We start from the raw sequence: 57671 nt of genomic DNA, 5'->3' as shown, positions 1-57671 counted from the left end.
GGATATTTTGCAGAAGGTCTTCACGGCGATTTAAAACAACAACAAAGAGACCGTGTAATGAATGGATTCCGTAATGGAAAAACAGAAATCTTAGTAGCGACTGATGTAGCTGCTAGGGGTATTGACGTTGATGATGTAGAAGCAGTATTCAACTATGATGTACCACAAGATGATGAATTCTATGTTCACCGTATTGGTAGAACAGGTCGTGCAGGAAGAAAAGGTAGAGCCTTTACTTTCGTTGTAGGAAAAGAAGTTTATAAATTAAAAGATATTCAAAGATATTGTAAAACAAAGATTGTATGTCAACCAATTCCATCAGTTAATGATGTTGCTAATACAAAGGTTGAGAAGATTCTTAATAAAATTGATGAATTAATCAAGTCAGAAGATCTAAGTAAGATGGTAGATTTGATTGAATCTAGAGTGAATGAAGAAGATTACACTTCACTTGATGTAGCTGCTGCTTTCTTAAAGCTTGCAATGGGTGATAATGAGCAAAATGATTCGATATCTCCTGAATCAGTTGATTTTGGTGATACTGGCGCTGGAGAAGGAATGGTTCGTCTATTCATCAATATCGGTAAAAAACAAAATGCAAGACCAGGAGATATCCTTGGAGCTATCGCTGGTGAAACAGGTATGCCAGGTAAATTAATTGGTACCATTGATATGTTTGATAAGTATACATTCGTTGAAGTGCCAAAGGAATATGCTGCTGAAGTAGTTCAAGTTATGAAGGATGCTAAGATCAAAGGAAAGAGCATCAACATCGAACCTGCTAATAGAAAGTAGTAGTTTAATGATGATGACTCATTAAAAAGTCGACAAAAAATAATAATATATGTTGAAGGGCTGTCCGTTTTTTGGAAAACGGACAGCTTTTTTGCGTCATGGGAATTTTTGTTCTAATAATAGAAATAGTTTAATTAAATTATTAAGCGACTTTTGGACTAAAATTAATTAGAGAATGTTAAAAAATTAATTGATTATTCTAACAAGTCAAGTTACAATGGAAGTATATTAACAATACTACTAACGAAGATAAGTAATGGAGGAGACTATGGGAATTACATATTTCAATAACAGCAAGACATTCAAGCTTGATACTAAAAAATCAACGTATATGATAGCTATCGTGGATAAAGAACAGTTTATTGGTCATGTTTATTATGGAAAGAGGATAGAGGACGAGGAGATGTCATATTTACTCAGAATCTATGAGCCTCCTTATATTCCAACGGAGAACAACAGGGATCGTTGTTCCTTCTATGATACATTTCCAACAGAATATTCTACACATGGGATAGGAGACTATCGAGACTCTGCATTAAAGTTACGCAGTGAAGATGGACACACTGCCAGTAGATTACAGTATGTAAGCCATGATATAAGTAAAGGTAAAGAAGGTTTAAAAGGATTACCAGCAACATTCGGAGATGATTCAAGTTGTATGACATTGTCCATCACATGTGAAGATGTATTCACAGGGATAGAAGTTGTATTGTCATATAGTGTCTTTGAAGAGGAAGATGTTATAACAAGAGATGTTAAAATTATTAATAACACAGATAAAACCATAATGATTGAAAAGGCATATTCTTGTTGTCAAGATTTTGATGGTGTTGATTATGACCTAATTACGTTACATGGTTCATGGGCAAGAGAAAGACATGTTCAAAGATCACCTCTTTCTCTCGGCAAACAAGGGGTTAACTCCGTACGAGGGGAATCTAGTCATCAAGAACATCCATTCATGGCATTGTGTGCAAGAGAGGCTACAGAAGATTTTGGTGATGTATATGGTTTTAGTTTTGTGTATTCCGGTAACTTTAATGCGCAAGCAGAGGGAACTCAATTTAATTGTACGCGCTTGTTAATGGGAATTAATCCAGAAGAGTTTAATTGGTTATTAAAGTCCGGTGAACAGTTCCAAACTCCAGAGGTTGTAATGACATATTCAAGCGAAGGTATTGGCCAGATGACTCGTAACTTTCACAACATTTATAGAAGACATCTAATCCGTAGTAAATACAGAGACCAAAAGCGCCCGATTCTAATTAACAACTGGGAGGCAACCTATTTTGATTTCAATAAAGAAAAACTTGTGTCTATTGCAAAGCAAGCATCTGAATTAGGAATTGAGATGTTAGTAATGGATGATGGTTGGTTTGGAAATCGTTTTGACGATAACCGTGCTCTAGGTGATTGGTTTGTGAATGAGGATAAAATTGAAGGTGGTTTGAAGTCATTAGTCGATGAAGTGAATGCCCTTGGTATGAAATTTGGTATTTGGTTTGAACCGGAGATGATTTCGCCAGAATCTAAATTATATGAAGAGCACCCTGATTGGGCAATCCAGATTGAAGGAAAGCCAATGACATTAAGCAGAAATCAATATGTTCTTGATATTGGACGTGAAGAAGTACGTGAGTATATCTACAACCGTGTAAAAGATATTCTAACAAGTGCAAATATCGAATATGTAAAATGGGATATGAATCGTCAGTTAACGAATCTAGGAAGTAGAGTATTAAATAGTCAACAGATGGGAGAACTATCTCATCGTTACGTTCTTGGGGTTTATGAGATGATGGAACGCTTGGTTACGGATTTCCCCGACCTATTATTAGAGAATTGTTCTGGTGGTGGAGCAAGATTTGACGCGGGTATGTTATATTATAGTCCACAGATCTGGTGCTCAGATAATACAGATGCAATTGAGAGATTGGAGATCCAACGTGGTACAGCCATGGTTTATCCTCTTTCTACAATGAGTGCACACGTTAGTGACTGTCCAAATCATGCTACAGGCAGAGTAACACCGTTCAAGACAAGAGGACATGTAGCGTTAGCAGGAACATTTGGATATGAGTTAGATGTAACGAAGATTTCGAAAGAAGATAGGGACATGATTCCAGAACAAGTTGAGATGTATCACCAATATGCAAGATTAATTCAAAGTGGTGATTATTACAGAATAGCCAATGTTGCAGATACCAAATATTATGATTGTTATGAAGTAGTTGCAGCGGACAAGAGTGAAGCATTAGTTACGTATGTTATTGTAACGAACCTTGCAAACTCACATAGTAGACGTATTCGCCTGAAAGGTCTTCAAGAGGATGCGCTATATGCATGGGAGGGAACAGATTTAGTAATGACAGGTGCTGCTTATATGAATGCAGGTATACTAATTCAGCAAATGTGGGGAGATTATCAGTCAACATTGATTCATCTTGTTCGTCAATAGAGACTAACCGTTTATTATACTATATTGCAATTCGTAGAGAAGTTTATTACAATTATATTATGATAATTAATGATTACTGATATGTATGGAATATAGTATAGTTTGGAGTAAAGCGCATGGTAGATAAGGAACGGTTTGATATAGTTTGCGATATGGTGGTCAATTCTGTCGCAACAAGAGATGGAATAGGAACATTAAGTGAGAAAACATTACATTCCGTATTAAAGAATTATTATGAACCTGATAGCAGTAAACAGGAGATTAAGATAGGTGCCAAAGTTGCTGATATTATGAATGAATCTGGTATCATTGAAATACAGACACGGCAATTCAATAAACTTAGGGGGAAGTTAGGTGCTTTTTTACCTAAACATCCAGTTACGATTGTGTATCCAATCGCAGCTTGTAAATGGCTATGTTGGATAGATGAAACAACAGGAGAAATAACACCAAGAAGAAAATCCCCTAAGAGAGGAAAACCTCATCAGATTTTTGTGGAATTATATAAGATTAAAGAATATCTGAATAATCCCAATCTAAATCTAAGAATTGTAATGGTAGAAGTAGAAGAATATCGTTTTCTTAACGGGTGGAGTAAGGACCGAAAGAAAGGATCTAGTTGCAGTGATCGAATTCCCATTGGATTAGAGGAAGAGATTAGTATTGAAACCGTAGCGGATTATAGTAAGATGATTCCTGATGAATTGCCTGTGCAATTTACTACGAAGGATTATTCGAAGATAGCAAAGGTATCTGTTACATTAGCGCAAGTGTCGTTGAATGTGATGTGTAGTGTTGGCGCAATCAGTCTTGTTGGAAAACAAGGTAGGCTGAAATTATATGAACGCAATTATAATAAGGATAAGAATTTGTAAAAGACTATTATTAAACGATAATAATAATGATAAAACAATGAAGACGATTATTTGTATTAAGTTTTTTATAACATAAAAGAAGAAGCTGTCAAACGACAGCTTCTTCTTTTATGTTAATTTGCATTGTAGTATTATTATTTGATTACATTGAATACATCTTTAAGTGCAGGATATAGCATAGTAAATTTCTTGTATTGTTGGTCATATGCTGATATAAGTTCAGAATCTGGTTCTACAGAATCAACTACTTGAATTAATGCACTTGTTGCTTCTTCAACGGTAGCATATTCTTTACAACCTACACAAGCTAGGATAGCAGCACCAAAGGCTGGACCTTCTTCGCTATTGATTGTATCAACAGTAACGTTCATTACATTGGCAATAATCTTCTTCCACAATGGACTCTTTGCACCACCACCATTAATACGAGTGCGTTCGATTGTTACACCAAGAGAGCGTGCGATTTCAAGGCAATCTCTTAAAGAATAAGCAACACCTTCTAGAACAGCTTGTGTCATATCTGCACGCGTTGTATTCATTGTCATACCGATAAAGGTTCCTCTAGCATCTGGATTGTTATGTGGAGTACGTTCCCCCATCAAATAAGGTAAGAAAAATACGTTGTTTTCACCTAGTTTGTTAATTTCTTTTTGTTCTGTAGCATAATCTTTTGTTCCGATGATTTCGTCCATCCACCATTTGTTTGAAGCAGCAGCACTTAATGTTACCCCCATAAGATGATATTTTCTATCTGCATGAGCGAACGAATGTAATGCATTATTATCATCTACAGCAAAGTTTTTACTTGCGATGAATACAACACCAGAAGTACCAAGTGAGATATTACACATACCATCACCAACTGTACCAGTACCAACGGCAGCAACAGCTTGATCGCCGCCACCAATAATAACCTTAACAGTTGAAGGGAAATTCAATTCTGTGGCAACTGCCTCTTTAACAGTGCCAATAACATCTGAACTTTCATGAATTTCAGCTAATTGGTTCTCAGTAAGGCCAAGAATCGTAATCATATCTTTTGACCAACATTTATTCTTAACATCAAGTAGTAGCATACCAGAAGCATCTGATACATCTGTACAGTGATTACCAGTTAGGCGGTAAGCTAAGTAGTCTTTTGGTAACATGATTTTTTGAATACGTTCGAAGTTCTCTGGCTCATTATTCTTAACCCATAGTAGCTTAGGAGCAGTAAAGCCAGTAAGTGCTATGTTCGCTGTAAACTGAGATAATTTCTCACGTCCAATTTCGTTATTAAGGTAATCACATTCTTTTTGTGTACGACCATCATTCCATAAGATAGCTGGACGTATAACTTGATCATCTTTATCAAGAATAACAAGTCCATGCATCTGGCCACTAAAGCTTAATCCATTTATCAATGTAGTGTCACATTCGGCGGTTAGCTCTTTCAAACCAGCAATTGTTGCATTGTACCAATCTTCTGGATTTTGCTCTGACCAACCTGTTTGTGGGAAGAAAATTGGATATTCTTTTGAAACGATTTTCTTAATATCTCCTGTTGCATCCATAAGAAGAAGTTTAACCGCAGATGTACCTAAATCAATACCAATATATAACATGTAAATACCTCGTCCTTTCTATGTACTGGTGCTACGCAGTATTTGTTTAATCATTAAACTATATATTTAACATACTATAAATTTGACGGTTTGTCAATGAATACAAGATGATGCTTTATACATATTGCATAGCTACTTGGTTACCTACCTTAAGAAAGCAAAAAAAGATTACCATAGAAGTGTAGGGACTACATTACTGTAGCAATTGGGGGAACACTTCATATGATAATCTTTCTAATATATAAGCTAAGGGGGGGAGGAGTTATATATTATTTTATATTTATAGTAAATTATTTACCAAAATATCTTTCTAATAGACCTTGGAATGCTTTACCATGTCTAGCTTCGTCTCTGGCCATTTCATGAACTGTGTCATGGATTGCATCAAGGTTAGCAGCTTTAGCACGTTTAGCAAGATCGAATTTACCAGCAGTAGCACCGTTTTCAGCAGCTACTCTTAATTCAAGATTTTTCTTAGTGCTATCTGTTACTACTTCGCCTAATAACTCAGCAAATCTTGAAGCATGGTCTGCTTCTTCATAAGCAGCTTTTTCATAGTATAAACCGATTTCAGGATATCCTTCTCTGTGAGCAACACGTGCCATAGCAAGGTACATACCTACTTCTGTACATTCACCAGTGAAATTATCTCTTAAGTCCTTAAGAATATCTTCGCTAACACCTTGAGCAACACCAACCACATGTTCAGCAGCCCAAGTCATTTCACCTACTTGTTCTGTGAATTTATCAGCGCCTGCGCCACAGATTGGACATTTATCTGGAGCAGAATCTCCTTCGTGAACATAACCACATACTTGACATACAAATTTTTTCATACTAATTTTCTCCTTTTCATGTTTGCTTTATGTTCTAGAGAGTTATTAAACTTTCTAGCTTTAAATTAAAAATAGTAATCATTACTGATATTGTTATGATACATTAGTTGAGAAACTTTGTCAAGTATATATTTAATTATTTTTATTTTTTTATTTTAAAGTTGATATGTTTATTATTACTGCATAGTGTTTGAAAGCTACGAATTAATATGCGATAGAGAAAGGCGTAGGGGTGTGTGGCATAGATAAAACGGCTATAAAAAACCATATATATAATAGCGATATATCATATATATGGTTTTTTATAGCCGTTTTATACTAAAATTGAATTAAGAATACTTCTCTGTTTTTAAGCATTTCTCACATGTCCCGTAAAAGTAAACAGTATGACCATTAATTTTTCCTGGGAATGAGGCATTAGCAATTGCATTAATGTGATCAATAGAGTCCATTTGAAGATCAATAATTTCGCCACACTGGCTACAGATAAGGTGATAATGTTGACCAATGTTTGCATCAAAACGATCACTTCCGTCACCACAGGAGATCTTGATAATTTCACCATGTTCAGCCAAGAGACTAAGATTACGATAAACAGTACCTAAACTGATATTGGGATATAATTTCTTTATATTCATATAAACTGTATCGGCAGTGGGGTGACAGGTAGTACTTGCAAGATACTCCTTAATGGCTTCTCGCTGTCTACTATATTTTAGATTAGTCATAGTAACCTCCTTATCGAGATAATAGTAATCATTATTAATTATATGTTGATAAATAGAAATTGTCAAGGTATAACAACAAGATAATATAGTAAGCAAGGAGGTGAAAATGAATACTTCATAATTTGACATAATATACAAAATATAATCAATAATAAAGTGGATGATGAAACAAGTCACTAATGTGTTTACATTGATTGGAATGTTTGATATAATATATCTATTAAACATCATTGATAAAAGTTTAACAAATGGTGCATAATAGACAAAAGAGAGGTGGAAGTAGAATAAGCAAATATACATAAAATTGATCGCTAATGTCATATAGTAATATCTATAATATTCTCAATTAATGGACTAGTTATTGTGACTCATCGTTTCCGAAAGTAAAGTTGTTAGACTGATTGTACTATTATTAGGAGGTGTAGGCAACATGGCAATAGATAGTTTGTCAAAAGAGAAGTTCGAAGAATTGGGCGCATACATAGATTCGCTTCCTTCTAAAAAAGGAGAATTAATACGTGTTCTTCATCGTGCACAAGGTATATTCGGGTATCTCCCAAAAGAGGTACAGTTCTTTGTAGCGAGAAAGATGGATGTCCCAACATCTAAAGTTTACGGAGTGGTAACATTCTATTCTTATTTTTCTATGATTCCAAAAGGTGAATATAACATATCTGTTTGTCTCGGTACTGCTTGTTATGTTAGAGGAGCAGAGCCTGTATTAGATGAATTTAAAAAGCAGTTAGGTATATCCTGTAATGAGACCACTGCAGATGGTAAATTCTCGTTAAATGCGCTTCGTTGCGTGGGAGCTTGTGGATTAGCTCCAGTTGTTATGGTTGGTGACGAGGTTTATGGTAGGGTAACGAAGGATATGGTAAAAGACATACTGGCATCTTGCCTTAGTCATAATTAGCCAAACTGTAATGCCTATTTTCTCATCTAGGGACTCGGCATCACTCTATGTAACCATCGTTACATGTCGCTTAGCTTCCTTGTAGAGTGAAAATACCCAATACAGTTTAGCCTAAGATGGATAGGCAAGACATCTGCTGAATATTAAGTTATGTATATTCGGCAATTTTTCGCGCGTAATAAAACGGAAAAGACTAACAATCAAGGAGTTAGCGGGTTGTGCTTCGCACAAGGTCGCCAGACTTTGAAAGGAGTAAGTGTATTCATATGGCAAAGATTAATTCGATTGAAGAACTTTGTAATGTTAAAGCCAAAGCATTGGAAGCGCAGAAGAATCAAAAAATAACAATTCTTGTTTGCGGGGGAACTGGTTGTAAATCTGCTAATTCTGATTTAATTGTTAAAAATCTAGAGGAGGAACTAGCTTCGGAAAACCTTGCGGATCGTGTTGCCGTTCTTATGACAGGATGTTTTGGTTTCTGTGAAAAAGGACCAATTGTGAAGATTCTTCCCGACAATACCTTCTATACAGAGGTAAAACCTGAAGATGCCAAAGAAATTATTCAGGGTCACATTGTGAATGGTGAGAAGGTAGAGAGACTTTTATATAAGGATCAAAACACTGGAGAATCCATTCCCGATTCGAAACATATGAACTTTTACAAGAAGCAGATGCGTATCGCATTAAGGAACTGTGGTTATATAGACCCAGCAGTAATAGAACAGTACATAAGGGAAGATGGCTATCAAGCACTTGCAAAATGTCTTACAACTATGGAAGCGAAAGACGTCATTCAAATTATGAAAGATTCGGGGCTTCGTGGTAGAGGAGGAGCAGGTTTCCCTACAGGACTTAAGTGGGAGATAGCAAGTCGATATGATGCAGATGTAAAGTATGTAGTATGTAATGCAGATGAGGGTGATCCAGGAGCGTTCATGGATCGTTCTATTTTAGAAGGTGATCCACATAGTGTTGTTGAAGCTATGGCGATTTGTGGATACGCAATTAACGCAACGAAAGGTCGTGTGTATATTCGTGCAGAATATCCACTTGCAATTACAAGACTTGAAAACGCAATCAAATCAGCTAGAGAATATGGATTATTAGGAGATAATATTCTTGGAACAGATTTTAGCTTTGATATTGAGATTACATTCGGTGCAGGAGCTTTCGTGTGTGGTGAGGAAACCGCTTTGTTACATTCTATGGAAGGAAGTCGTGGAGAACCAACAACAAAACCACCATTTCCAGCAGAGAGTGGTTTCTTTGGAAAACCAACGAATGTGAATAATGTGGAAACCTATGCTAATGTTGCACAGATTATATTGAAGGGAGCAGATTGGTATCGTTCCATTGGTACGGAAAAATCTGCAGGTACGAAGGTGTTTGCCTTAGCAGGTAAGATTAATAATGTAGGATTAATTGAAGTTCCTATGGGTATTACGCTTCGTGAAGTTATCTTTGATATAGGTGGAGGAATTAAGGACGGGAAGAAATTCAAGGCAGTTCAAACCGGTGGCCCTTCTGGTGGTTGTCTAACGGAGAAAGATTTAGATACTCCAATTGATTTTGATAACTTAATAGCGAAAGGCTCAATGATGGGATCTGGCGGTATGATTGTTATGGATGAAGAAAGTTGTATGCCAGCGGTAGCTAAGTTTTATCTAGAGTTTACCAAGGAAGAATCTTGTGGAAAATGTACCCCATGTCGTGTCGGTACCACAAGATTATTAGAATTACTGACTTTAATCTGTGATGGAAAAGGCGAGATGAAACATTTTGATGAACTCAGAAACCTTAGCCAGGTTATTAAAGATACTGCATTGTGTGGTTTAGGACAGACGGCTCCAAATCCAGTATTATCAACACTTGATGCCTTCTATGATGAGTATGTAGCCCATGTTGTTGATAAGAAATGTCCAGCAGGAGTATGTCGTAAGCTACTATCTTATAAAATTGATGTGAATAAGTGTAAGGGTTGTACATTATGTGCTAGAACATGTCCTAACAATGCAATTGAAGGCAAAGTTAAGGAAACACATGTTATTAAAGATGAATTATGTATCAAGTGCGGAGCTTGTATGGAAAAATGTAAATTCGGTGCAATATCAAAAGGCTGATGAGGGAAGGAGTGATTCTTTTGGCAGACATGAAATCAATAAATGTAGTAATAGATAGGAAGCAGGTAAGTGTTGCCCCTGGTAGTACAATACTAGATGCAGCGCAAAGTATTGGTATAGACATACCAACACTTTGTTATATGAGATTACATAACACGGAATATAAGTGCCAACCAGCATCTTGTCGTATATGTGTTGTAGAAGTGGAGGGGAGAAGAAATCTATGTCCTGCATGTGCAACACCAGTTATGGAGGGTATGGTTATTAAGACAAGTAGTATGCGTGTTCTTAGCGCACGTAGGATGATTGTTGAATTAATGATATCAGATCATCCCAATGATTGTTTAACTTGTACCAAATCTGGAGCATGTGAGCTTCAGGATTTGGCAAGAAAAACAGGTGTTGTGGATATTCATTTATCAGGGAAATCACAGTCTGAATATGAAATAAGAGAGAATAAAGCCATTGTACGTGATATGTCCAAGTGCATTATGTGCCGTCGTTGTGAGCAGATGTGCTCGGATATTCAATCCGTTCATGCCTTATCAGGTGTAGATCGTGGGTTTGAATCGGTCGTTGGAACTGCATTTGATGAATCCTTAGACAATACTATGTGTGTCGGATGTGGGCAATGTGTAGCTGTCTGTCCAGTTGGAGCACTTATGGAAAAAGACGATACGGACCAGGTAATAAAAGCACTTGCTGATACTGATATGACAGTTGTGTTCCAGACAGCTCCCGCTACAAGAGTAGCAATCGGGGAAGAGTTCGGTTTAGAGCCAGGAACGGATGTAACAGGTAAGCTGGTTACTTCGCTTAAGGATTTGGGTGCGGATTATGTATTTGATACAGATTTTGCGGCAGATCTTACCATTATGGAAGAAGGAACAGAGTTAATCGATAGATTAAACAAGTTCTTGAATGGTGAGAAAACGGCATTACCACTATTAACTTCTTGTTGCCCAGGCTGGGTGAATTTTTATGAGTCTAATTATCCAGATATGTTGGATTTACCATCTACTGCTAAATCACCTCAAGGTATGTTTGGTGCGGTTGCAAAGAATTACTTTGCAGAGAAATTAAACATTGATCGTAAGAAGATGTTTGTTGTATCAGTAATGCCATGTACTGCCAAAAAAATTGAGGCAGACAGAGAAGAATTAAAAGAAGACGGTAATCCAGATGTGGATGTAGTTCTTACAACAAGAGAAGTAGCACGTCTTATTAAGTTAGCCAATATAGATTTTGTAAACCTCCCAGATGGCGATTACGATAGCCCGCTTGGGGAATCAACAGGTGCAGCGGTTATCTTTGGGGTAACTGGAGGGGTATTAGAGGCGGCTTTGCGTACGGTTTATGAAGTCCTAGAGAAGAAGACGTTACCAAGGGTTGAATTCGAAGCAGTTAGAGGATTCGATGGTTTGAAAGTAGCTACGGTTACGATTGTAGGGCAGGATATTAATGTTGCGGTTGCACATGGCCTATCCAATGCAAGAAAAGTTATGGAAGAGATTAAGAATGGTAATCCAAGGAATCTACATGCAGTTGAAGTTATGGCATGTCCAGGAGGTTGTATCGGCGGTGGCGGTCAACCATATCATTATGGTGACGGAGATATATTGAAGGCACGTACGAATGCAACTTACCAGATTGATGAGGCGAAGGTAATTAGAAAATCTCATGAGAATCCTGCAATTAAAGCACTTTATGAAGAGTATTACGAAGAACCAGGTAGTGAGATTGCACATCATCAATTACACACACGTTACACGTATCGTGAAAGATATTAGTGTAGGCTATTGTTGTTAACTTGGGAGGTAGGAATATGATTGTTACAGTTTGTATAGGTAGTTCCTGTCATCTAAAAGGTTCACGGGAAATTATAGAAAAGTTACAACATTTACTACACGAAAATAAATTAGAAAAGGAAGTTGAACTTCGTGGTTCATTCTGTATGGGTGAATGCATGAATGGAGTATGTGTAAAAATCGAGGAAGAATTGTTTTCCCTTAGCCCAGCGGCTGTGGAAGAGTTCTTCTTGGAACAAATTCTTAAAAGACTGACATAAGGAAGGGTGGAGCTATGAACGTAATTGGTTTTAAAGAGGCAAAATGTAAGAATTGCTACAAATGTGTTAGAACTTGTGAAGTAAAGGCGATACAAGTTAAAAATGAACAAGCACAGATTATAAATGACATGTGTATTCTATGTGGACATTGTCTAGAAGCATGTCCACAAAATGCAAAAACATTCATTAGTGATCTAGAGAAAGTAAAGGATTACATTGCAAGCGGTTATAAAACAGTTATATCCATAGCTCCTTCTTATGCAGGTATTATGAAGTTCAATAACTCAGGACAGATTGTTACGGCACTCAAGAAATTAGGTTTCTATCAAGTTCGCGAGACCGCTGAGGGAGCAGTCTATGTTACGAATGAATATGAGCGATTAATTAGAGAAGGAAAGATGCGTAATATTATTACGACAAGTTGCCCAAGTGCAAATGATTTAATTGAAATCTATTATCCAAGTTTAGTAGATGAGATGGCACCTGTTGTATCGCCAATGATAGCGCATGGAAAAATGATTCGAGAGGTTGTAAAAGAAGAAGTTAAGATTGTATTCCTTGGTCCATGTATGGCAAAGAAACGTGAAGCCCAAGGGGATGAAAGAACAAGGGGATACATAGATGCAGTAATTAATTTTGAGGAAATAGAGAAGTGGTTAGCAAAGGAAAAGATTAACATTACGGATTTGGAACCAATGGAGTTTGATAATAGTAATCCTGCGGTGAATCGTCTGTATCCTATTAGTAGCGGAGTAATTAGTTCGGTTGTTGCAATGGAAGACGACGCAGAAGTAAGGAAATATCGTAAACTCTATGTACATGGTATTAAGAATTGTATGGAATTGTTTGCAAGTATGGAATGTGGAGAAGTAGAAGGTTGTTTTATTGAAGCGAACATATGTAATGGTGGCTGTATTAAGGGACCAGCGGTGAGCAGGAAAGAGATCTCGCGGTTTAAGGTGAAGTTAGATATGGAGGAATCCATTCGAAAGGAAGCTCCAAATCAAAACGAATTCCATAATTTAAATAAAGAGTCTTTGGCTAAAACTTTCAAAAACCGTGCATCAGAAGAACCGATGCCATCAGAAGATGAATTAAGGAAGATCTTAAAGAAAACTGGAAAGGTGAAGAGGGATCAAGAACTTAATTGTGGTGCTTGCGGTTATCCAACGTGCAGGGATAAAGCAATTGCCGTATATCAAGGGAAAGCAGAATTAACGATGTGTATACCATATATGCATGAGAAAGCACAATCAATGGCTAACATAGTGCTAGATACTACACCGAATATAATTATTGTTGTAGATGTTGATATGAAGATTGTTGAGTTTTCAGGGGCTGCTACAAGGTACTTTCGTGTAACAAGAACAGAAGCACTTAATAAGTATCTCTATGAGTTTATTGACCATACGGATTTTGAAGAGGTAATGTTGACTCATAATAACATCTATGGTAAGAAGGTAGATTATCCAGATCGTAAGTTAGCTACGTTGCAGAATATTGTTTATATAGAGGAACAGAACAATGTTTTAGGAATTTTCCAAGATATCACTAGGGTGGAAGAGAAAAAACAACAAGCATATAAGGTGAAAGTAGAGACAATTGAGATGGCGCAAAGAGTAATTGATAAGCAGATGTTAGTAGCACAACAAATTGCTGGGTTATTAGGTGAGACGACAGCAGAGACGAAAGTAACGCTAACGAAATTAAGAGATACCATATTGAATGACGGAGAAGAGTAAGTCGATGAAACCATTGGCTTTGCAGCAGGGGGGGAAGAACGATATGAGTATTAGCATAGATGTATCCTATAAGAGCTTAAACAAGCATCATGAGGAATTGTGTGGAGATAAAGTCGAGATATTAAAGACAGAAAACTCTAATATTATCATTCTAGCAGATGGAATGGGAAGTGGTGTTAAGGCAAATATTCTTGCTACATTAACTTCTAAGATATTAGGTACTATGTTTTTGAATGGTGCAAAAATTGATGAATGTGTAGAGACAATTGTTAAAACATTACCGGTATGTCAAGTTAGGCAAGTGGCATACTCTACATTTAGCATCTTACAGATTTTTCATGATGGGAAAGCGTATCTTGTTGAATTTGATAATCCGAGTTGTGTGTTCGTAAGGGATGAGAAGTTGATTCGCCTTCCGTTTACAGAACGAATTATTGCAGATAAAAAGATTCGCGAATGTAGATTTGACGTTAAGCTAAATGATTGTTTGGTACTTATGAGTGACGGAGTGATTCATGCAGGTGTCGGTCAGGTGTTAAACTTCGGCTGGACTTGGGACCATATGGCAGAGTATACCCTTGAATCAACGAAGAAGACGTTATCAGCATCAAGATTAGCTTCCATCCTTAGTAAGGCATGTGATGATTTGTATATGCAAACACCAGGTGATGATACAACCATAGCAGTAGCTAGAATTATTGATAGAAAGGTTGTTCATATCTTCACAGGACCGCCAAGGAGGAAAGAGGATGACGAGACCTTAATGCAAGATTTCATGAGTGGAGAAGCACAAAGAATCGTTTGTGGTGGCACAAGCGCCAATATTGTATCGCGTGTTTTGAATAGAGAAATCATGACTTCTTTAAATTATATTGATCCAGACATACCACCAACAGCTCATATTGATGGATTTAGATTGGTGACAGAAGGGGTATTAACCTTGAATCGGGCAGTATCTCTTTTGAAGAAGTATGTGGAAGAGAGTATTGATGAGAATTTCTTTATGGAGCTGGACAAAGAGAATGGTGGGTCTAGGTTGGCTAAGGTATTAATTGAAGAATGTACTTCCCTCAAGATGTATGTAGGAAAAGCCATCAATGTAGCTCATCAGAATCCTAATCTACCCTTTGATCTTAGTATTCGCATGCATCTTGTCGAACAATTGAAGGACTATATGAAGAAGATGGGGAAAGAAGTAACGGTGAAGTATTACTAAGGCTATCGGTAAATCAAGTATAGTAATAAAGAGAAGGACCATTGCAAACCAGAGAATAGTTTGTAATGGTCCTTCATAGTCATCATGATGACTATGTTATCATATGAGTTCGCATAGCGTACTTTCTATTAGATATAAGTATAAAAAGTATATCTTATAATTCGCAGTTATTAACTGTTCTTGGGAATGGGATTACGTCACGGATGTTTGTCATACCTGTTAAGTACATTACACATCTTTCAAATCCAAGACCAAATCCAGCATGTCTAGTGGAACCGTATTTTCTAAGGTCTAAGTAGAAGTCGTAATCTTCTTCTTTTAATCCTAATTCATTCATACGAGCAACTAATTTTTCATAGTTATCTTCTCTTTGGCTACCACCAATGATTTCACCGATACCAGGTACAAGTAAGTCCATGGCAGCAACTGTTTTATTATCATCATTAAGTTTCATATAGAAAGCCTTGATTTCTTTAGGATAATCTGTTACGAATACTGGTTTTTTGAATACTTGTTCAGTAAGGAATCTTTCATGTTCTGTTTGTAAATCACAACCCCATGATACTTTGTAATCAAAGTTATCGTTGTTCTTTTCAAGAATTTCGATTGCTTCTGTATAAGTAACATGTCCAAAATCAGAAGATGCTACATGTTGTAAACGTTCGATTAATCCTTTATCAATGAATGAATTGAAAAAGCTCATTTCTTCTGGAGCATGTTCAAGTACATATTTGATTACGTATTTGATCATGTTTTCAGCAAGAATCATATCATCCTTTAGGTCAGCGAATGCGATTTCTGGTTCAATCATCCAAAATTCAGCCGCATGTCTTGTCGTGTTAGAGTTCTCAGCACGGAAAGTTGGTCCGAACGTATAGATGTTACGGAATGCCATCGCATAAGTTTCACCATTTAACTGACCACTTACGGTTAGGTTTGTTTCTTTACCAAAGAAATCTTGTGAGTAATCAACACTGCCATCTTCAGTTTTAGGTACTTCATTCATATCTAGAGTAGTAACTCTAAACATTTCACCTGCACCTTCACAGTCACTACCTGTGATTAATGGAGTGTGAACATATACGAAATCTCTTTCTTGGAAGAATTGGTGAATAGCGTATGCGATAAGAGAACGTACACGGAATACAGCTTGGAAAGTATTCGTTCTTGGTCTTAAGTGAGAAATTGTTCTTAAGTATTCCATTGAGTGTCTCTTCTTTTGAAGTGGATATTCAGGAGAGGAAGCACCTTCGATTTCGATTTCTTCTGCTTGAATTTCGAAAGGTTGTTTTGCTTGAGGTGTTGCTACAAGTTGTCCTTTGATAACGATTGCAGCGCCAACATTTAGTTTGGAAATATCAGCAAAGTTGCTTAATTTGTCACTGTACACGATCTGTAATGTTTCGAAGAATGTTCCATCATTAACAACGATAAATCCGAATGTTTTGGAATCACGAATACTTCTTACCCATCCACCTACTTCAACTGTTTGGCCGATGAATTTATCTTTCTCTTTGTATAACTCTCTAATTGTAACTAGATTCATCTTAGATTAACTCCTTTAACATAATAATATTAAGTATTTTTGACAGTTTTGCCACAAAATCTTCATAATCTTTTTTTATTATAACATAATTAATTGGTAATACAAGTATTACTATTCAGCCTTTGGCTTCATAGCAACAAATTATGTGCATCTAATTAGGGAAAACCTTGTCTATACAATTATTAATAGAGTGTGCTATACTACTAGGATATAAAGTCAATTGCGAAACTCTACTACATGCCTAAGACATACCTGTGTTTTAAGGCTGTCTACTACAATTTGCTTAAAATTGTGTTACTCACCCATACAATAAAAGCATTGTATGTGACGTTAACACAATTCAGCAAATAGTAACGACAGACATAAAACACATTGTTATGTCTTTAGACATTACAAAGAGTTTCGCAATTGCCTAATTAAGATATAACAATTAGGAAGGAGTAAGATTTTAGCTATGAAAGTCTTATTAGCAGCTATTAATGCAAAATATATTCATTCTAACTTGGCAGTTTATTGTTTGAAGTCGTATGCGAAGAAATACGAAAATCATATTGAACTAGCTGAATTTACGATAAATCATTATACGGATTATATTATTCAGGAGATTTATAAGAAAAAGCCAGATGTCTTAGCATTATCTTGTTATATCTGGAATATAGAGATGGTAGAAGAGGTTGCAGAAGAATTGCATAAACTTTTACCGAATATGAAGATATGGTTAGGTGGACCAGAAGTTTCCTATGATGCGAAAGAAAGAATGGAGCGTATTCCGTATCTTACTGGTATTATGATTGGAGAAGGAGAAGAGACCTTCTTGCAATTGATGGAACATTATGTAGATGGAAAAGGGAAATTAGAAAATATAAAAGGACTAGCCTTTCGTGATAACATGTCTGAAGGGGAAGGGGTTAAGGTAACCTCATCAAGAGAACAATTAGATTTAAGTACAGTTCCGTTTCCTTATGAGAATATAGATGATTTTAAGAATAAGATTATCTATTATGAATCAAGCCGTGGGTGCCCATACTCCTGCAGTTATTGTTTATCTTCTATTGATAAGAGGGTTCGTCTCCGTAATATTGATTTGGTATTACGTGAACTAAAAGTGTTCTTAGATAATAAGGTTCCACAAGTAAAATTCGTAGATCGAACTTTTAATTGTAATCGCGCACATTCATTAGCAATCTGGAGATTTATTCATGAGAATGATAATGGAATAACGAATTTTCATTTTGAGATCTCAGCGGATATATTAACGGAAGAAGAACTAGAAGTCTTATCAAGGATGAGACAAGGATTGGTGCAGTTAGAGATTGGTGTGCAATCCACCAATGAAGAGACAATTCAAGCAATTGATCGTAAAATGAACTTGGATAAATTAAGAGAAGCAGTTGACCGTGTGAATAGTAGTTTGAATATTCATCAACACCTAGATTTAATTGCGGGTCTTCCATATGAAGATTATGAGTCCTTCCGCAATTCTTTTAATGAAGTATATTCGATGAGTCCAAATCAACTACAGCTAGGATTTTTGAAAGTACTAAAGGGTTCTGCAATGCACACGTTTAGTAAACAAGGTTGTATCACGTATAAGAACCACGCACCATATGAGGTATTATTTACAGATTGGCTGTCTTATGACGAAGTGTTACAATTAAAACAAGTCGAAGATATGGTAGAGGTGTATCATAATAGTGGGCAGTTTACGTATAGTATTCAGTATTTGGAACAATTCTTTGAGACACCTTTTGATTTCTATCAAGAAATTGGTCGATATTATGAAGAACAGAAGCTAAATAGTATGAGTCATACGAGAATGAGCCGTTATGAAATATTACTTCGATTTATGGGTGAGCGTATTCAAGATAAGGCAATAAGTGAGAAGGCTGCGTATACATTTGATAGGAAGGTACTAGAAGCGATCCTCTTATATGATCTATATCTAAGAGAGAATCTTAAGAGTAAACCAGATTTCTTATCAACAAACGAAGTAGAACGTGAGATCTATCACCATTTCTTTGTGGAAGAAGAGTCTGTTAAATCATATCTTAAGGGGTATGAGGAGTATACTGGTAAGCAAATTAGTAGATTGACTCATATGGAGAAGTTCGCATATGATATTATTGAATCAGCAAGTACGGGACAAGCCATAGTAAAAGAAGAATATATCCTATTCGACTATAAGAATAGAAATCCACTTGATCATGCAGCTTGTACCCACATATTTGAGAAGAGGAATGAAACGGAGCTATATTATATAGGAAACAAGGAAAAGGCGTTGTTGTAAGGATTAGAAAGATAGGGAATGTTTATGGCAAAGAGAAGAATAACTAAGGCGGAGAAGGAAAGAATTAGGCAGATTCTTGATAGACTTGATATGACGTATTCGAGAGAATATAAGTGCTATCTGAATCATGAGAATGCATGGCAATTATTAATTGCTACAATGCTCAGTGCACAATGTACAGATGAAAGAGTTAATATTGTCACAAAGGATTTATTCAAGAAGTATCAGTCGTTAGAAGATTTTGCAAAAGCAGACTTGAAGGAACTAGAAAAGGATATCCATTCTACCGGCTTTTATCGTAATAAAGCAAAGAATATAATAGCATGTGCGAATAAGATTATCTTAGAGTATGGCGGAGAAGTTCCAAGAACAGTAGAAGAATTAACCTCCCTTGCAGGGGTAGGAAGAAAAACAGCTAATGTCATACGTGGAAATATATATAATGAGCCTAGTATTGTTGTAGATACCCATGTAAAACGAATTTCTAAGAAATTAGGTCTTACGAAAGAAGAAGATCCAGAGAAGATTGAATTTGACCTTATGGAGGTTCTTCCTAAGGACCACTGGATTTTATATAATATACAAATCATCACACATGGGCGTGGTATCTGTACAGCAAGAAATCCACAATGTAGTGAATGTTTCCTTCAAGATTTATGTAAGGCTGGTGGAGCCACAACTGCGAAACGTCAAACTAAGACAAAGGCAAAAACAAAGTAACAGGATGCAATTGCGAAATTCTACTTTGTGCATAAAACACTTTGGTGTCCATTAAGTACTATAAAGAGTTTCGTAATTGTTTATGAATGCAGTGCAGAGGAGGAAAGTATGTGTAGAGATTACGTAGCACTTGATATAGAAACAACCGGATTACGACCTGAGCAAGATGAGATTATTGAGATTGGAGCTGTAAGATACAAAGAAGGTGTACCAGTTGAGATATATTCTTCTTTAATTAAGCCAAACGCAGTAGTATCATCAAGAATTACCGAGATAACAGGGATTACCAATGAGATGTTGAAAAACGAACGCTCATGTAGAGAAGTCTTATGGGAGTTTCTTGCGTTCGTTGGAGATGAAGATATTATTGGTCATAACATTCGATTTGATTATAGTTTTTTAAAGGCGCACGCTTATAAACAAAAGAAAGGTTTTGATAATAAAGCAATCGATACGCTCTATCTTGCAAAAAAATTACATCCAGAGCTTGAGAGTCGTGCACTTAGTGCGATGTGCCTACACTATGGAATAATCAATGAACACGCACATAGAGCATATGATGATGCGAAAGCATGTGCCGAGTTGTATGAAAAGATGTATAATCAATTTGGTGAAACTAACACAGAATTATTTCGAGCCAAGGTGATCAACTACAAGGTAAAAAAGGAAGAAAGTATCACAAATAGACAAAAATTCTACTTGAATGATTTAATGAAATATCATAAAATAAATCTTGAAACGCCAATTGATAGTTTAACAAAAAGCGATGCTTCAAGGTTAATTGATAAAATTATATTAAATTATGGAAGAATTTCTTTTTAAATAATAATGTTTTGGTCAATACTATTCACAAAGAAGACTCTTAAGATAGCTGATTACAGTATTTTTATTTGGGCTATTCATAAGTTTGGCAGCTTCTAATAAAGATTTAATCTGTTCTGTACTATTTGATGATGAATAGATATCACCAAGTAAAGTATACGAAGCAGCAATGTCTGTTTTACAAGCAATAGCGAACTCTAAAACGGTGCTAGCACCTGAGAGGTTGCTTGAATTGTATAAGGCTTTTCCCCATTGTTGAAGAGTTCTAATCAATTCAGTATATCTGTTATCGCAGTCCATAAGGAATGGGAAGTTTGCAGCACCATAAGCTAATTTGAGGTCGGTGTTTGTTTGGTTTGAAAGGTTTAACAATTTTCTATCTGCAAGTCTTTTGATCGTATCTTGATACCGATTAATATCACTATTATCGGTGTCTTGAAAGGGAAGAGACTCCATAGGAATTACGATATAAGGAAGATTAGAGATATCTTTTTTACGAACAAAATTAGCTTCTCGTTCTCTATCCCAAAAGGTTTTAGAAGCAGTCTCTCTATTTTTGTTTGTTTTTGATGACGAAGATCGAATCAAGATAGATATAAAGCCAAGGGTAAAGATTATTGATAAAATCATGATCATGTGGTAACGCACCTTTCTGATAAAAATAAAATAATTTAATAAATAATATAAATAAAGAGGTGATAAAATGATTAATTTTAATAACAAAAAAACAAAAAAAACTATTTCAACAGTAATAATCATAATTTTAGTTTTATCTATGATCGTTCCAGTAGTACTTGACGCATTCGTACGATAGTTTAGTAGAATACAGGTTATTTTGATTTAACTATACATAATAATTATAAAGTTGTCAATTAATCAATAATAGGCAATATTGAGTATAAAATGGCCACATAAGGCTATGAATAATTACTTGATAAATTTATGAATTATGTTAAAATGTAACCTAGGTTATTAGAAGCGTAAATAAAAGGGGATAATGTAAATGAATAAGAAAAAGATTACCCTAATAGTGGTAAGCGCAGTACTTCTAGTGGCAATTATAGTAACTGGGGCGTATATAACAATATCCGCTTCCATTGATGATAATACCATCTGTAAGGGAGTATTCATTGAATCCGTAGATGTAGGCGGAATGACAATGGAGCAAGCGCAAGAAGCAGTCGATAATTATATCGCTGATAGGGCGAAGAAGAAAATTACCATACAAGTAGATAAGGAGTCTGTGTCTAGTACACTTCAAGAACTTGGATACCAAGTTAATGAGAATGATGTAATAGCAGAGGCGATGAAGATTGGAAAATCAGGAAACATTATTAAAAGATACAAAGAAGTTAAAGATGTTGAAAAAGAAAATAAAATCTTTGACTTAGATTTTACTATGAATCAGAAAAAAGTCCGCGATCTAGTGATAGAAGATTGTACGAAGTACGATGTTCCAGCTGAGAACGCGACTATGAAACGCGAGAATGGTGGATTTGTTTTCACAGAACATGTTGTTGGAAGCAAAATAGACGTGGATGCGACAGTACAAGCAATCAGCGATTCTATTATGAATGACTGGGATGGTCAAGATATTGTGATTACAGCTACTGTTATTGAGGATATTCCAGAATATACAGCGGATGATTTAAGAGCATGTACAGATGTTCTTGGTACAGCGACAACAAACTTCTCAGATTCCAAACAAGCTCGTGTTAATAATGTTGCAGTTGCGACAAACTTTGTTAATGGAACAGTAGTATATCCAGGTGAAACATTCTCTGTTTATGAGTCTATTGCGCCTATCACAATTGCCAATGGATATATGAAGGCTGGTGCCTATGAGAACGGTCTTGTTGTAGAAAGTGAAGGCGGTGGTGTTTGCCAAGTTTCCTCAACATTATATAATACAGTATTAAAATCAGAATTAGAAATTGTGGAAAGAGCACCACATTCGATGATTGTATCGTATGTAAAACCTTCCGCAGATGCTGCAATAGCTGGAACCTATAAAGACCTTAAGTTTAAGAATAGTACAGATGCACCAATCTATATTGAAGGGTATCTTGTAGGTAGAAATGTTACATTTACAATCTATGGTAAGGAGACAAGACCTTCAAATCGAAAAATTGAGTATGTCTCAGAAGTTTTAGAAACAACGCAACCACCAGCAGATGTAATAACAATTGATGAGTCATTACCATCTTCTTATTATAAAGTAACTTCTCCAGCGCATACTGGTTATAAGGCGCGTTTATGGAAAGTAGTTTATGTAGATGGTGTAGAGACAGAACGTATTCAAATTAACTCAAGTTCTTATAATGCTTCTCCAAGGTACGTTACAAAAGGTAAGGAAGAAGTAAAAGAAGAAGAACCTACGGACGAAGAAGATAAGAATACAGATAAAGATAAAGATAAAGATAAGGATAAAGACAAAGATAAAGACAAAGATAAAGACAAGACTGAGATAGATAAACCTGCTACAGATGACGTTACAGGCGAAGAAGGTACTCCTAATGAGGAGAATAATTCACAAACGGAAGATGAAGAAGTAAGCGGAGAGGAATAACTAGGCTTGTTTAAGTCGAGAGAACCATCGACTTTGATATGGAGGCTTTTACACGAATGTTTTTCGAAAATCAAACGATTCTAAAGTTGTGATCACTTGAAAATTTTGTGTAAGGGCCTCTTTATATTTTAGTGTAAGGTTGGAAGAGTTTTAATATTATGAAAGGAGCCATGCGTTGCTTTCTTTCAACCCGTTTTATGTAGCAGTATCATAAGCAAGCTTGTGATATGCATGGATAATGATGAAAGTAGGAAAAATACCAGAAACCGTATTGAAAAGATCGGTATTTAAACAAATTAGGCACAGAAGAGAAGAGGTATTAGTACGACCAGGTGTTGGACTTGATTGCGCTGCTTTAGCCGTTGGTGAGGGCGAAGCAATTGTCCTATCAACAGACCCTATTACAAGCACGGCGAATAATATCGGTGACTTGGCAATCCATATTACGGCGAATGATATCGCGGTAAGTGGTGCTGAGATGATAGGGGTTATGTTAACAATTATTATGCCTGAAAAAGGTCGCGAATCTGACCTACGATTGATGATGCAAAAGATAGAGGCGTGTTGTGCTTCGTTGAATATAGAAGTTATGGGTGGACATACAGAAGTATCTACAGCGGTAAATCAAATTATCGTTACGGTTACAGGAGTAGGTAAGATTGCGAAAGAAAAATTAGCAAATCCACAAAGAATGAGAGAAGGACAGGAAATCGTTATGACAAAATGGGCTGGTTTAGAAGGAACAGCAATCATAGCGAATGAAAAGAAAGAAGAATTATGTACACGATATACTAGTGAGTTTATTGATGGGGCTAGTGAATTAATTAAACATATATCAATTGTAAAAGAAGCGAAAATTGCTTCAGAACATAATGCTATTATGATGCATGATGTGACAGAGGGTGGTATCTTCGGTGCTCTATGGGAAGTTGGGGCAGCTGGTGGTGTAGGTATGGAAATTGACCTAACCAAAATCCCAATGAAACAAGAAACAGTAGAAATCTGTGAATTCTTTGATATTAATCCATATCTATTAATCTCAAGTGGTAGTCTCTTAATTGTAACAGAGCGTGCAAATGAATTGATTGCACACCTAGAAAGAGAGGGTATCCCTGCAACTATTGTTGGAAGAATTACGGATAATAATGAAAGAATAGTAGTTAATGATTATGAAAGACGTTACTTGGAACCACCTAAAGCCGATCAACTATATAAAGCGTTGGGCAAGTAGGAAATTAGTCAATTGCAAAACTTTTTCCTTACAAAAAGTTCTTAATTGACTATAAAAAAGAAAGAATGAAAGGAGTTTATTATGAGACAAAAAATCTTAAAAGCGATTGATAAGAACAGTAAACTTACCAGTAAAGAGTTAGCTAGTATGCTTGGCATGACAGAGGAGATTGTAGAAGCGGAACTTCGAGCTATGGAGAAGGAATCTATTATTTGTGGTTATCCTACACTTATTAATTGGGATAAGGCAGATAATGAGCGTGTTACAGCTTTAATTGAGGTTAAAGTTACACCACAAAGAGGTGAAGGTTTTGATAAAATAGCAGAACGAATCTATAAGTTTGAAGAAGTAGAATCTGTATATCTAATGTCTGGCGGATTTGATTTGACGGTAATCATTGACGGTAAAAGCATGAGAGAAGTTGCTAACTTTGTCTCTAGTAAACTCGCGCCAATGGACTCGGTACTTAGTACAGCAACTCATTTTGTTCTGAAAAAATACAAAGAACATGGTATTGAACTGGATAATAAGAAAGTTGACGAAAGGATGTTGGTGACACCATGAGAAATCCATTATCAAATAAAGTTGTTGATATTCAGCCTTCAGGCATTCGTAAATTCTTCGATATTGTAAGTGAGATGAAAGATGCCATATCATTAGGAGTTGGCGAACCTGATTTTGATACCCCATGGCATATTCGAGAAGAAGGAATCTATTCCCTAGAAAAGGGAAGAACATTCTATACTTCGAATGCTGGTTTGAAAGAATTAAAAATTGAAATATGCAATTACATAAATCGTAAATGTCGTGTTAAATATGATTTTAATAAAGAAGTTATGGTAACCGTTGGTGGTAGTGAGGCAATTGATATAGGTCTTCGTGCAATGTTAGATCCAGGGGATGAAGTACTAATTCCACAACCTTGCTATGTATCCTATGTACCATGTGTTAAATTGGCTGACGGTGTTCCTGTAATTATAGAATTGAAAGAAGAGAACAACTTCAAGTTAACGAAGCAAGAATTATTAGATGCAATTACTGATAAGACTAAGGTATTAATACTACCATTTCCTAATAACCCAACTGGTGCAATTATGGAATATGAAGATTTGGTGGATATCGCTGAGGTCGTGAGAGAGCATGATTTGTATGTTATGTCTGATGAAATCTATTCAGAACTTACTTATGGAAGACAACATATGTCTATAACATCACTTCCTGGAATGAAAGAAAGAACTATACTAATTAATGGTTTTTCGAAGTCTTACGCAATGACAGGATGGCGTTTAGGTTATGCATGTGCGCCTGAAATTATTATGGAACAGATGATTAAGATACATCAGTTTGCTATTATGTGTGCACCTACAACTAGTCAATATGCTGCAGTTGAGGCATTACGTAACGGAGATAATGATGTTTTATTGATGAAAGAAGCATATGATGCAAGAAGACGATTCTTGATTGATGAATTAAGAAGAATAGGCTTTGATTGTTTTGAACCATATGGCGCTTTTTATGTGTTCCCAAGTATTAAAAAGTTCGGTATGACTTCGGAAGAGTTTGCTGAAACATTATTGAGAGAAGAGAAAGTTGCAGTTGTTCCAGGTACTGCTTTTGGTGAATGTGGGGAAGGTTTTCTTCGTATATCTTACGCCTATTCCATTGAAAACCTTAAAGTGGCGTTAGAGAGAATTGAAAACTTTGTAAATAACCATAAACTAAATAAATAGAATCTAATATCGAATTGGTCATATTTGTAAGGAATCTGAGAATTCTTTCTTTGATATTGTTGATAATACTTGAATTATGCAACTTAAGTATGATAATATTAAAGTACTAACTTGGGAGGAATGTATATGGGTGATTTGAATGCAGATTTTGTCAATCCATTTTTGTTATCAGCTACCAAAATATTAAAGGATATGTGCTTTGTTGATACGAAGATTGGTAAGCCCTATATTAGGGATAATATAGATAATGATAGTGTAATTATTATGTTAGGTATTACAGGGCAACTACGTGGACAAGTAGTGATTTTACTAAATCAATTGGCGGCCTGCGATTTAGCAAGTAAGATGATAATGATGCCAGTTTCAGAGATAGATGAGCTTTCTGGAAGTGCTATTTGTGAACTTGGGAATATGATTTTAGGGAATGCTGCCACTGTATTTTCTACAAAAGGTTTAGCGATAGACATTACACCACCTTCTTTGTGTATAGGGAAAATGGCATTCATGAATGTTAGCAAATCCATCTGTGTACCATTATCCTATGATGATGATAAAGTAATTGAATTAAATATCGGTATTGTATAAAAGAATTACTATTCTCCCGAGATATTTGTGGCTGAATAATAGCTAAAAGGAGACTGTTTAATGTTTAATATTATATTACATGAACCGGAAATACCTGCGAATACAGGTAATATAGGAAGAACTTGTGTTGCTACAGGAGCCAAACTTCATCTTATTGGACCACTTGGGTTTAGTTTAGATGAGAAACAATTAAAACGTGCAGGACTGGATTATTGGAAAGATCTTGATGTAACGGTTTATGATGATTTCGATGATTTCATGAAGAAAAATCCTGATGCGAAGATTTATATGGCTACAACGAAAGCAGTACATGTATATAGTGAAGTACAATATGAACCAGACTGTTTTATTATGTTTGGCAAGGAAAGTGCAGGGATACCTGAAGATATTCTATTGCAGTATAAGGATACAGCAATCCGTATTCCGATGATTGGAGATATTCGCTCTCTTAATCTTTCGAATTCGGTAGCAATTGTATTGTATGAAGCAGTTCGTCAGAATAACTTTTCGCACATGCAGTTAGAAGGACATCTTCATCACCACTCATGGAGCGAAGCAGAATAGACATAAGCTAATGTAATTAAAAACAACCTCAAAAGTTGTGTTCCAGTGGCAAATATGAAATATTCGCTATAGGAATTGGGTTTTTGAGGTTGTTTTTTTGATGGTTGTATGTTGTTTATTTGAAACCTTAATAATTCATTTATTGATGTAACCGTTTGTTTGTATTACTAATTTTTATTATTTTGTCTTAGGCAAGGAGAAGATGAATTCCGTACCAACATTCTCTGTACTGATTACATTAATGTTTTCATTATGAGCATTGATGATTTCTTTGGTTATGGAAAGTCCAAGTCCAGTGCCTTTCTTATCCTTACCTCTTGAAGTATCCAATTTATAAAAACGCTCCCATATCTTTTTGATAGAATCCTTTGGAATTCCTATACCATAATCTTTAACCGCAACGAATACTTTATCACCTTTTACTTCTGAGGAAACCTTAATGTTAGAGTTTTGGTGAGAGAATTTAATTGCGTTGTCTATTAGGTTGTAGAGAACTTGTTGAATCTTACCAAGGTCAGCGTCTACGAATGTTTCACGATCGGAAAACACTAGTTTGAAGGAAATCTTTTTCTTGGTACATATGCCTTCAAAGGTAGCAGCTGTTTGTTTGATGATATGATTGATATCAAAGGAAGTAATTTCTAAGATTTTTCCGTTATTATCGAAGGTATTAAGTGCTAGGAGATTAGTAGTAAGCTTAGTTAGTCGCTCTGTTTCAAACAAAACGATACCTAGATATTTGTCTTGCATCTCGGTGGGAATTGTTCCATCTTGTATCGCTTCAATATAACCTTTTATTGAGGTTAACGGAGAACGAAAATCATGAGAGATGTTTGCAACGAATTTCTTCTGATAATCATCAAGACTATTTAACTCACTAGCCATATACGTAACAGCATCAGATAGTTCTTTGTATTCATCGGTAGTTTGAATATTAAGAGGATAATCAAAGTGCCCAGAGGAATACTCAACGGCTGCTTTGATGACTTTCTTTAATGGTCGTACCGTTAAGTAATAGATGTACATGAATACGAAAATCATCAAAATTAAGAAGAGCAAGAAGCATATATTGATGATATCCATATAGTATATACTGTCATGCTTAATCGAGGATAAAGGAGTAAGCATAACAATATAACCACGTATTTGGTATTTATAAGAAATCGGGTACACCACACTTAACATCGGTTCGGCTAAAATACCTGAAAAATACGTATTATCTGAAAATGTTCGTGTTAAGAAGTTAGGATCTAGTTCATTCAGATTGATTTGTGTATCCGAATAAGTGGAGCGAGTATCCATTGTGATCGTCCCATTCTTATTAACAATCCAGATGCGAGTATTCAAGAAAGTATCAATCGTTTTAAGCTGTGTTAATACAGTTTGCGTTAGTTGTGGGGAAGAATTGTAGTAATAATTCCCCATATATTCAGATGCAATGGTAGAAGCTTCGTTGTGAAGAAGTGTTTTCTGACGTTCTACAAGACTCTGTTTTAGACGATTAACTCCATATGTATTCAGAAGTGTGAACATGGAAATCGCAACTACAAAATAGCAGACTAATAGCTTAAACAGCAAAGTTCGCTTCATTAGTTCTTCACCTCGAATTTATAGCCAATACCCCAGACAGTGGCAAGGCTCCAGCTTGTATGATCTTTGATCTTCTCTCGAAGTCGCTTAATATGCACATCAACAGTACGAGTATCTCCGATGTATTCATATCCCCAGATATGGTCAAGTAACTGTTCTCTAGTAAATACCTGATTTGGATGGGAAGCTAAGAAGTAGAAAAGTTCTAATTCTTTTGGAGGCATATCAATGGTATTGTTATAGTAGGTAACAGAATAATTGGATAGATTAATAAGTAGGTCTGGATACTCTACATAATCACCTGTCGGTGGGATAGCAGATGATACAGTTTGTGGTGCAGTAGCAACAACTGGATGAAAACGACGTAGAACCGCCTTTACCCTTGCAACAAGCTCTTTTGAATCAAATGGTTTGATCATATAGTCATCAGCACCTAATTCAAGACCAAGTACTTTATCAAAGATTTCTCCTTTCGCAGATAACATGATAATAGGGACGTTTGAGGTCTTACGTATCTCACGGCATACTTCATAGCCATCGATACCTGGAAGCATCAAATCTAGGAGAATAAGTCCAGGTTGATACGAATGGAATTTCTCGATAGCCTCTTCCCCATCATTAACAATTAGTGTATCAAAGCATTCTTTGAGCAAATATAGTGAGATTAACTCCGCAATATTGGCATCATCATCTACTATTAAGATCTTTTGTTTTTCTGCCATGACATTTCCCCCCTATTTATTTCTTGAATTCTACAATAGTTACACCTTGATCACCTTCACCGAATGTACCTAAACGATAGGAATCTACGTATTTTAATTTTTTCAAATGTTGGTGAACGGCATTCTTAAGTGCCCCGGTTCCTCTACCGTGGATAACCGTTACTTGAGGAAGATGAGCTAGGTATGCATCATCAAGATATTTATCCAATTCTGGTAATGCTTCATCTACTGTTTTACCAATTAGATTCACACTAGTACTAATGTTGTAGCTCTTTGCCATCTTAATCTTACCGCTACCCGTTTTCTTAAGAGTAGGTGTTGTGATTACAGGCTCATCAATGAGTTCGAGATCCTTGATATTAACTTGTGACCTTAAGATACCCATCTGTACGAACAAATCGCCTTTGGCGTTAGGTAAAGTACTAACGGTTCCTTTCAGTCCAAGGCTAAGGACATTAACGGCATCGCCAATACGAAAATCTTTGGCTTTGTGTACTTTAGAAGGTTTTGCCTTATTCTTTAGAGCGAGTTTTGACTCGGCTGCATTCAGTTTATTACGTAATAGACCACGTTCGTCTTCCATAGCTTTGCCAAGACCGCTTTCTTTTGTCCATTTGTTATATTTCTTAATGGTTTCATCAGCGAATTCTTTCGCATCGGCAAGAATATTACGTGCTTCTTCATTCGCTTCGCGAAGGATACGTTCTTTGGCATTATCGAGTTTCTCTTGTTTCTCGGATAATTTCAGTTTTAATTCAGCGGCTTCTTCTTTGAGAAGAGCAATTTCTTCTCGTTCTTTTTCAATTGTGATTCGACTTTGCTCTAAATCACTAATCACATCTTCAAAACTCTTATCTTGGCTATCGATACGGCTCTTCGCATCATCAATAATATAATCAGGTAATCCAAGTTTGCTGGAGATTGCAAAGGCATTACTCTTACCAGGAACGCCTATTAATAAACGGTATGTTGGTCGTAAGGTTTCTACGCTGAATTCACAACAAGCATTCTCAACACCTGGCGTAGATAAGGCAAAGATCTTAAGTTCACTGTAGTGAGTGGTAGCCATAGTACGAATATCTTGGTTATGAAGATACGATAGGATAGACATTGCAAGTGCAGCACCCTCAGTAGGGTCAGTACCAGCACCTAACTCATCGAATAATACTAAACTGTTTGGCGTAGCATTCTTAATGATATTAATGGTATTCGTCATATGAGAGGAGAAAGTACTTAGGCTTTGTTCAATACTTTGCTCATCACCGATATCTGCATATACCTCTTCAAAGACAGCAAGTTCGGAACCATCAAAGGCTGGAATATGAAGACCGGATTGCCCCATAAGAGTGAATAGACCTACGGTTTTAAGAGAAACGGTCTTACCCCCAGTATTTGGACCTGTTACGATCAATAGATTGAACTCATCTCCTAGGTGTATATCAATTGGAACCACTTGCTTTGGATCAATGAGTGGATGACGACCCTTTTTAATATTCACATAGCCTTTTGTGTTAAATATAGGCTCAGAGGCTTTCAATTGTTTCGATAGATACGCTTTAGCAAAGATAAAGTCTAACTCTGTAAGAATAGTAATATCATCAGTAAGTTTTTCTGTTTCAAGGGCAATAGTAGCACTGAGTTCTGCTAATATACGTTCAATCTCATCTTGTTCCTGAGACGCTAGCTCTCTTAAGTCATTGTTTAATTTAACAACTGCCATTGGTTCGATGAAGAAGGTAGAACCAGTTGAAGATTGGTCATGAACCATACCCTGAAATTGACCTTTGTATTCGGAACGAACAGGTAGACAGTAACGTCCATTACGCATGGTAATGATGTTCTCACGTAACATAGATTTCGTAGTTTGAGAACTAACGATGGAATTTAGTTGTTCACGAATCTTTTCATTTGTGTTCTTGATAGTACGTCGAATGTGTTTTAGCGTTGAGCTAGCATCATCACTCATCTCTTCTTCTGATACGATACAACGCTTGATTTCATTGTTGATCGGAGAGAGTGGTTCGAGTAAGGAAAAGCGCATATCCAGTGTATCTGGCTCGACTTCGTCACTTTCATTTCTAGAGAAAGCTTTCACACGTAATGCGACATCAAGAACGGAGCTGATTTGTAAGAGTTCACCCATTCCTAGAGTAGAACCGATTTCCAGTCTCTTGATTGAGCCACGAATATCCTTTAATCCCGAGAAAGAGATACTTCCTTTTTGTAGGATTCTTGTTAGTGCATCAGAAGTTTCTTTCTGTGCATTTGTAATGTCTTCTAAGTTATTCATTGGTAACAGTTTACTACATCTTTCCTTACCAAGGGTAGAACCAGCATACTGAATTAATTTATCAATAATTTTATTATATTCTAATGTTTTTATCGCTTTGGTATTCAAAACTATATCCATGCATCTCGCAAGCATGCTTGCTTACTGCTTCCGTAAACAGATTGAAAGATTGCAGTGCATGGCTCCTCTCTAAATATTCTTTCAATCTTATGTTGTTAGTATTAGTATTCCTTACAGAACTCACAGGTATTCTGTATGTATAGGATAGTTCGACTAAGAGTTTAATACGTGCCGACGAACTAGTTATATTTTACATGATGTGGGACGAAATGAAAACTATTAAATTATTAAAATAGCGTTATTCTTATAATGTTAAAAAATCAATTAACATTTTATTCATAGAGTGTTCACAAGTAAATGATAAAATGGTAAAATATTAGAAATGGTTTAAATTAATTAAGGCTACCAAGTGTCGCTGAATTGGAACTAAATTGATAAATTAGCTACTTTTAACGGGAGTTTAAGGAGAAGTAATATGCCAAAGGATAAAAGAATTAGCCCTATTGTGGAACAAAAGGAGTTTAATTTCATTCAGGAACACATTATTCCCAAAAAGACTTGGAAAAATGTAATGGGAAGTGTAGTGAAAACAATATTGTTAGCAATACTATTTGGACTTGTAAGTAGTATTGTTATTTGTGTTACCTATCCTTATGTTAAGAATGTGCTTAAGGATGATGAAGAAGGAAGACTATCAAGTCTTACAAAGCATCTGAATCCGATTAGAATCGCATCAATAATACCAGAGTTTAAGGGAGAACAAGCAACAAGCACAATTGTTATGGAAAATGTAGTGGATATTACGCTAGAGGATTACAAGAATCTCTACAAGGAAATAGATAAGGTTGCGGATGAATCGAATCGTTTTGTTGTTGCTGTGACAAGTATTGTAAACAGTGTAGATTGGTTGCAAAATCCATCTGAAAGATCAGATATAACGTCGGGAATTATTATTCATGAATCCGCAGATATGAAAACATTATCAATCTTAGTACGTTATAGCAAAATTAAAGAAGTGAATAGAATTAGTGTGACATTCGATGCCGATAATGTTGTTGAAGCTAAATTAGCAAGTTATGATAGTAAGCTTGATTTAGCCATTATCAAAGTTGAAACGTCTGAACTATCCCAGAAGGTAAAACATACAATTAAAGTAGCAACGTTTGGGGAATCCATAAGCTCCTCTGTGGGTGATCCAATTATTGCTGTTGGAAACCCTAACGGCTATCCTTATTCTAGGGAATATGGTATTATTACAGGAAAGACAACCAGTGCGTTTATCACAGATAATAGAATCGACCTATTCAACACGGATATTACAGATAATTCGAATGGAGATGGAGTTATCGTAAACTTACGTGGTGAAGTGATTGGAATTATCACGCACAAATTCAAGAATGATCTGAATGGGAATATTAATACAGTACTATCAATTACAAGAATTAAATCAATTATAGACGATCTTGTTTCTGGTCGGGATCGTACGTACCTTGGAATCACTGGAACGGATTTGACGGATGAAAGTGCACGTAGTCTTGATGTCAATAATGGTGTATATGTGAATGAAGTTGAGACAGAATCACCCGCGTTAGGAGCAGGGTTACAAACAGGTGATGTCATACTTAAGATTGATGACAGTACAATTATCTCTATGGCACAACTTAATACAATAATCTCTTCGTATCAACCAGGAGATGAAATTACGATAGTTGTAAAACGAACAACGAATACGACTGGAGAAGAAGACAAAGAGATGACATTCCGTGTGCAGTTGCATAAGAAAAAGAATTAAGGTATAATAGCAGAATAGATGAATTTAATACAGAATATACGAGAGTATATTATATTTAGAGAGGCTAGGTAGTTAGATGAGATATATTAATGAGTTACGTGAAGGTGAGATGTTATCAGAAACTTATCTATGTAAATCAAAACAATCATTAAAAACAAAAGCGGGAAAGAGTTATTACTCGTTACTTTTACAAGATAAGACAGGCACACTTGACGCGAAAGTTTGGGAATTATCCAATGGTATAGAGAATTTTGATTCTATGGATTACATTCATATTGAAGGACAAATTACAAGCTTTCAGAATACTCTTCAGCTCAATATAAAGAGGGTTCGTAAAAGCCAAGAAGGCGAGTACGATCCAAGTGATTTTGTACCAACAACAACGAAGAATATAGATGAGATGTATAATGAAATCCTTACTATAATATCAAAGATGACAAATCCTTATTTAAGCAAGTTAGTGAATAGCTTCTTTGTTGAAGATAAAGAGTTTATCAAAGCATTCAAATACCATTCCGCAGCTAAGACGGTGCATCACGGTTTTGTAGGTGGATTAGTAGAACATACACTTGGTGTTACGAAACTATGTGAATACATGGCGGCTAATTATCCGTTAATTAATCGTGATTTGTTAATAAGTGCAGCATTATTCCATGATCTTGGTAAATTAGATGAAATCTCAACATTCCCTGAGAATGATTATACAGATGACGGACAATTATTAGGACATATCTATATTGGAACAGAGAAAGTTGGAGCTATAATTAGGACTATACCGAATTTCCCTAAGAGTCTTGAGAATGAATTAAAGCACTGTATCTTATCTCACCATGGAGAATTAGAATATGGTTCGCCGAAGAAGCCGGCTTTAATAGAAGCTGTGGCACTTACGTATGCAGATAATACGGACGCGAAGCTACAAACAATGATTGAAATCCTTAATGGAGCAGATGATAAGTCGGAGTGGTTAGGATATAATAAATTCTTTGAATCAAATATAAGAAGAAGTAGTAAATAATAAAAAGTAGTTAACTCAAACTTCGGGCTTGAAGATTTGGAGGAGTAGCTAACTGTTATAGTAGAAAAGAAATAATAGTTATAGAATTGTATGCAATGTGCTCTCATCTCTATAATAGGTGTTTGCGAAATTCTCGCAATTACCTAAGCTTTATAATAAAGAGAGGTGAGAGCACTTGTTGCGTGTTAATAATGGTAATTATTGGATTATATTTGCTACAAGTGTAACCATAAATGTGGTATAGTTACGAAGAAATGAGATAAGACTGTAGCTAGATAAATCGCCTTAAGAGGCTGTTAGAGATAAAGAGAGGGTTAAGATGACAAGGAAAAGTAAGATGAGTAAAAATAATGAGTTGAATGCAACACATCTATACAACAAGGATGATGAATTAGAAGTAGTAATCGATGCCCTTGGTTCAGAGGGGGAAGGAATTGCACACATAGATGGATATGCATTATTTATTAAAGATGCAGTAATTGGCGATAAAGTACTCGTTAAGATTATGAAGACTAAGAAGAACTATGGATTCGCAAGATTAATAAATATTATTGAACCTTCTAAGGACCGCGTTGAACCAAGATGTCCAATCGCTAGACAATGTGGAGGTTGTCAGATTCAACATTATGCTTATGATGCTCAGTTAGCTTACAAACAAAACAAAGTGACGGAATGCTTTAAGAGAATTGGACACTTCGGAGATGAAATTGATACAATGATGGAACCAATTATCGGAATGGAAGATCCTTATTATTATCGTAATAAAGCACAATTTCCTGTTGGTAAGAATAAAGAAGGTGAAATCGTTACTGGATTCTATGCAAGTAGAACACATTCCATTATAGATACTTCACACTGCTATATTCAAGCAGAGGTAAATGAAGAACTCTTGAATATTGTGAAAGACTTCATGAAGGAAGAAGAAATTCCACCTTATGATGAAGAGAATCATACAGGATTAGTTCGTCATATCTTAACACGTGTGGGATTCGTTACAGGCGAAATCATGGTATGTATCGTAATTAATGGTAGTAAATTACCTTCTCATGAAAAACTAGTGGATCGCCTAACACAAGTGAAAGGTATGACAAGTATTACGATTAATGTTAATAAGGAAAAATCCAATGTTATTCTTGGACAAAAAGTTAAAACATTGTGGGGGCAAGGTTACATCACTGACTACATTGGAGATATCAAGTATCAGATATCACCATTATCTTTCTATCAAGTAAATCCAGTGCAGACAAAACGTCTCTATGAGACAGCACTTGAATATGCAGATTTGTCTGGTAATGAAATCGTATGGGATCTATATTGTGGAATAGGTACAATATCTCTATTCCTAGCACAGAAAGCAAAGCAAGTTTATGGTGTTGAAATCATTCCTCAGGCAATTGAAGATGCAAAGAAGAATGCGGAGATTAACAATATAGAGAATGCAGAGTTTTTCGTAGGGGCAGCAGAATATCTAATGCCTGAGAAGTATGAAGAGAGCGAAGGTCAGATGTCAGCGGATGTAGTCGTAGTTGATCCACCACGTAAGGGCTGTGAGGAAGCGTTATTAGAGACAATCGTAAAGATGAATCCTAATAAAGTTGTCTATGTTTCTTGTGATCCAGCTACGCTAGCTAGAGATTGTAGATATCTATGTGACAATGGATTTGAGTTGAAGAGGATACGAGCTGTTGATCAGTTTGGACATACGGGGCATGTGGAGGCTGTGGTAGGACTACAAAGGAAAGATACCTAGAAATCCTTGAATTTACGCACTTTGTGACATTTTTCAGTTTCAATAAAATCGGTGAAAATCATAAGGAAAAGATACTTGTGAAGAAAGTAACCGTAGTTGTGGCATTAGACCTCGATACGGGGAACACAAAAAATCCTGACAATGAAAGTGAATAGTGGACTATCAGATATATTGATAGATTATAGGGATACTTGAATGAGAGTGTCCCTATTTTTTATATTAGGGCATTCCAATAATGGAGTGCTTTTTCAATTTAAAAACAGGAGGAAAAAAGAATGAGTAGTACAGCGTTAGGAGCAGAGAAAGCGAAAAAGATTATTTTTATCAGTGATGCACATGAGAAATTCTACTATGAAAAATTGAAAGAGGTTAGGTATCAGGACGTGTACCACAAAGCACTTGTATATTGTCTTGGTATCAGCAATGACACAAGAAGGAACATTAAAAGCATTTATGATTTTAAGACAGGCTGTGTAAAAACGGAATGCCTGCATGAAGGCTGGCAGACCAACGGGAGTGTAAAAGTAGTTAGGATGGCGTTCAACCTTTATTGCAATGGTACGCCGAGTGTTCTTGATTACGATGATGCGGAGGAACAGGTAGACGAGTGCAAACTTTATACAGTGGAGGAATTATTCTGCTGTGCCTATGCACCCTATTTTTGGCAGGCGATACAGATCAGGTATCCGGAATACGCAACCTATAACCACAGTCTGTACGCCATGTTTGGAGGACAGGATTGATGTTAAAAGTCAGGCTAATGGGAACAAAGAATGATATTAACTGGTTCGGTAAGATTTTGCGGAGAAATCCCAAAATTGAGGTGACGGAGTTTTCCGATTTATTCTCAAATAAGGGAACAAAGAAATATTACCGGGCTTATGTGGAAGTTAAGAAAAGCAATGTAAAAGAAGAACAGTAGATAGCAAAGGAGAATGGAATCATGTGTAAAATAATCGCAATCGCAAACCAAAAAGGCGGTGTCGGCAAGACTACCACCACAAGCAATTTAGGGATAGGACTGGCAAAACAGGGAAAAAAAGTGCTGCTGATTGATGCGGACGCACAGGGCAGTCTGACAGCGAGTTTAGGATATACAGAGCCGGATACTCTGGAAGTCACGCTTGCAACCATTATGGGGGATTTAATCAATGATGAAGAAGTAGAGCCGACAGAAGGTATCCTGCACCACGAGGAAGGGATAGACCTTATGCCGGGGAACATTGAATTGTCCGGTCTGGAAGTTTCCCTTGTGAATGTTATGAGCCGGGAAATGATATTGAGGTCATACATAGAGATAGTCAGGGAGAATTACGATTATATCCTGATAGACTGTATGCCTTCGCTCGGTATGATTACCATAAATGCCCTTGCCTGTGCCGACAGCATTTTGATACCCGTACAGGCGGCGTATCTGCCCGTCAAAGGCTTACAGCAGCTCATTAAGACGGTTGGCAAGGTAAAGCGGAAGATGAACCCGAAACTGGAGATTGAGGGCATATTGCTGACAATGGTGGACAGCCGGACGAACTATGCAAAGGACATCAGCTCCATGCTGAAGGATGCCTATGGAAGCAGCGTAAGGATATTTACAAATATTATCCCCATTTCGGTAAGGGCGGCAGAGATTTCGGCGGAAGGCGTCAGCATTTATAAGCATGATCCAAAAGGGAAAGTAGCGGCGGCTTATGATTCTCTGACAAAGGAGGTGCTTGCAGATGGGCAGTAATAAGAGAGCTGGAAGCGCATCAAAAGTCAGGATAGATAAATTTGAGGATTTATTCGGCGGTTCTGCGGAACAGGAAAGCTCCGCAGAGCAGATTATCAACGCACCTCTTACAGACCTGCATACGTTCAAAGACCACCCTTTCCGGGTGGAAGATGATGAGAAGATGGAGGAAACAACGGAGAGTATCCGCCAGTACGGGGTGCTTGTTCCGGGCATTGCAAGACCGAGGGAGGGCGGCGGCTATGAAATCATAGCCGGACACCGCCGGAAACGTGGTTCAGAGCTTGCCGGAAAGAAGGAAATGCCTGTGATTGTCCGTAATTACACCGATGATGAGGCGACGATTATCATGGTGGATTCCAACATTCAGAGGGAGGACATCTTACCAAGCGAGAAGGCAAGAGCCTATAAGATGAAGTACGAAGCGATGAAGCATCAGGGAAAAAAGTCAGGGAAAAACACCCTTGATGAAGTCGGGGAAGCTGCCGGGGAAAATGCAAAAAAGGTTCAGCGGTATATCTGGCTTTCCCGGCTGTCGGAAGAACTTCTTGCTATGGTAGACAGTAAAAAACTCGGCTTTTCACAGGGGGTGGATATTTCTTTTCTGACGGAGGAAGCGCAGCAATGGGTACAGGCTGTCATAGAGGAAAAAAGCTGCAATATCAGCATGATACAGTCGGCAAAAATCAAGGAATATGGCAAGACCGGGGAGCTTACCCTTGCGATGGTGCGCCTGATACTGACGGAGGAAAAGCCGAAAGAACGCAAGGTGACACTGAAAGCGGATAAAATCAGCGAATATTTTGCGGAGGATTACAGCAGTGAGGAAATAGAGGGCATCATCATTCAGCTATTGGATGAATGGAAGAAAAAACAATAGAGGGGAGGTGCATCAGCGTGGATGGCACGATAAAATTTGACTATTATTATGGCATCGAAGCGGAACAGTTTTCCTTTTACAGAGTTCCAAGGCTGCTGATAAAAGACGCAAGGTTTAAAGAGTTGTCCAGCGATGCAAAGCTCCTTTATGGTCTGATGCTTGACAGGCTGGCATTGTCAATCAAGAATGGCTGGCTTGACGAAGAAAACAGGGTGTATATCCATTACACGCTGGACAACATAATGGAGGATTTGGGATGTGCAAGGGAAAAATGTGCAAAGGTGATTGCGGAGCTTGACAGCAAAAAAGGGATTGGTCTGATCGAGAAGAAAAGGCAGGGATTGGGCAAGCCAGACATTATCTATGTGAAGAATTTTGCGACACTGGATGCCGGGAAAGAGCCGGAAAAGCCGGATAATGCTGACAGTTCCGCAGAAGTTCGGAAACCGAACTTCAAGAGGTTCGATAATCAAACTTCAAGAAGTTCGGAAATCGAACTTCAAGAGATTCGGAAACCGAACTTGCAGGAGTTCGGAAATCAAACTTCAAGAGGTTCGGAAACCGAACTTGCGGAAGTTCGGGAATCGAACCCTAATTATAACAATACTAATTATACTGATTTGAGTTATACCAATCCTATCAATCAATCGGATAGAGAAACAGAAAAACAAGAACCGGGCAAGCCGGATAATGATATGATTGATGGGATGGATGATGCCACTGCCTATATGGAAATCATCAAGGAAAATATTGAGTATGAGCATCACATGAAATACGGTGACTGGAGTGAAAAGGGGCTGTATGAGGAACTTTATGAGGTGATCTGCGAAATTGTATGCGTGAAGCGCAGGACGGTAAAAGTCAACGGGGAAGATTACCCTTATGAGCTTGTAAAATCAAAGTTCCTGAAGCTGAACAGTTCCCATTTGGAGTATGTCATTGGGTGCATGAAGGAAACCACAACCAAGATAACCAATATCAGGGCATACATGGTGACTGCACTTTACAATGCGCCCAATACTATGAATCACTATTACCAGCAGTTAGTACAGCATGATATGTATGGCGGCGGGTGGGAAGAAAAAGGAATGTTCCAGTCTAAAGCGGAAGGAGATGGATAAATGGAATCCATGAGGGATATTGACCGGGCAATGGAACGGGAGGTAGCAAATGGAAGCTGCCCATTAAGGTTTGTGAAGATAGAATTTAGCGATTCCCCTTATCAGGAGATTGCATCAAGAGAAAAGCTGTCAGAGGTGCTGTCCTACCTGTTGCGGATTGGCGATTATGGCAGGTTTGCCGGGAAAGGGACGGGGAATAATGTTTACATGGATATGAAAGGCAGAAAAGCAGCTTTCAAGCGTACCCGCTCTTTTATTGACCGGAATAACATATTTTCCACAATCCGCAGGTATGGGAAGAAAATAAAGCCGGATTTTGACGGGCATACTTATCTGGAAACAGTGCGGTGTTGTTTTGAACTGCCGGAAGGTGAACAGGAAAAGTACCGGGTAACGTATGACGGGCAGGAAACATTTGCTTTGCCTATGTCAGATAAATATATCCTCGGACTTTATACGCACTGTATCTCGGCAAGGCGGGCAGTGCCGGAGGATATGGATATTCCAAACACAGGCTTTTCAGAGAAAGAACGGGGCATTGTTAGTCTGGAGGGAGTGCGTGATGTACTGTTTCAGTGCCTTTTGTTTGACACGATAAAATGCGGGGAGGGGATGCTATATGCTGACCTCTGCACGATTTACTGTTTAAAATAGAATAGATAACTTTTGGACTTTTTGTCCAGAAGTGGATTAGGAGGAACATCTATGGCAGAAAAATATATTACGGAAGAACAGCGGGCAGGATGCCAGAAAGTAGCGGATGCGTTCGCAGAACTGTATGAGCTGACCGATGTGGTGGTGGCAGATGCTGGGCGGTTCGGGTTTGTCCGTCTGCAATGGTTCAGCGAGGGAGAAGGCTTTGATTCGGCAATGGCTTTTTCGGACAGCGGGGAATTGTTTGAGGAACTGTGGCGAATATGGTATGAACATGAAGTTTTAACGCCTGTGTTGGGAACACCGCTTGCGGAGCTTGACTATGACGAAATATTCCAGACGCTTTCCAAAGACAGGCAGGAGGAAATAACGGAGAAAAAGAAGTATTTCCTTGCCCGGTGCAAAGATGCTTTCAGTTAATCACCAGATATGTTTCTTTCCACGAAGTTGTGTTCCCGCTAAAAACAAGCTATAATGGTGCTGACAAATTGGGATTTGATGAACAGTAGAAAAGAGGTATATATGAGTGAAAGACCTGTTTTAGATAGGAATTTAGATAGTAAAACATTTCGTGATTTCTATTATTTGAAAGAGGAATTAGTAAACTTTTGCAGAGAAAATGGAATTCCTGTTTCGGGTGGAAAAATAGAAATAACAGATAGGATTGCATATTTTCTTGATACAGGAAAAATATTGTCTGCTCAAACGGCAAGAAAAAAAGCAATATTAATATCTGATATTAGTGAAGATACAAAAATTGAAGCAAACTTTGTCTGTTCAGAAAAACATAGATCATTTTTCAGAGAACATATTGGAAGCGGTTTTTCATTCAATGTAGCTTTTCAAAAATGGTTAAAAAACAATACGGGGAAAACTTATAAAGAAGCAATTACTGCTTATTATCAAATTCTTGAGGACAAGAAAAAAGGAAAAACAAAAATTGATAAGCAGTTCGAGTATAATTCTTATATTCGAGATTTTTTTGCAGACAATAAAGGAAAATCTTTAGAGGAAGCAATTAAGTGTTGGAAATATAAAAAGCAATTACAAGGACATAATTGCTATGAAAGAACGGACCTTGTTGCAATAGAATAACATCTTCAAGTTTATGGAGGAACGCACTTATGGATTTTAACTGGATTAATGTAGGCAATCTGGTGGTTATAATGTGTCTTATTGCAATCAACGTGATTGCCGTTAGAAAGAAAGTTTCTGAAAGTTTTTGCAGTAAATATCCGGTTATAAATATTTTTGAGCAAATTGGAAGATACGGAAGTATGGCTTTTATGATCTTTCCTGCTTTTACAAAAGGCTGGAAATTTGGCTTTATGTCTGTAATGGAAATGCTTATTTGGATGTGCAGTACAGTTCTGCTTTTAGCTATTTATGGTTTGCTCTGGATAAAAAAGTCCTCTGGTGGTGTTGGCATTCTTTATGGACTGGCAATTGTTCCTGTTATTTTATTCCTGCTGAACGGTATTTTACTTAGGCACGTTGCGTTGGTTGCGGCTTCATTGATTTTTGGAGTTTTTCATTTTACAATTATTAAGGAAAATGTATGATCCAGTGTCAGATTCTAATTTATAGAGTAATTAATGGGAACGCTTTTCAGAAAGGGAGATATTTTTACAATCCCAGAGCATTTTCTGTTAAAATAGACCGTATCAGGATAAAGGCAGGAGTGATGCGTTTGGGAAACAGGAAGCGGCTGAAAAGGGTGGACAGGACATATAAAGACTTAAAGCAGAAACAGAAAGCGAAGATAGCGGACGGTATGTTTGAAAAGACCTGTGATTATTACAGGGAGCATGGCAGGATGCCGGAAGGAGAGGACTGCGAGAAGATTGCAGGGCAGATTTATCAGAGGGTAAAGGGGATAGCGGAAAAGGCTTCCTTTGATGAAATATACAGTCTGTATCTTTACCGGCTTCCACGCTATGAAGTGCGGATAGCGGAGAATGGGATTCCCGAAAAGAAAGAAAAGAAGAAAGATGATGCGGATAAGCCAAAAGTGAAGCGGAAAGGCATGAGCAAAAAGGTATGCCCGAACTGCGGCAGGAAGATGAAACAGCAGTTTATCGGCTTGCAGCACTGTAAATGCGGCATGAGCTGGAAGAAGGATATAGGATATTTTGAGCGTACCGGGGATATGGTCTTTGCTCTGGAACGCCGGAAAGTAGGGAAAAAGACGAAACAGTGTCCGGTGATCCGGTACAGGTAAATTAAATATGGGAAACAGCGTAAGGGCAGTTATAGACCGGAAACAGTGGTTTGTAACTGCCCTTTTTGTGTTTATGGAACTTTTGGACTTTTTGTCCAGAAGTGGAAAGGAGCGTTTATGAAATATCTGATTCACAGGCTGTACGTCCCACCCTGACGGGGGTACAGCAATAAAGAAGAAGGAGGAAAACCATGCAGGAGGAAGTGACACAAAAAACGATTGCCCTTGTGTTTAAATCTTCCCGGCTGACTACCGACGTGCTGAAAAAGGCAATGAAGATGTATCTGGAACACCGGAAACAGGGAAAACAGGCATCACATGGGAAAATGTCAGTGAAAGATCTGGTCGGTCAGGGTATGGGTGCTTCGAGCATTGAGGTGACGGATAACAACATCAAGTCTTTTGAGAAAGTGGCAAAAAAATACAACGTGGATTTTGCTGTGAAGAAAGATAAGACGGTTGCACCGCCGAAGTACATGGTATTTTTCAAGGGCAAGGATGCCGACGTGATTACGCAGGCATTTAAGGAATTTGTAAAAGTTAATGAGAAAAAGCATGACCGCATCTCCGTAAAGGAGAAGCTGGCAGAGTTCCGGGAGCAGTTAGGGAAAGACAAAAACCGGGAGCGGGCAAGGGAACACCAGAAGGACAGGGGGCAGTCATTATGAGTAAAATCGTAGAAGGCATTGCCAAAGACCTAAAATCCATTCCCGAAAAGCTCAAGACAAAGACAGGGAATGTGGATAAAAAGAAACTTCTCCTTATGAACCTGCCTTATGTGCTTGCCGGGTATTTCTGCGACAAAATAGCGTGGCTGTGGCGGGTATCGCCGGGGCAGGACGCTTCCGCAAAGATGATGGCGGTCATGGCGGGAATGGAGGACTTATTTTCTAACCCGTTACCGAGTTTTTACCCAAAAGATTTGCTGATAGGAGCAGGGTGCGGCGTTGCGCTCCGTCTTGTGGTGTATTTCAAAGCCAAAAATGCCAAGAAATTCCGGCATGGAATGGAGTACGGTTCTGCAAGGTGGGGAAACGCAAAGGATATAGAGCCTTATGTCGATCCGGTCTTTGAGAACAATGTGCTGCTTACAGAAACGGAAAGGCTGATGATGTCAGGCAGACCAAGACAGCCGAAGTATGCTAGGAATAAAAATATCCTTGTTATCGGCGGCTCCGGTTCCGGCAAGACAAGATTTTTTGTAAAACCGAACCTGATGCAGATGCACTCAAGCTATGTTGTCACTGATCCGAAAGGCACTGTGTTAGTCGAGTGCGGAAAAATGCTCTTAAAGAACAATTACCGGGTAAAAGTGCTGAATACCATTAACTTCAAGAAGTCCATGCACTACAATCCTCTCGTTTATATCCGGAGCGAGAAGGACATTTTGAAACTTGTAAACACAATCATTTTAAACACCAAAGGGGAGGGACAGCAATCCGGCGAGGATTTTTGGGTGAAAGCCGAAAAGCTCTACTATACCGCACTGATCGGGTACATCTGGTATGAGTGCGTGGAGGAAGAACAGAATTTTACCACCCTGCTTGACATGATAAATGCAAGCGAAGCGAGGGAGGATGACGAGGAATTTAAAAATCCTGTCGATTTGATGTTCGATGAGCTGGAGGAAAGAGAGCCGGAACACTTTGCAGTCAAGCAGTATAAAAAATACAAACTGGCGGCGGGCAAGACAGCGAAAAGTATCTTAATTAGCTGTGGCGCACGTTTAGCGCCCTTTGACATCAAGGAGCTGCGTGACCTGACAAGCTATGACGAGTTGGGACTTGATATGTTAGGAGATGAAAAGACAGCGTTGTTTGTCATTATCTCCGATACGGACGATACATTTAACTTCATTGTATCAATCATGTACACGCAGCTTTTTAACCTGCTCTGTGACAGGGCAGACGATGTGTATCATGGAAGGCTGCCTGTCCATGTACGCTGCTTACTCGATGAGTTTGCGAACATCGGGCAGATACCAAAGTTTGAGAAGCTGATTGCTACAATCCGCAGCCGGGAAATATCAGCTTCCATTATTTTGCAGTCGAAGTCGCAGCTTAAAGCGATTTATAAGGATAACGCCGACACCATTGAAGGGAATTGTGATACCACCTTATTCCTCGGAGGGAAGGAAAAGACCACCTTAAAAGAGATGGCGGAAATTTTGGGTAAAGAAACAATAGACCTTTACAATACCTCGGATACAAGGGGTACGTCGCAGTCCTACGGTCTGAACTACCAAAAGACCGGGAAAGAGCTTATGAGCCAAGATGAGATTGCGGTCATGGACGGGGGCAAGTGCATCATGCAGCTTAGAGGGGTAAGACCATTCTTCTCCAATAAGTTTGACATTACGAAGCACAAGCAGTACAAGCTCCTGTCCGACTATGACGAGAAGAACGCTTTAGACATCGAAAAATATGTAAAAAACCTGTGCAGGGCAAAAGTCAGGGACAATGACACCGTTGATGAGGTGGAGGATGCGGGCGTTCTTGAAGCATGACAACTGAATACTGAAAAACTGAATATGGAACTTGTAAACCAGTCACAGAACTTTTGGACAAAAAGTCCAGAAGTGGAACGGAGTTTTGAATGTACTTGGGAAAGGACAAAAAACAAAGCACCCGGAACAGCCAATCGCCAAACTGAATGTACCGGATGCCCGCAGGGTTCTTCCCAAAGGATTGCCCTGTCTTTATCTTACCATAAGGCAGGGCATTTTACACGAAAAACTCTTTCAGAAACCAGACAAAACATTTGATGAGAAAGAAAGAGGTAGAACAATGGCATTTTTTACAACAGCAGTAACAGGATTAAAGACAGTCGTAACAGCAATCGGTGCAGGCGTGGGCGTATGGGGCGTCATCAATCTGCTTGAGGGATATGGAAATGATAATCCGGGTGCAAAATCACAGGGCATTAAACAGCTTATGAGCGGCGGGGGCATTATCATTGTGGCGCAGACGGTGATTCCACAGCTTTCCACACTGTTCTCATAAGAGATAACCCTTCATGGGCGGAATCATTGACAAAATCACTGATTTTATAAAGGAAATGCTTCAGGGGTGGGTGCTTGACAACCTCGGCACGATGTTTACCGACGTCAATGACAAGGTAGGCACGATTGCCGGGGAAGTCAGCAGGACACCCAGTACATGGAACTCCGGCATATTCAGCATGGTAAGGACGCTGTCGGAGAATGTGGTAATCCCCATAGCAGGGCTGATTATCAGTTTCGTGCTGATTTATGAGCTTATCACAATGGTAATAGACAAAAACAATATGCATGACTTCGATACAAGCCTGTTCTTCCGTTTTTTATTTAAGGCTTGCATCGCTGTCATGCTGCTTTCCAAGACTTTTGATATTGTCATGGCGGTATTTGACGTTGGAAGCCATGTAGTGACGCAGGCGGCATCTTCCATATCAGGCTCAACAAGCCTTGATGTGGAAGCAACGCTTACTTCCATGTTCAACAGCCAGATTGACACAATGGGCATCGGGGAGCTGATCGGTTTAGGTCTGGAAACTATGGTAATCAGCCTGTGTATGAAAATCATGTCCGTCCTCATCACCGTCATTCTATACGGGCGCATGATTGAAATATACCTTTATGTATCGGTAGCGCCAATCCCGGCAGCGACAGTTACCAACCGGGAATGGGGTACAATCGGGACGAACTATTTAAAGGGGCTTGTCGCACTGGCGTTTCAGGGGTTTTTTATCATGGTATGCGTGGCGATTTATGCTGTGCTGGTGGCAAGCGTCGCAGTGGCGGGCAACCTGCACAGCGCATTATGGTCGGTAGCGGCATATACCGTAATCCTCTGTTTCAGCTTATTCAAGACAGGCTCTTTAAGCAAATCAATTTTCAATGCCCACTAAGCACAAAAGGCTGTGCTTGGCGGGCATTGCCCACGAAAGGAGCAAAATTTATGGCAATTTCAGTACCAGTGCCAAAAGACCTGAGTGGAATCAAGACAAAAGTAGCATTGAACCTTACCAAAAGGCAGATTATCTGTTTTTCGGGAGCTGCCCTTGTGGGTGTTCCCTTATATTTCCTCACAAAAGGGGTATTAGGCACACAGGGGGCGGCGATTATCATGGTGGGCGCAATGCTGCCATTCTTCTTTTTGGCTATGTATGAAAAAGACGGTTTCCCGGCAGAGAAGATTTTATACTTCATGCTCCGGCAGAAGGTACTCACGCCGGGAATCAGACCGTATAAATCGGAAAACCTCTACGAGCAGTTGGAGGAACGGGAAAAAATCAGGAAGGAGGTATGTTTCCTTGAAGAAAAAGCAAAAGGCGGCAGTGGGAAAGCCAAAGCCGCAGAAAAATAGGCAGACACCGGAAAAGGCAGGACTGACTTTTTCGGAAAAGAAACGTCTGTCAGAGCTTAGGCGTGTCCTTGCCGGGAACAGCAAAGAACAGGCGAAGCCGGACACCGCACAGAAAACCATTACATTCAAAAAAATGTACCGGGACGGCATCTGTCAGGTGGCGGACACTTATTATACAAAAATGGTGGAATTTTTTGATATTAACTATGACTTGCTGGAGGTGGAGGATCAGGCTGATATTCTGGAGGAATACAGCAAGCTGATTAACTATTTCGATCCGTCCATAAGATTCCAGTTATTCTTATTCAACAGGCAGGTCAGCGAGCAGGCGCTTGCGGAGCAGTTCGACACTCCCCTGCAGGACGATGATTTTAATGATATTCGTGAGGAATATACACAGATGTTAAAGCACCAGTCGGCAAAGGGTAACAATGGCATCATCAAGTCAAAGTACATTATTTTCGGCGTGGAAAGCACAGGCATCAAAGAAGCAAGGAGCAAGTTAAGCAACATTGAGAAAGATGTGGTACACAATTTAAACAATATCGGCACAAACGCCAGAGGTCTTGACGGGAAGGAAAGGCTCCGTATCTTACATGAGTATTTCAATCAGGGTACGATGGAGCCTTTCCGTTTTTCCTTTAAGGAACTGTCAGAGTCCGGGAAGTCAGTCAAGGACTATATTGCGCCGCCGGGGTTTGATTTCCGTTATCCGAGCCGCTTCAAGTCTGGCAGCATTTACGGGAGCGTGTCTTACCTTGACATGATTGCGCCGAAGTTTACGGACGAGATGATTAAGAAATTGCTGGACATTGATGATAACCTTACCCTTACCATGCACATGCAGACCATTGATCCGGTGGAAGCAATCAAGATGATAAAACGTGCGCTTACCGACATTCAGAAAATGAAGATTGAGGAACAGAAGAAGGCAGTCCGGAGCGGTTACGATATGGATATTCTGCCGACTGACATCGTGACGTATGAGAAGGACACGCTGGAACTGCTTGACGATCTGAACACAAGCAACCAGAAACTCATCAAAATGACATTCCTGATTACCTGTTACGGGAGGACAAAGAGGGAGCTTGAAAACCTGACGCAGAGGGTGTCCGGCATTATCCAGCAGGCAAACTGTAACTTGCGGTGTTTGCAGTATTTACAGGAGCAGGGGCTGATGGCAAGTGCGCCGATTGGGTGTAATGACGTGGGGATTGAGAGAAACCTTACCACCAAAAGCACCGCTGTCCTTGTACCGTTCTGCACACAGGAGCTTTTTATGCCCGCACCGGCTATTTATTACGGTCTGAACGCACTTTCCAACAACATGATTATGGCAGACCGGAAAAGGCTGCGTACACCGAACGGTGTTATTTTGGGGACACCGGGAAGCGGTAAGTCTTTTTCCGCAAAGAGGGAGATTTTGTCCTGTTTCCTTATCACAAAGGACGATATTATTGTCTGCGATCCGGAAGGCGAGTATTTCCCTCTGGTGCAGGCACTTCATGGGCAGGTGGTAAGGCTTGCCACCAATTCAAAGGATTTCCTGAATCCGATGGACATTCAGCTTTCCCACAAAGGGGATAAGGAAGCATTGAAGCTAAAGAGTGACTTCCTGATTACGCTGTGTGATTTGATTGCCGGAGGGAAGGACGGTCTGGAGAATGACGAAAAGGGCATTATTGACACCTGCATCAAGCATATCTATGACGGGTATTTCAAGCACCCGAAGCCGGAGAATATGCCCATACTGGAAGATTTGTATAATGCGCTGTTAAAGTATGAGCCGAAGGACGTTGCGCCGGAGCTGCAGAGGGAAGCGAAGCAGAAGGCGGTTCGGATTGCCAACAGCCTTGTACTGTATGTGCATGGCTCGCAGAACTATTTTAACCACCGAACCAATGTAGACGCACACAACCGGATCATGTGTTTTGACATTCGTGACTTAGGAAATCAGTTAAAAGAGATTGGGATGCTGATTGTGCAGGATGCGGTCTGGAACAGGGTGTCGCAGAACCGGGAGCGCAAAGTTGCCACAAGATACTACTGTGATGAGTTCCATTTGCTTTTGAAGGAAAAGCAGACAGCTATCTATTCGGTGGAGATTTGGAAGCGTTTCAGGAAATGGGGCGGAATCCCGACAGGCTTGACGCAGAACGTGGGCGATTTTCTGAAATCGGAGGAAATCGAGGGCATCTTGGGGAACAGCGATTTTGTATATCTGCTGAACCAGAACGCCAAAGACCAGCATATCTTGGCAGATAAGTTAGGATTGTCGGAGAAACAGCTCATGCACGTCACTAATTCCGAACCGGGAAGCGGTCTGATACTGTTTGACAATGTGGTTATCCCATTCGTGGATAAGTACCCGGCTAATACAAAGACTTTTGCGATTATGAACACAAAACCGGAGGAATCCGTAACGAAGGAAGATGAGGAAGGTTAATGGCAGAAAAGAAAGGGAAGAAAAAACAGGATACCGCCTACTGTAAAGAAGTAAATGCAGAGTTCCGTAAGGGAACTGAAAATGCCTTTACAAGTGGCGGCAGTGCTGCCTATCAGCCGAGGGATGCCGATACCAAGAAGCCGGGGCATGGTTCAGCCGGGAAAAGGCAGGCGGAAAAGGGTGTGCAGGCACAACAGCAGACTTTTGGACAAAAAGTCCAGAAGTCCGGGAATGGACAGTTACAGGAAAATCAAACTTTTTCAGAACATAAGGGCGTGGATACCCAAAAGGGAGATACCAGACAGCGGGAATCGAACCATGCTTCAAAAGCCAAAGCGAAAAAGCAGATGTACCAGACCACTTCTGGACAAAAAGTCCAAAAGTCCGGTGCGAAGCCGGGGCAGGAAGAAAAGCCTGATTTTGTCAAGGAGAGCAGTGGATTTACTGGGCAGGACAATTTCAGCCAGCCGGAGGAAATGGAGAAAAAACAGCCGGATACGGAAGATTATCACCGGAGGGATACTTACAGGCAGTCGCAGAAAAAAGGGAAATACCATAAAAAGCGGGTACAAAAGGAACACCGGGTAAAAGGCGGCACAAAGGAAAAAACGGAAAATAAAACCTTTACCGAAGAATCTTTTGCGGAGAATACCGGAAATCTGTTTCAGGGGGAAGGAGGCTCTGAATTTACAGGCAGTAAAAAACTGCAAAAGAAACAGCGGCAGGCAGGGAAAGCCGGAAAGAAGGTACAGAAGGCAAGGGCAAAGCTGCCAAAGACAAGGGAATACACTTTGCAGAGAGTATTTGACGAGAAAACCGGGAAGGGAAAATATGTGGTTGTCCCTCTGGATAAGGAAAAACCCTTCAAGCAGGAGGGCATACCAAAAACCACCATGCGCCGGATGCAGAATGAGAGCCGGAATTTTGTGCATGGGAAGATTGCTGAAACGGAGAAAGAAAATTCAGCAGTGGAGGGCGCACACAAATCAGAACAGAAAGGGGAAGAACTGTTTTCTTTCGTCAAAAGGCAGATAAAGGGAAAAGAGCAGAAACAGCGGGCGAAGGTGGCAAAGCTGGAAAAAAAGCAGTTTAAAAAGGAAGTCAATTTCCAGTACCAGAAGTTTTTGGAGGAAAACCCGCAGATGCAGAAAAAAGCGTTGCAGAAGCGGTTACAGAAACAGCGCATCAAGCGGGAGTACATCAAGGCTAGGAAGAAAGCGGCATCTGCCAAAACAGCGGAGCAGGCATTTGAAAAGACGAAAAACGGTGCGGTCACTGTGGCAAGGAAGTTACAGGAGTTTGCAAGGAAAAATGCCGGCTTGCTTGTGACGGTGGGCATCATGGCACTGCTCCTTATGATGATTATGGTTTCCGTATCGTCCTGTGGGGCGATGTTTGCGGATACGCAGTCTACGATTTTAGCGGCGAGCTATTTAAGCAAGCCGAAAGAAATTGACGCCGCTGATTTACAGTTTACCCGTCTGGAGCTTGACCTGCAGAAAGAGATTGACCGGGTGGAAACAGACAATCCGGGATATGACGAATATTCCTATAATCTTGGGGCAATCGGTCATAATCCGTTTACCCTTATCAGCTATTTATCCGCAGTCCATACGGAGTTTACCGCAAGTGAGGTGGAAAGTGAAATACAGGCTCTTTTTGACGAGATGTATGAGCTGACGCTCACGCCGGATACGGAAACGAGGACAAGGACGGTCACAAAGACTGGTACAAGGACAGTTACTGATCCGGTCACAGGAGAAGAAACCGAGGAAGAATATGAGTACGAGGAGGAAGAAGAATACGAGGTCAGTATCCTCAGAGTGACACTTACGGTCATACCGTTAGAGAGCCTTGTTTCCGGGAAAATGGATACCGAACAGGCGGAGATTTTTGCCATGTATGGGGAAACGAACGGTCTGCTTCAGGAGTTTGCTTCGCCGCTTAACCTCTACTGGTATTATTATGTGTCAAGCTATTACGGATACCGGAAAAACGAGGTCACAGGGAATGAGGAATTTCACCGGGGCGTGGATATAGCAGTCCCGACAGGCACAACCGTATATGCGGCACATGACGGTATGGTGACAGCGGCGGCATACGACAGCCACTATGGGAATTATGTAGCGATTGAGATAGACGGTTATACAACCAAGTATGCCCACATGGACAGCTTAAGCGTGAGTGCGGGGCAGACAGTGGAAAAAGGGGCAGTCATCGGGACAACCGGCAATACCGGGAGCAGTACAGGAAGCCATTTGCATATCGAATGTTTATATAACGGGGAGTATTACAACCCGCTATTTTATTTTGATGTGGGCGAAGGCACACTGTACGGGGAAACACCGGGCGGACTGCCGGGGAACGCCATACCACCGGATGCCTACGATGATGCATCGGTGCAGGCTCTTATGGAGGAAGCCGCAAAATATTTAGGATTCCCGTATGTGTGGGGCGGTTCAAGCCCTTCCACAAGTTTTGACTGTTCTGGTTTTGTCTGCTGGGTATTTACCAACAGCGGAGTACACAACCTTCCACGAACCACCGCACAGGGGATTTATGACCAGTGTACGCCTGTTTCCGCATCGGACGCAAAGGCAGGGGATATTATATTCTTTACCGGGACTTACAATTCAGCCGGGGCGGTGAGCCATGTGGGGATTTACTGCGGCAACGGTACAATGATACACTGCGGCGATCCGATCAGTTACGCAAGCATCAATTCCCCGTACTGGCAGAGCCATTTTTATGCGTTTGGCAGGCTTAACTGACAATAAAGTGATATAGCAATTTCATAACTAAAAAAGGAGAGTGATACTATTAAAATCGGATTGATTGATGTGGACAGTCACAATTTCCCCAATTTGTGTCTGATGAAATTGTCTGCCTATCATAAGGCGAGGGGCGATACGGTGGAATGGCATGATGGGAGGAAACATTATGACCTTGTATATATGAGCCGAGTGTTTACAGATAGTTATTCAAAGGATTATTCTGGCACAATCCATGCTGACCACATTATAAGGGGCGGCACTGGGTATGGACTTGAAAACTATCTGCCGGAAGAAGTAGAGCATACATATCCAGATTACGCATTATACCCGAAATTTGCGGGAACAGCATACGGTTTTCTGTCAAGAGGGTGTCCTCGTGGATGCGGTTTTTGCATTGTAGGGGATAAAGAGGGGCGCAGGACAAAAGCGGTTGCTGACCTAGCCGAGTTCTGGAATGGGGAAAGGGAAATAAAGCTGCTTGATGCGAATCTGTTAGCCTGTCCGGATTGGGAACGGTTATTACAACAGCTTGTGCAAAGTGGCGCAATGGTGGACTTTACACAGGGGCTTGATGTGCGCTTGATTACTCCGGAGAAAGTGGAGATGCTGAATAAAGTGAAAACAAAAATGCTGCACTTTGCTTGGGATAATCCGGAAGATGACCTGACAGGGTATTTTAAAAGATTTTCAGAGCTTACAACTGTGAATGATTACCGGAAAAGACGGGTGTATGTGCTGACAAACTATAACAGCAGCCACGAACAGGATTTGTATAGGATATATACTCTGCGGGATATGGGTTTTGATCCTTATGTGATGGTATATGAAAAACCCACCGCACCGCCTGTTACCAGAAAACTGCAAAGATGGGTAAATAACAAATGGCTTTTCAGAGCTGTACTGGATTTTAATGATTTTGATCCCGTCGGATGGGAAAAGCGGAAAAAACAGAAGGAAGTGAGGAATTTATGACAAAGGAACGCATTGAAAAGGAGCTTACCAAAGTGCGGGCGCAGCTTGAAACATTACAGGCGAAGCAGAAGGATTTGGAAGAACAGAAGCGCATGGCGGAAAGAGCCGAAAAAATGGATATTATCGAAAAGCATAAAATCTCGTCCGAGAAGCTGCAATTACTCATTAAATTCAGCGAGGACGAGATTTTGAAGTTATTGGAAGAAAAAGAAAACGCAAAGGAGATGGCAGGAAATGAAGAAAAAGTTATCAGTTAGGGCAGTGGCGTCGCTGCTGTTATCGGCATTATTGTTCTGTATGCCCATAGGGGCGGTTATGGCGAACAGCGGGAATACGGTAGACGCTTATGCGGAGGAAAGCAATACCGGAGGGGAAACAGAGGAAAGCGCCAAAGCAGAGGGCAGCAAAGAATCGGAGGAAAGCACTGAAACAGAACCCGGTGACAGCGGAGGGGAATCAGAAGAAGAAACGGAGGGTGGAACGGTATCGGGGAATGAGATTCCAAAGCCGGAATGTACCTGTAAAGAAAAATGCACACAGTATTCCATTGACAAAGATTGTGAAGCCTGCAAGGAGGATTACAGCTTATGTGAATATGTGAACCCAAATGTAAAAATCACAATCTCCACTCCGTCCGGGTGGCACAATGACACCACAAAGGTACATATCTCCATAGAAGATGTGGCACATTCCGGCAATTTCACCATAAAGACCGTACAGGCAAAAGTCGCACAGAATGGGAGCTGGACGGACATCACAGAGGATATGTATGTGGAGATTTCGGAAAATACCACCGTCTATGTGCTTGTGACAGACCAGAGGGGCAAGACCTATGAGAAGAACCGTTATATTAAATGTTTTGATTTCACGAAGCCTACCCTAAACGCTGCAGTCAGTGACGGTCTGTTAAGCGTACAGGCGCATGATATGGATTCCGGCATCAAGGCGGTGTATGTGAACGGGTATGAGTTTACGGAGCTTACAAACGGTGTCTTAAATATCCGCCTGCAGCAGTTTGACGCAGGCTACCAGTATTTTACCATTTCCGCTATGGATAATGCCGGGAATATGTCAGAGGTTTATAAAACAGCCAACCCATATTACACCGATCCGGAAAAAGAGGACAGCGGTGAGAAGAACCCGGCAGAGCAGCTCCCGGTCAATGCACAGGCAACCAAGCCTTCCTCTGCCACCGCACAGGTAACGGAGCATACCAAAACGGACAGTGACGGGAACACCGTATCAGAATTAAGCCCGGCAGAACAGAAAAAACAGGCAATGGCGGAAGCGGCTGCATCGGAGAAAAAGGAAGAATCCGGGGAGAAGGAAAAAAGCGAAACCGGGAAGGAATTTTATACAATCCAGACCGCATCGGAAAAAGTGTTCTACCTTATCATTGACCGGGACGGGGAGGAAGAAATGGTGTACTTCCTGACGGAAGTTACGGAAAATGATCTGTTAAACGTGACAGCGGACAACAGCGAAACCTTACCGAAAAATTCCGCTGCTCTGGAATCTGCAATCCCTGTGTCGGAGGGCGCACTGCCCAATAACAACGGGGAACAGGAAACAGAAGAAGAACTTACGGAAGAACCAGACGGGGACGGGGAAGAAAATACCGAAGAACCTGAACCAGAGCCGGAGAAAGCAGAAGAAAACCCGATGGCAACCTATATCATTCTTGGAGTTGTGGCAGTTATCGCTATCGGCGGCGGCTATTATTTCAAGGTAGTCCGGAAAAAGAAAGAGGAATTTCTTGACGAGGACGATGATGAGGAGGACGAGGAAGAAGAATACGAAGATGACGAGGAAAACGAGGACAGTGAGGACGATTTTTTTGAGGATAAAGAAGGAGAGAATGAATAAATGCAGTTAGTGATAACGGAAAAACCAAGTGTTGCAAGAAGTATTTCAGAAGTAATCGGCGCAACGGAAATCAGTGACGGATATATGGAAGGGAACGGGTATATTGTGAGCTGGTGCGTGGGGCATCTGGTGGAGCTGGCACAGCCGGAAAGCTACGGGGAGCAGTGGAAGAAATGGACGTATGAGAGCCTTCCCGTAAAGCCGGAAAAATGGCAGTATGAGGTCAAGCCGGACACGAAAGCGCAGTATGACGTGCTTTGCCAGTTGTTGCACAGGAAAGATGTCACCGCTACAATCTGTGCCACTGACGCCGGGCGGGAGGGCGAGCTTATCTTCCGTCTGGTGTATGAAATGGCAGGCTGTGACAAGCCGATCAAACGCCTGTGGATTTCCTCAATGGAGGAAAGCGCAATCAGGGAAGGGTTTGGGAATTTACAGCCGGGGAGTGATTACGATAATTTATACCATTCCGCACTGTGCAGGCAGGAAGCGGACTGGCTTGTGGGCATCAACGGTACAAGGCTGTTCACTGTTTTGTATGGCGGCAAAGTCCTGAAGGTGGGCAGGGTGCAGACACCCACCCTTGCGATGCTGGTGGACAGGGAAACAAAGATTATGAATTTCCAGAAGGAAAAATATTACATGGCACATATCCTGATGGATGGGATAGATGCCGCCACCGGGCGCATTGATGATAAAAAGAAAGCAGATGAGATTGTGGGAGCTTGTCAGAATGGGCAGGCTCTTACCACGTCTGTTGTAAAAGAGGAAAAGACAGTCATGCCGCCGAAGCTCTATGACCTCACTACGCTCCAGAGGGATGCGAACCGCCTGTTTGGGTTTACCGCAAAGCAGACCTTAGAGTACACACAGAGCCTTTATGAGAAAAAGTTAGCCACATATCCGAGGACGGACAGCCAGTTTCTGTCTGATGACATGGGGCAGACCGCAGAGGGCGTAATCGAAGCGGTGTTCCATTCCCTGATGTTTGAGGAAAATAAAGCTCCCAGACCGGATATAAAGAGGATTCTGAACAGTAAGAAAGTGACAGACCACCACGCCATTATCCCCACAATGGAGATTGCGAAGGCTGACCTTGCGGCACTGCCGGAAACGGAGCGTAAAATTTTATCTCTGGTTGCGAACCGCCTTTTATGCGCCACCGGGGAGAAGCATTTATATGAAACAGTCAAGGCAGAGTTTTCCTGTAACGGACACACATTTACTGTTTCCGGGAAGTCTGTCACGCATAACGGGTGGAAATCTTTTGAAGATGCCTTTAAGCGTTCCTTTAAAATCTCCGGGAATCAGGAGGAAGAAAAAGAGGAAAAGAAGCTGCCGGAACTGTCGGAAGGGCAGGCATTTGACGGTGTGCAGACGAAAATCAGTGAGCATTTCACTTCCCCGCCGAAGCATTTTACAGAAGATTTATTATTATCTGCAATGGAACGTGCCGGGGCGGAAGATATGGGCGACGATGTGGAGCGGAAAGGCTTGGGTACGCCTGCGACAAGGGCGGACATCATTGAAAAGCTGGTAAAAGACGGTTTTGTAAAGCGTGAGAAAAAACAGATCATACCCACCGAGGACGGATTGAAGCTGATTACAGTCCTGCCGGACGTTGTGAAATCCCCGAAACTTACTGCCGATTGGGAAAATGCCCTGACACTGGTAGCAAAAGGGGAGCTTCCAATGGAGGACTTCATGGCGGAGATTGAAAACATGGTGTCGGAGCTGATACACACCTACCATGAGGTCAGCGACGAGCAGAAAAAGATGTTCGCACAGGAACAGACGGTGCTTGGGACGTGTCCGAACTGCGGCGGTCAGGTGGTAAAGGGGAAATTCGGTGCGTACTGCGTAAAGAAATGCGGCATGAATGTGAGCAGGGTAATGGGAGCTTCACTTACCGACATACAGGTAAAGGATTTGCTTGCCGGAAAGAAAATCCTGTTAAAAGGGTTAAAGAGCAAGGCGGGCAAACCTTATGATGCCTATATCATTCCGAGTGGGACGGAGGAATACCAC

Annotated in this window: 50 protein-coding genes (2 of these 50 running past the window's edge); 42 read left to right on the top strand and 8 right to left on the bottom strand. The window is 39.5% G+C overall.

The features are described 5' to 3' along the window. The 3 genes from BUB90_RS03580 to BUB90_RS03570 all read left to right on the top strand — a co-directional run. Nucleotides 1-795 carry the final stretch of a DEAD/DEAH box helicase gene (locus BUB90_RS03580; protein ID WP_073282924.1) on the top strand. Its footprint begins 798 nt before the window's first position, so 795 of the gene's 1593 nt are visible here — the last part of the coding sequence; the start codon falls outside the window, past its left edge; the stop codon is at nt 793-795. Between the two features lie 268 nt (nt 796-1063). After that, the gene (locus BUB90_RS03575; RefSeq protein ID WP_073282921.1) at nt 1064-3253 is read left to right on the top strand and encodes an alpha-galactosidase; all 2190 of its coding nucleotides are present in this window, start codon (nt 1064-1066) and stop codon (nt 3251-3253) included. A 116-nt stretch (nt 3254-3369) separates the two neighbouring features. Next, entirely contained in the window at nt 3370-4128 is a 759-nt protein-coding gene (locus BUB90_RS03570) for a hypothetical protein (RefSeq protein ID WP_073282918.1), read from the top strand. A gap of 134 nt (nt 4129-4262) precedes the next feature. On the opposite strand, the gene xylB is transcribed toward BUB90_RS03570, so the two are convergent. From xylB to BUB90_RS03555, 3 genes are all read right to left on the bottom strand, one after another. Further along, nucleotides 4263-5732 (bottom strand): xylulokinase, encoded by a 1470-nt coding sequence (xylB, locus tag BUB90_RS03565; RefSeq protein ID WP_073282913.1) that lies wholly within the window; start codon nt 5730-5732, stop codon nt 4263-4265. 290 nt (nt 5733-6022) lie between these two features. Next, nucleotides 6023-6568, bottom strand: coding sequence for an NADH peroxidase (locus tag BUB90_RS03560; protein WP_073282910.1), 546 nt, complete (start codon nt 6566-6568; stop codon nt 6023-6025). Nucleotides 6569-6897: 329 nt separating this feature from the next. Then, nucleotides 6898-7296, bottom strand: coding sequence for a Fur family transcriptional regulator (locus tag BUB90_RS03555; protein WP_073282907.1), 399 nt, complete (start codon nt 7294-7296; stop codon nt 6898-6900). Between the two features lie 430 nt (nt 7297-7726). Between BUB90_RS03555 and BUB90_RS03550 the strand changes: the two genes are divergently transcribed. From BUB90_RS03550 to BUB90_RS03525, 6 genes are all read left to right on the top strand, one after another. Further along, a complete protein-coding gene (locus BUB90_RS03550; protein WP_073282904.1) occupies nt 7727-8212 on the top strand; it encodes an NADH-quinone oxidoreductase subunit NuoE family protein in 486 nt (161 codons plus the stop codon). A gap of 266 nt (nt 8213-8478) precedes the next feature. After that, the gene (locus BUB90_RS03545; protein ID WP_084139066.1) at nt 8479-10332 is read left to right on the top strand and encodes an NADH-quinone oxidoreductase subunit NuoF; all 1854 of its coding nucleotides are present in this window, start codon (nt 8479-8481) and stop codon (nt 10330-10332) included. 29 nt (nt 10333-10361) lie between these two features. Next, complete coding sequence (locus tag BUB90_RS03540; protein ID WP_073283769.1) at nt 10362-12122, top strand: NADH-dependent [FeFe] hydrogenase, group A6; 1761 nt, start codon at nt 10362-10364, stop codon at nt 12120-12122. Nucleotides 12123-12157: 35 nt separating this feature from the next. Further along, a complete protein-coding gene (locus BUB90_RS03535) occupies nt 12158-12400 on the top strand; it encodes a (2Fe-2S) ferredoxin domain-containing protein (RefSeq protein WP_073282901.1) in 243 nt (80 codons plus the stop codon). Between the two features lie 14 nt (nt 12401-12414). Next, a complete protein-coding gene (locus BUB90_RS03530; RefSeq protein ID WP_073282898.1) occupies nt 12415-14142 on the top strand; it encodes a [Fe-Fe] hydrogenase large subunit C-terminal domain-containing protein in 1728 nt (575 codons plus the stop codon). Between the two features lie 43 nt (nt 14143-14185). Continuing rightward, nucleotides 14186-15358, top strand: a complete 1173-nt coding sequence (locus tag BUB90_RS03525; protein WP_073283766.1) for a SpoIIE family protein phosphatase — start codon at nt 14186-14188, stop codon at nt 15356-15358. A 154-nt stretch (nt 15359-15512) separates the two neighbouring features. Here BUB90_RS03525 and asnS read toward each other — a convergent pair whose 3' ends face one another. Next, nucleotides 15513-16904: an asparagine--tRNA ligase gene (gene asnS, locus BUB90_RS03520; RefSeq protein WP_073282894.1), complete on the bottom strand. Its 1392-nt coding sequence runs from the start codon at nt 16902-16904 to the stop codon at nt 15513-15515. A 454-nt stretch (nt 16905-17358) separates the two neighbouring features. On the opposite strand from asnS, the gene BUB90_RS03515 reads away from it, so the two are divergent. The 3 genes from BUB90_RS03515 to BUB90_RS03505 all read left to right on the top strand — a co-directional run bounded on the left by BUB90_RS03515 (nt 17359) and on the right by BUB90_RS03505 (nt 20733). Beyond that, nucleotides 17359-19191, top strand: a complete 1833-nt coding sequence (locus BUB90_RS03515) for a B12-binding domain-containing radical SAM protein (protein ID WP_073282891.1) — start codon at nt 17359-17361, stop codon at nt 19189-19191. 24 nt (nt 19192-19215) lie between these two features. After that, on the top strand, nt 19216-19911 hold the full coding sequence (gene nth / locus BUB90_RS03510; protein ID WP_073283763.1) for an endonuclease III: 696 nt from the start codon (nt 19216-19218) through the stop codon (nt 19909-19911). Between the two features lie 108 nt (nt 19912-20019). After that, complete coding sequence (locus tag BUB90_RS03505; protein WP_073282888.1) at nt 20020-20733, top strand: 3'-5' exonuclease; 714 nt, start codon at nt 20020-20022, stop codon at nt 20731-20733. 21 nt (nt 20734-20754) lie between these two features. Here BUB90_RS03505 and BUB90_RS03500 read toward each other — a convergent pair whose 3' ends face one another. Then, the gene (locus BUB90_RS03500; protein ID WP_073282885.1) at nt 20755-21369 is read right to left on the bottom strand and encodes a hypothetical protein; all 615 of its coding nucleotides are present in this window, start codon (nt 21367-21369) and stop codon (nt 20755-20757) included. Nucleotides 21370-21736: 367 nt separating this feature from the next. Here BUB90_RS03500 and BUB90_RS03495 point away from each other — a divergent pair, with 367 nt between their 5' ends. The 6 genes from BUB90_RS03495 to BUB90_RS03470 all read left to right on the top strand — a co-directional run bounded on the left by BUB90_RS03495 (nt 21737) and on the right by BUB90_RS03470 (nt 27412). Continuing rightward, nucleotides 21737-23302, top strand: a complete 1566-nt coding sequence (locus BUB90_RS03495; RefSeq protein WP_073282882.1) for a VanW family protein — start codon at nt 21737-21739, stop codon at nt 23300-23302. A 241-nt stretch (nt 23303-23543) separates the two neighbouring features. Further along, nucleotides 23544-24533, top strand: a complete 990-nt coding sequence (locus BUB90_RS03490; protein WP_073283759.1) for an AIR synthase family protein — start codon at nt 23544-23546, stop codon at nt 24531-24533. An 81-nt stretch (nt 24534-24614) separates the two neighbouring features. Further along, nucleotides 24615-25097 (top strand): Lrp/AsnC family transcriptional regulator, encoded by a 483-nt coding sequence (locus BUB90_RS03485; RefSeq protein WP_073282879.1) that lies wholly within the window; start codon nt 24615-24617, stop codon nt 25095-25097. Beyond that, complete coding sequence (locus tag BUB90_RS03480) at nt 25094-26263, top strand: aminotransferase class I/II-fold pyridoxal phosphate-dependent enzyme (RefSeq protein WP_073282876.1); 1170 nt, start codon at nt 25094-25096, stop codon at nt 26261-26263. The genes BUB90_RS03485 and BUB90_RS03480 overlap by 4 nt, the downstream gene beginning before the upstream one ends. 126 nt (nt 26264-26389) lie before the next feature. Next, nucleotides 26390-26848 (top strand): chemotaxis protein CheX, encoded by a 459-nt coding sequence (locus BUB90_RS03475; protein ID WP_084139065.1) that lies wholly within the window; start codon nt 26390-26392, stop codon nt 26846-26848. Nucleotides 26849-26908: 60 nt separating this feature from the next. Continuing rightward, a complete protein-coding gene (locus tag BUB90_RS03470) occupies nt 26909-27412 on the top strand; it encodes a tRNA (cytidine(34)-2'-O)-methyltransferase (RefSeq protein ID WP_073282873.1) in 504 nt (167 codons plus the stop codon). A 177-nt stretch (nt 27413-27589) separates the two neighbouring features. On the opposite strand, the gene BUB90_RS03465 is transcribed toward BUB90_RS03470, so the two are convergent. Genes BUB90_RS03465 through BUB90_RS03455 form a run of 3 tightly spaced genes read right to left on the bottom strand, consistent with a single transcriptional unit; the run spans nt 27590 to nt 32122 of the window. Next, the gene (locus BUB90_RS03465) at nt 27590-29002 is read right to left on the bottom strand and encodes a sensor histidine kinase (protein WP_073282870.1); all 1413 of its coding nucleotides are present in this window, start codon (nt 29000-29002) and stop codon (nt 27590-27592) included. Further along, complete coding sequence (locus BUB90_RS03460; protein ID WP_073282866.1) at nt 29002-29724, bottom strand: response regulator transcription factor; 723 nt, start codon at nt 29722-29724, stop codon at nt 29002-29004. The genes BUB90_RS03465 and BUB90_RS03460 overlap by 1 nt, the downstream gene beginning before the upstream one ends. Before the next feature lie 16 nt (nt 29725-29740). Beyond that, on the bottom strand, nt 29741-32122 hold the full coding sequence (locus tag BUB90_RS03455) for an endonuclease MutS2 (RefSeq protein ID WP_073283752.1): 2382 nt from the start codon (nt 32120-32122) through the stop codon (nt 29741-29743). A gap of 427 nt (nt 32123-32549) precedes the next feature. On the opposite strand from BUB90_RS03455, the gene BUB90_RS03450 reads away from it, so the two are divergent. The 24 genes from BUB90_RS03450 to BUB90_RS03335 form a co-directional block, all read left to right on the top strand. Beyond that, a complete protein-coding gene (locus BUB90_RS03450; protein ID WP_073282862.1) occupies nt 32550-33866 on the top strand; it encodes a S1C family serine protease in 1317 nt (438 codons plus the stop codon). Between the two features lie 76 nt (nt 33867-33942). After that, nucleotides 33943-34884: a 3'-5' exoribonuclease YhaM family protein gene (locus tag BUB90_RS03445; protein WP_073282859.1), complete on the top strand. Its 942-nt coding sequence runs from the start codon at nt 33943-33945 to the stop codon at nt 34882-34884. Nucleotides 34885-35221: 337 nt separating this feature from the next. Beyond that, nucleotides 35222-36634, top strand: a complete 1413-nt coding sequence (gene rlmD / locus BUB90_RS03440; RefSeq protein ID WP_073283749.1) for a 23S rRNA (uracil(1939)-C(5))-methyltransferase RlmD — start codon at nt 35222-35224, stop codon at nt 36632-36634. A 275-nt stretch (nt 36635-36909) separates the two neighbouring features. Next, a complete protein-coding gene (locus tag BUB90_RS03435; RefSeq protein ID WP_073282856.1) occupies nt 36910-37377 on the top strand; it encodes a DUF6075 family protein in 468 nt (155 codons plus the stop codon). Then, nucleotides 37377-37556: a hypothetical protein gene (locus BUB90_RS03430; RefSeq protein ID WP_073282853.1), complete on the top strand. Its 180-nt coding sequence runs from the start codon at nt 37377-37379 to the stop codon at nt 37554-37556. Before BUB90_RS03435 ends, BUB90_RS03430 begins: the two co-directional genes overlap by 1 nt. 21 nt (nt 37557-37577) lie before the next feature. After that, entirely contained in the window at nt 37578-38363 is a 786-nt protein-coding gene (locus BUB90_RS03425; RefSeq protein WP_002584774.1) for a ParA family protein, read from the top strand. Further along, a complete protein-coding gene (locus BUB90_RS03420; protein WP_073282850.1) occupies nt 38353-39243 on the top strand; it encodes a ParB/RepB/Spo0J family partition protein in 891 nt (296 codons plus the stop codon). The genes BUB90_RS03425 and BUB90_RS03420 overlap by 11 nt, the downstream gene beginning before the upstream one ends. A 17-nt stretch (nt 39244-39260) precedes the next feature. Continuing rightward, nucleotides 39261-40364 carry a DUF6017 domain-containing protein gene (locus tag BUB90_RS03415; protein ID WP_084139064.1) on the top strand — a complete coding sequence of 368 codons (1104 nt, stop codon included), beginning with the start codon at nt 39261-39263 and terminating at the stop codon, nt 40362-40364. Further along, on the top strand, nt 40365-41018 hold the full coding sequence (locus BUB90_RS03410; RefSeq protein ID WP_073282843.1) for a hypothetical protein: 654 nt from the start codon (nt 40365-40367) through the stop codon (nt 41016-41018). A gap of 51 nt (nt 41019-41069) precedes the next feature. Next, the gene (locus tag BUB90_RS03405; RefSeq protein WP_073282840.1) at nt 41070-41438 is read left to right on the top strand and encodes a hypothetical protein; all 369 of its coding nucleotides are present in this window, start codon (nt 41070-41072) and stop codon (nt 41436-41438) included. A 102-nt stretch (nt 41439-41540) separates the two neighbouring features. Continuing rightward, nucleotides 41541-42113, top strand: a complete 573-nt coding sequence (locus tag BUB90_RS03400) for a DUF6434 domain-containing protein (RefSeq protein ID WP_073282837.1) — start codon at nt 41541-41543, stop codon at nt 42111-42113. A 29-nt stretch (nt 42114-42142) separates the two neighbouring features. After that, nucleotides 42143-42580 (top strand): hypothetical protein, encoded by a 438-nt coding sequence (locus BUB90_RS03395; RefSeq protein WP_073282834.1) that lies wholly within the window; start codon nt 42143-42145, stop codon nt 42578-42580. Nucleotides 42581-42702: 122 nt separating this feature from the next. Then, a complete protein-coding gene (locus BUB90_RS03390; protein ID WP_073283746.1) occupies nt 42703-43239 on the top strand; it encodes a hypothetical protein in 537 nt (178 codons plus the stop codon). 191 nt (nt 43240-43430) lie between these two features. Beyond that, a complete protein-coding gene (locus tag BUB90_RS03385) occupies nt 43431-43907 on the top strand; it encodes a PcfB family protein (protein ID WP_002584831.1) in 477 nt (158 codons plus the stop codon). 95 nt (nt 43908-44002) lie between these two features. After that, nucleotides 44003-45745: a VirD4-like conjugal transfer protein, CD1115 family gene (locus BUB90_RS03380; protein WP_073283741.1), complete on the top strand. Its 1743-nt coding sequence runs from the start codon at nt 44003-44005 to the stop codon at nt 45743-45745. A 280-nt stretch (nt 45746-46025) separates the two neighbouring features. Then, nucleotides 46026-46241, top strand: a complete 216-nt coding sequence (locus BUB90_RS03375) for a Maff2 family mobile element protein (RefSeq protein ID WP_002584833.1) — start codon at nt 46026-46028, stop codon at nt 46239-46241. 13 nt (nt 46242-46254) lie between these two features. Next, nucleotides 46255-47127: a VirB6/TrbL-like conjugal transfer protein, CD1112 family gene (locus tag BUB90_RS03370; protein ID WP_073282831.1), complete on the top strand. Its 873-nt coding sequence runs from the start codon at nt 46255-46257 to the stop codon at nt 47125-47127. A 50-nt stretch (nt 47128-47177) separates the two neighbouring features. Then, nucleotides 47178-47585, top strand: a complete 408-nt coding sequence (locus BUB90_RS03365; protein ID WP_002584835.1) for a PrgI family protein — start codon at nt 47178-47180, stop codon at nt 47583-47585. Next, nucleotides 47533-50031 carry a VirB4-like conjugal transfer ATPase, CD1110 family gene (locus BUB90_RS03360; protein WP_073282828.1) on the top strand — a complete coding sequence of 833 codons (2499 nt, stop codon included), beginning with the start codon at nt 47533-47535 and terminating at the stop codon, nt 50029-50031. The genes BUB90_RS03365 and BUB90_RS03360 overlap by 53 nt, the downstream gene beginning before the upstream one ends. Then, on the top strand, nt 50031-52802 hold the full coding sequence (locus BUB90_RS03355; RefSeq protein ID WP_073282824.1) for a CD1108 family mobile element protein: 2772 nt from the start codon (nt 50031-50033) through the stop codon (nt 52800-52802). The genes BUB90_RS03360 and BUB90_RS03355 overlap by 1 nt, the downstream gene beginning before the upstream one ends. 141 nt (nt 52803-52943) lie before the next feature. Then, a complete protein-coding gene (locus BUB90_RS03350) occupies nt 52944-53777 on the top strand; it encodes a radical SAM protein (protein WP_330393735.1) in 834 nt (277 codons plus the stop codon). Then, nucleotides 53774-54034, top strand: coding sequence for a hypothetical protein (locus BUB90_RS03345; protein WP_002584838.1), 261 nt, complete (start codon nt 53774-53776; stop codon nt 54032-54034). Before BUB90_RS03350 ends, BUB90_RS03345 begins: the two co-directional genes overlap by 4 nt. Next, nucleotides 54012-55643 (top strand): CD1107 family mobile element protein, encoded by a 1632-nt coding sequence (locus BUB90_RS03340; protein WP_073282818.1) that lies wholly within the window; start codon nt 54012-54014, stop codon nt 55641-55643. Before BUB90_RS03345 ends, BUB90_RS03340 begins: the two co-directional genes overlap by 23 nt. Then, nucleotides 55644-57671, top strand: partial view of a type IA DNA topoisomerase gene (locus BUB90_RS03335; RefSeq protein ID WP_073282815.1) — the 5' portion only. 93 nt of this gene lie beyond the right edge of the window; the window shows 2028 of its 2121 coding nt (coding positions 1-2028); it begins with the start codon at nt 55644-55646; its stop codon lies beyond the right edge, outside the window.

Source organism: Anaerosporobacter mobilis DSM 15930, assembly GCF_900142955.1.
GTDB lineage: Bacteria > Bacillota > Clostridia > Lachnospirales > Lachnospiraceae > Anaerosporobacter > Anaerosporobacter mobilis.
Note: the sequence above shows the minus strand (reverse complement) of the source record. Positions and strands in the feature narration are given on the sequence as shown.

Bases quoted from the DNA above. Each gene is read 5' to 3' on its own strand.
- BUB90_RS03575 (WP_073282921.1), top strand. From the start codon at position 1,064: ATGGGAATTACATATTTCAATAACAGCAAGACATTCAAGCTTGATACT.
- BUB90_RS03570 (WP_073282918.1), top strand. From the start codon at position 3,370: ATGGTAGATAAGGAACGGTTTGATATAGTTTGCGATATGGTGGTCAAT.
- xylB (WP_073282913.1), bottom strand. From the start codon at position 5,732: ATGTTATATATTGGTATTGATTTAGGTACATCTGCGGTTAAACTTCTT.
- BUB90_RS03560 (WP_073282910.1), bottom strand. From the start codon at position 6,568: ATGAAAAAATTTGTATGTCAAGTATGTGGTTATGTTCACGAAGGAGAT.
- BUB90_RS03555 (WP_073282907.1), bottom strand. From the start codon at position 7,296: ATGACTAATCTAAAATATAGTAGACAGCGAGAAGCCATTAAGGAGTAT.
- BUB90_RS03550 (WP_073282904.1), top strand. From the start codon at position 7,727: ATGGCAATAGATAGTTTGTCAAAAGAGAAGTTCGAAGAATTGGGCGCA.
- BUB90_RS03545 (WP_084139066.1), top strand. From the start codon at position 8,479: ATGGCAAAGATTAATTCGATTGAAGAACTTTGTAATGTTAAAGCCAAA.
- BUB90_RS03540 (WP_073283769.1), top strand. From the start codon at position 10,362: ATGAAATCAATAAATGTAGTAATAGATAGGAAGCAGGTAAGTGTTGCC.
- BUB90_RS03535 (WP_073282901.1), top strand. From the start codon at position 12,158: ATGATTGTTACAGTTTGTATAGGTAGTTCCTGTCATCTAAAAGGTTCA.
- BUB90_RS03530 (WP_073282898.1), top strand. From the start codon at position 12,415: ATGAACGTAATTGGTTTTAAAGAGGCAAAATGTAAGAATTGCTACAAA.
- BUB90_RS03525 (WP_073283766.1), top strand. From the start codon at position 14,186: ATGAGTATTAGCATAGATGTATCCTATAAGAGCTTAAACAAGCATCAT.
- asnS (WP_073282894.1), bottom strand. From the start codon at position 16,904: ATGAATCTAGTTACAATTAGAGAGTTATACAAAGAGAAAGATAAATTC.
- BUB90_RS03515 (WP_073282891.1), top strand. From the start codon at position 17,359: ATGAAAGTCTTATTAGCAGCTATTAATGCAAAATATATTCATTCTAAC.
- nth (WP_073283763.1), top strand. From the start codon at position 19,216: ATGGCAAAGAGAAGAATAACTAAGGCGGAGAAGGAAAGAATTAGGCAG.
- BUB90_RS03505 (WP_073282888.1), top strand. From the start codon at position 20,020: ATGTGTAGAGATTACGTAGCACTTGATATAGAAACAACCGGATTACGA.
- BUB90_RS03500 (WP_073282885.1), bottom strand. From the start codon at position 21,369: ATGATCATGATTTTATCAATAATCTTTACCCTTGGCTTTATATCTATC.
- BUB90_RS03495 (WP_073282882.1), top strand. From the start codon at position 21,737: ATGAATAAGAAAAAGATTACCCTAATAGTGGTAAGCGCAGTACTTCTA.
- BUB90_RS03490 (WP_073283759.1), top strand. From the start codon at position 23,544: ATGAAAGTAGGAAAAATACCAGAAACCGTATTGAAAAGATCGGTATTT.
- BUB90_RS03485 (WP_073282879.1), top strand. From the start codon at position 24,615: ATGAGACAAAAAATCTTAAAAGCGATTGATAAGAACAGTAAACTTACC.
- BUB90_RS03480 (WP_073282876.1), top strand. From the start codon at position 25,094: ATGAGAAATCCATTATCAAATAAAGTTGTTGATATTCAGCCTTCAGGC.
- BUB90_RS03475 (WP_084139065.1), top strand. From the start codon at position 26,390: ATGGGTGATTTGAATGCAGATTTTGTCAATCCATTTTTGTTATCAGCT.
- BUB90_RS03470 (WP_073282873.1), top strand. From the start codon at position 26,909: ATGTTTAATATTATATTACATGAACCGGAAATACCTGCGAATACAGGT.
- BUB90_RS03465 (WP_073282870.1), bottom strand. From the start codon at position 29,002: ATGAAGCGAACTTTGCTGTTTAAGCTATTAGTCTGCTATTTTGTAGTT.
- BUB90_RS03460 (WP_073282866.1), bottom strand. From the start codon at position 29,724: ATGGCAGAAAAACAAAAGATCTTAATAGTAGATGATGATGCCAATATT.
- BUB90_RS03450 (WP_073282862.1), top strand. From the start codon at position 32,550: ATGCCAAAGGATAAAAGAATTAGCCCTATTGTGGAACAAAAGGAGTTT.
- BUB90_RS03445 (WP_073282859.1), top strand. From the start codon at position 33,943: ATGAGATATATTAATGAGTTACGTGAAGGTGAGATGTTATCAGAAACT.
- rlmD (WP_073283749.1), top strand. From the start codon at position 35,222: ATGAGTAAAAATAATGAGTTGAATGCAACACATCTATACAACAAGGAT.
- BUB90_RS03435 (WP_073282856.1), top strand. From the start codon at position 36,910: ATGAGTAGTACAGCGTTAGGAGCAGAGAAAGCGAAAAAGATTATTTTT.
- BUB90_RS03430 (WP_073282853.1), top strand. From the start codon at position 37,377: ATGTTAAAAGTCAGGCTAATGGGAACAAAGAATGATATTAACTGGTTC.
- BUB90_RS03425 (WP_002584774.1), top strand. From the start codon at position 37,578: ATGTGTAAAATAATCGCAATCGCAAACCAAAAAGGCGGTGTCGGCAAG.
- BUB90_RS03420 (WP_073282850.1), top strand. From the start codon at position 38,353: ATGGGCAGTAATAAGAGAGCTGGAAGCGCATCAAAAGTCAGGATAGAT.
- BUB90_RS03410 (WP_073282843.1), top strand. From the start codon at position 40,365: ATGGAATCCATGAGGGATATTGACCGGGCAATGGAACGGGAGGTAGCA.
- BUB90_RS03405 (WP_073282840.1), top strand. From the start codon at position 41,070: ATGGCAGAAAAATATATTACGGAAGAACAGCGGGCAGGATGCCAGAAA.
- BUB90_RS03400 (WP_073282837.1), top strand. From the start codon at position 41,541: ATGAGTGAAAGACCTGTTTTAGATAGGAATTTAGATAGTAAAACATTT.
- BUB90_RS03395 (WP_073282834.1), top strand. From the start codon at position 42,143: ATGGATTTTAACTGGATTAATGTAGGCAATCTGGTGGTTATAATGTGT.
- BUB90_RS03390 (WP_073283746.1), top strand. From the start codon at position 42,703: ATGCGTTTGGGAAACAGGAAGCGGCTGAAAAGGGTGGACAGGACATAT.
- BUB90_RS03385 (WP_002584831.1), top strand. From the start codon at position 43,431: ATGCAGGAGGAAGTGACACAAAAAACGATTGCCCTTGTGTTTAAATCT.
- BUB90_RS03380 (WP_073283741.1), top strand. From the start codon at position 44,003: ATGAACCTGCCTTATGTGCTTGCCGGGTATTTCTGCGACAAAATAGCG.
- BUB90_RS03375 (WP_002584833.1), top strand. From the start codon at position 46,026: ATGGCATTTTTTACAACAGCAGTAACAGGATTAAAGACAGTCGTAACA.
- BUB90_RS03370 (WP_073282831.1), top strand. From the start codon at position 46,255: ATGGGCGGAATCATTGACAAAATCACTGATTTTATAAAGGAAATGCTT.
- BUB90_RS03365 (WP_002584835.1), top strand. From the start codon at position 47,178: ATGGCAATTTCAGTACCAGTGCCAAAAGACCTGAGTGGAATCAAGACA.
- BUB90_RS03355 (WP_073282824.1), top strand. From the start codon at position 50,031: ATGGCAGAAAAGAAAGGGAAGAAAAAACAGGATACCGCCTACTGTAAA.
- BUB90_RS03345 (WP_002584838.1), top strand. From the start codon at position 53,774: ATGACAAAGGAACGCATTGAAAAGGAGCTTACCAAAGTGCGGGCGCAG.
- BUB90_RS03340 (WP_073282818.1), top strand. From the start codon at position 54,012: ATGAAGAAAAAGTTATCAGTTAGGGCAGTGGCGTCGCTGCTGTTATCG.